The organism is Microbacterium sp. IO18, assembly GCF_049099505.1.
In the GTDB taxonomy this organism is placed as follows: Bacteria; Actinomycetota; Actinomycetes; order Actinomycetales; family Microbacteriaceae; genus Microbacterium; species Microbacterium aurugineum.
Genome location: NZ_JBMJAF010000002.1, coordinates 891228 through 946292, shown reverse-complemented (window position 1 = coordinate 946292; position 55065 = coordinate 891228). Strand labels below are relative to the sequence as shown.

Genomic DNA, 55065 nt, shown 5'->3' with positions numbered 1-55065 from the left:
TGCGGACGGACGCATCGAACGTGACGCAGGCGGTGCCCCGAGTGGAACCCTGCACGAGGGAGCGATGGGCCTGGTGAACCGGCTGCTCCCGGCCGAGCCGGTCGAGCGCCTGGTGGAGGCGCTCGTCCAGGGGCAGCGGTACCTGCACTCCTTCGGCGTCACCGCCTGGCAGGATGCGATCGTCGGCACCGAGTACGGCGACGCGGGTGACCCGTTGCCCGCGTACCGTGCCGCGGCAGCCACTGGAGAACTCACCGGTCGGGTCGTGGGCGCCCTGTGGTGGGACCGCTCGCGCGGCCTGGAGCAGATCGAGGACATCGTCGAACGGCGCGCTGCCGGCTCCGTCGGTCGCTTCCGTGCCCGCAGCGTGAAGATCATGCAGGACGGTGTGGCCGAGAACTTCACCGCCGCGATGCTCGAACCCTATTGCGACGGCCACGGGCATCCGCGTGAGGACTCCGGCATCTCGTTCGTCGAGCCGGAGCTGCTCAAGGAAGCGGCGACCCGGCTCGATGCCCTCGGGTTCACGCTGCACTTCCACGCCATCGGCGACCGTGCCGTGCGCGAGTGCCTCGACGCGGTCGAAGCCGCCCTCCTGCACAACGGTCCGCGCGGGAACCGGCACCACATCTCCCACATCCAGGTCGTGCACCCGGACGACGTCCCCCGGTTCCGTGCGCTCGACGTGACGGCGAACATGCAGATGCTGTGGGCCACACTGGAGCCGCAGATGGTCGACCTCACGATCCCCTTCCTCGGGGACACGCGCAGCGCCTGGCAGTACCCCTTCGGCGATCTGCTGCGCTCCGGAGCCGTGCTCGCCGCGGGCAGCGACTGGTCGGTGAGCACCCCGAATCCGCTCGCCGCGATGCACGTGGCCGTGAACCGTCGGTCGGCTCCGACCGAGTGGGAGGGGGACTATCCGCCGTTCCTGCCGGAGCAGGCGATCGACCTCGGCACCGCGCTCGCCGCGTACACCTCGGGATCCGCGTACGTGAACCACCTCGACGACACCGGCACGATCGCGGTGGGGATGCGGGCGGACCTCGCCCTGCTCGACCGCGACCCGTTCGAGCACCCCGTCGAGGAGATCGGGCTCACCGAGGTGCGCGGCACCTGGGTCGAAGGCGTGCGGGTGTACGACGCGGCCGACGGGGCCGCGGGGGACTCCCGCGGTCGGTCAGGCGGGGTCGAGACGCAGGACCTCGGGTGATTCGCCGCCCGTGAGGTCGTCGGCGATGCGGAGGCTGCGGGCCAGGTCGTCGAGCGCGCCGGTCAGCGTGCCGAACCGCTCCTTGTCGCTGCACACCGCCGTCAGCGTGACCAGATGCGTCCCGGTGTCCCAGGTGTAGGTGGCGAACGGGGGAGACGCGGGAGACGGCGGCATCGGCACGAGGAGCTTCTCGCCCACGCCGAGTCGGCTCGGAAAAGACTCGGTGTCGTCGTAGTCCATCGGCATCGAGGCGCGGGCGATGCGGACCTCCGGTGTCAGCACCTGCGCCGTCGCCATCGCCACGACCAGCTCCGGCTCCGCCTTCCACGTCCACACCAGCACGCGCCCGTCGGCCCGCTTCATCAGCATCGGTGCCGCCTGGCTCATCGCCCAGGCACCGAACCTCGAGCCGGGGCGCTCGGTCGCACCGACGGCGGCGTTGACCTGGCCGAGCAGCATCCGGATCGCCGCCTTCCGGTGCCGGCGTCCCTTCCATCCGAGCGAGTCCGTCACGGGAATCCACAGCTGGGGATCGGCCTCGGCAGTCAGTCGCATGCTCCCACGTTAACGGCTGAGGCTGAGGGGATGCCGGTATGCCTCGGCCGGGGGATCAGGGCGCTCGGGTAGAGTGGCCAGCGCCCGACCAGGGCTCCTCCTTGGCCGCCACATCGTAAGGCAGCATGTCTGTGACCTCCTCCGACGATCCGACCGATCCGTCGCGCGGCCCCGCCGCCGAATCCGCGCCCCGACCGTTGAAGATCGTGATCGGCTGCGACACGTTCGCGCCCGACATCAACGGCGCCGCCCGTTTCGCCGAGCGCCTCGCCGCCGGCCTCGTGCAGCGCGGCCATGACGTGCACGTCGTGGCGCCCAACCAGGCGTATCGCCGTGCCCAGCCGCACACCGAGGTCATCGAGGGCGAGCCGATGACCCTGCACCGGTTGCCGTCGGTGCGCTGGGCGCCGCACGACTGGCTGCGGTTCGTGTGGCCGTGGCGATCGAAGCACTATGCCCGCAAGGTCCTGGATCAGGTGCAGCCGGACGTCGTGCACATCCAGTCGCACATCGTGATCGGGCGCGGACTCGCGTACATCGCGAACGAGCGCGGCATCCCGGTCATCGCGACCAACCACGTCATGGCCGAGAACATCCTCGACCACACCACCATGCCGAAGTTCATCGACGACCTCGTGCTGAAGTTCGCGTGGGCGGACGCCAAGCGCACGTTCGACAAGACCCGTGCGATCACCACACCCACCCGCCGTGCCGCCGACTTCCTCGAGAAGACGGTCGAGGTGAAGGGCGTGATCCCGGTCAGCTGCGGTATCGATCGCACCCAGTACACGCCTGTCCTCGCCCCGCGCGACGAGAACCGGATCATCTTCGTCGGCAGGCTCACGGCCGAGAAGCAGGTCGAGGTCATCCTCAAGGCGATGACGAAGCTCGACCCCGCGCTCGACACGACCTTCGACATCGTCGGCGGCGGCGACCAGCGCAAGCAGCTGGAGCACCTGACCGCCCAGCTCGGACTCGCCGATCGAGTGACCTTCCACGGGCGCACGAGCGATGAGGAGCTCCGGGCCCTGCTGTCCCGTGCCAGCCTGTTCGTGATCGCCTCGATCGCGGAGCTCCAGTCCATCGCGACGATGGAGGCGATGGCCTCGGCCCTGCCGGTAGTCGCCGCGGACGCCGTGGCCCTCCCGCACCTCGTGCACGACGGCGAGAACGGCTACCTGTTCGAGCCCGGGAACGTCGACGAGCTCGCCGCGCGTCTGACCGACGTGCTCACGGCGGAGCCTGCGGAGTACGAGCGGATGCAGCGGGCCTCGCTCGACGGCGTCGCGATCCACGACATCAACCGCACCCTCGACACCTTCGAGGCGCTGTACCGCGACGAGCCGCTGCCGGAGTAGCGGCCATGCACATCGTCTTCTTCGGCGATCAGCACCTCGACTCCCTCGGCGGGGCCCAGGTGTCGATGCGGCTCCAACGCGAGTTCCTCGAACGAGCCGGGCACACCGTCACGGTCGTCGCGCCGAGGATGCAGGGCTCGCGGGCGTCATCCGGCTCTCACGGCGGCGCCTTCGTCGATCTGCCGTCGATGCCGATCACGGTCGACCGCGAGTACTCGATGAGCTGGCCGGGCCGGGCGACGGACCGCTTCCTCGATCGGGCGATGACCCGCCGTCCCCCCGTCGACCTGGTGCACGTGCAGGCCGACTTCTGGGGTGCGTTCATCGGGCATCGCTACGCGCAGCGGCACGGACTCCCCGTCGTGCACACCATGCACAACCGCGTGGACGTCGGGATCGCCGCGGTCACCCCGCTGCACCGGCCCGTGCTCGCGGTGCTGAACACGTGGCGAGGCATCGCGATGCGCGGCATCGGACGACCCGTGCGCGGGCGGGACGGGTGGGCGTTCCTGCGCGGACTCGCGGCCGGGGCATCGGCCGTGACCGCGCCGTCGACCCACTTCGCCCTGCGCCTGGAACAGCACGACGTCTTCCCGCAGGTCGACGTGATCTGGAACGGCATCGACGACGACCTGCGCGCGCAGACGCTCGCCGCGCGTCCTGCGACTCGGGAACCGGGACGGCCGCGATTCGTGTGGCTCGGACGGATGAGTCCGGAGAAGCGCCTGCTCCCGTTCCTGGAGGCCTTCGTCGCCTCGGGTGTCGATGCGGACCTGGAGATCATCGGCGGCGGCGCTCAGCGTGCGGCCGCCGAGAAGGTCGTCCGCGGGATCGACGGCGTGCGATTCGCCGGACGGCTGACCTACGCGCAGACGCTGGAGCGGATCGCCGCCGCCGACGCGCTCGTGCAGACGTCGATCGGCTTCGAGACCCAGGGGATGACCCCCTTCGAGGCGGCCACGCTCGGCACGCCCTCCGTGATCTGCGACCCCGACATCGGCGCGGAACTCGGCGGCGGCCTCTGGGCGGTACCGGATGCCGACCCTGCGGCGTCGAGCCGGGACATCGAGGTGCAGAGGGTCACCGCACTCGCGGAAACCCTGCGGCGGGCCGCCTCCGACATCGCGGGCGGCACCGCCCCCGTTCCGGTCCCCGAGGTCGCCGAGGCGTTCCGGCAGTCCTCGCGCACGGCCGCCATGATCGCCGTCTACGAGCGGGTGCTCGCGAGGCCCTGAGAGCTCGCGATCCCGAGCACGCGACGAGGTGACGGGGCGATGCTGTCCGCTCTCAGAGGAGACGCCATCCGCTCTCAGATGAACTGGAGCAGCGTGATGGCGATGCTGGTGAAGACGAACCCGATCGCGCCGACTCCCGCGATGCCGATCGCCATGCCGGTGAGCAGTCTCGACCCGGCGCGGCGCATCGCGATCAGACCCAGGATCAGCGCCACGACGTAGACGAAGAAGCTCAGGATGCCGATCCCGTTGTCGAACGCGAGCATGAACTCGTATCCGCCGACGCCGCCACCGCTGTAGACGAATGGCCGCACGATGGATCCGAACAGATTGATCGCGAAGGTGGCCACGGCGATGATGAAGGCCGCGCGAGCGAGCGGATTGCTCTCGCGGACGGGTGCCGGTGCGCCGGAAGGGGCCAGCGGATAGGCCTGGGGAGCCGGGTTCGCCGTCGGATACGCCTGTGGCGGGGCGGCTGCCTGCGGTGCTGTCGGATACGGAGGAGCACTCGGGTACCCCTGCGCCGCGGCGGGGTACTGAGGTGCGGCGGGCAGAGGCGTGGCGGCTGGCGGCGGTGCCGCCGGAGCGGCCGGGAGGTCGTGTCCGGAAGGCGGGACGGGAGGCTGCACGGGCTCGCTCATGACGTCGAGCGTAGCCGTGCGGTGCCGGATGTGCACCGCGCCTCGCCTTGCACCGAGGTCACCGGTAGAGGCGTCCGGACTCCGCTTCCTGGTGGAGGTCGCGGCCGGCGAGGCGTCTCCAGTCCGTCGGCACGCGACGGTAGCCGTCGCGGCGGAGCTCGACGAACGTGGCGATCGTCGCCCAGGCGGCGAGGGCGAGAAGTGCGATGACGAGTATCATGGCAGAAACGCTACGTTCATCGTTGAACCGCCACGAGTGGCAGAGACGACTCTGAGCGTATGAAAACTGCCATTCGGGAGCGTGTACATGAAGACGGTCGCCTGCGTCATCCAGGACGGGTTCGCACCTTTCGAGTTCGGCGTCGCGTGCGAGGCGTTCGGCCTCGATCGCGCTGACGACGGTGTGCCGAACTTCGACTTCCGCATCGTCGCCCCCCGCGCGGGCGTCGTGGCGTCGAAGATCGGTTTCTCGGTCAACGTCGAGCACGATCTGACGTTCGCCTACGAGGCGGATCTGGTGGTGTTCTGCCCCCTTCCCCGGGAGCACTGGGGAGACATCGATCCGCTGCTGCTCGACCTCGCCAGACACGCCGTCGCGCGCGGCGCCTGGGTGATGAGCGTCTGCAGCGGATCCTTCATCCTCGCGGCGGCCGGAGTGCTCGACGGGCGTCGAGCCACCACGCACTGGATGTACGCGCACACCATGGCGGATATGTACCCGCAGATCGACATCGACCCCGACGTGCTGTTCGTGCAGGACGGGAAGGTCATCACCAGCGCGGGCACGGCAGCGGGGATCGATGCCTGCCTGCACCTGCTCCGTCAGGAGGTCGGCGCCGAGCTCACCAACCGCATCGCACGGCGCATGGTCGTTCCGCCGCAGCGTGACGGCGGACAGGCGCAGTTCATCGACCGACCGATCCCGCAGGTCCCCACCGACTCGCTCGCCGCGGTGGCGGACTGGGCCGTCGAACACCTGCGAGACGATCTGGGTGTCGAGCAGCTCGCTACCAGGGCGCTGATGTCGCCGCGCACCTTCGCCCGGCGGTTCAAGGCCGAGTACGGTGCGACACCCGCGGCCTGGCTCGCCCGTCAGCGCATCATCCACGCGCAGCGGATGCTGGAGCGCACCGGTCTTCCGCTCGAGCACATCGCGGATGAATGCGGTTTCGGGTCGGCGGCGGTGCTGCGGCAGAACTTCGCCCGCGTCCTCGGCCTCACCCCCACGGCCTACCGCGCGCGATTCTCCTGCGTCGAGGAGCCGGCGCTTCCCGCCGCCTGACCCCCCCACTTCCCTCTCCCCCTTCGGTGCAAGATCAGGTCGACGCCCCCGCTGAGTGTCGACGCCCCCGCTGGGCGGCGCGACACAGGAGGGGTGTCGGCGACAGGCGGGGGTCTCGGCGGGAGTGCGGGAGTGCGGGAGTGCGGGAGTGCGGGCGGGGGGAGGCGGGAGGGGGGGAGTGTCACTCCGGAAAGTGCGCGGGGGAGGGGAGTGTCACGTCGCGGACCTCGACGCCCTCGGGGGTCACGGTGGCGATGCAGTACAGCAGCGACTGGGTGGGATAGCCGTGCGGGCGGTTGTCGCGGATGATGGCCCGGTCGTCTTCGGGCGGCAGTTCGGCGGAGGAGGCGAGGAGCGCGGTCCACTCAGCCGTCCAGTCGGCGCTGTCAGCGGTCGGGCCCAGGGCGCGGAACTCCGGCAGCCAGGCTTCGATCCGCGGGGTCGTGGCATCGTCGAGGTCATCGTGCGCGATCATGTGCGTGCCGGGATCGATGCGTGTCTCGCGCAGTTCGACGCCGTCCCACGACAGCACGCGGGCGCCTTCGGGGCCGACCTCGAGCAAGTTGAAGCCGTGCATGGAGAGGGGCGCGACGGGCGAGCGCCCCTGCACGGACTCCAGCGCCAGGGCGCCGCGGGAGACGGCCTGCGCGGCGGGGAGGTCGCTCACGTCCGCTCGGTTCAGCAGCACCGCGAGCCGGCGTTCGGCGGGGTTCGCGGCGAGCCAGGCGCCCCCGGCACGGCGATCACGGATCCCGATCACACCGGGATGGTCCTCCGGCCACCACGGTCCGAGGGAGTCCCATGCCCGCAGCGGATCCTCGTCGCGGACCGCGAGGAGTCGTGCCGAGCCGGCCTTCTCGACATCGATGACAACCGTGCACACGCATCCAAGTCTAGGTCGAGGAAGAGGTGTCGGCCCATGGCGGCGGATGCTGGGGCAGAATCGAGACGTGAACATCGTGGTCGGAGTCACAGGCGGCATCGCCGCGTACAAGACGGTGCACCTCGTGCGCCTGCTCACGAAGGGTGGGCACGACGTGACCGTGGTGCCCACGGAGGACGCCCTGCGTTTCGTGGGGCTCCCGACCTGGGAGGCGATCAGTCGTCATGCGGTCACCACGAGCGTGCACGACGACGTCGCGAAGGTGCGGCACGTCGCCCTGGGGCAGAACGCCGAGCTGGTGATCGTCGCGCCGGCGACGGCGAACTCGATCGCCAAGATGGCCGCCGGGCTCGCCGACGACCTCCTCGGCACAACCCTGCTCGCCACCGAGGCTCCGGTGCTGATCGCCCCGGCGATGCATGCGGAGATGTGGCGGAACCGCGCGACGCAGGCGAACATCACGACGCTGCGGGAGCGCGGTGTGCACGTCGTCGGCCCCGCGGACGGAGAGCTCGCCGGCGGTGACAGCGGCCCCGGCCGGATGTCGGAGCCCGAGGAGATCTTCGCCGCCGCCCAGGCGCTGCTGACTCCCGGTGATCTCGCCGGTGTGCGCGTGGTCGTCTCGGCGGGGGGCACCCGCGAGCCGATCGATCCGGTGCGCTTCCTCGGCAACCGCTCCAGCGGCAGGCAGGGGGCGGCCCTCGCTGCGGAGGCCGCCGCCCGAGGTGCTGAGGTGACCCTGGTGTCGGCCAACATCTCGGGCGAGGTGCTCGCCGAGGTGCGGCACCCGTCGATCCGTGTCGTGTCGGTCGGGACGGCGGCAGAGCTCTCCGAGGCGATGACGCACGAGTCCTCCCTCGTCGATGTGGTCGTGATGGCGGCGGCGGTGGCGGACTATCGACCGGCGGCGGTGTCGGAGCGCAAGCTCACCAAGGAGGGGGGTGGGATCCCCGCCATCGAGCTGGTCGAGAACGAGGACATCGTCGCGGCGCTCGCCTCGGTGCGGCGATCCGGTCAGCTCGTGGTCGGGTTCGCCGCGGAGACTCCGGAGGATGCATCGGAGCTCCTCGCCCGTGCCCGCCGCAAGCAGCAGCGCAAGGGCGTGGACCTGCTCATCGTGAACGAGGTCGGGTGGGAGCGGGGATTCGAGAGCCCCGAGAACGCCGTGCACATCCTCGGACCGCACGGTGCCGACGCGGGCAGTGCATCCGGGTCGAAGCGCGCGGTCGCGGCCGCGATCTGGGATGCGATCGCACGCGCACGCTGAAGGAATGCTAAACTTGAGTCAACACCACTCAACTTTGATCCCGCCTTCCGACCCGGCAGGCGGGAGACGACCAGAAGGAGCATCTCCAGGAGGAGCGCATGACCACCCCGCAGACCGGTAGCCAGAATCAAGAACAGCAGTCCGCCCTCGAGCAGTTCGGCATCAACCTCACCGACCGCGCCCGCCAGGGCAAGCTCGACCCCGTGATCGGACGCGACAGCGAGATCCGTCGAGTCAGCCAGGTCCTCACCCGCCGCACGAAGAACAACCCCGTGCTGATCGGTGAGCCCGGCGTCGGCAAGACCGCCGTCGTGGAAGGACTCGCCCAGCGCATCGTCGCGGGTGACGTCGCCGAATCCCTCAAGGACAAGGAGCTGGTCACCCTCGACATCTCCGCCCTCGTGGCCGGTGCCATGTACCGCGGGCAGTTCGAGGAGCGGCTGAAGCAGGTGCTCAAGGAGATCACCGAGTCCGACGGGCAGGTCATCACCTTCATCGACGAGCTGCACGTGCTCATGGGTGCCGGCGGGGGAGAAGGATCCGTCGCCGCCTCCAACATGCTCAAGCCGATGCTGGCCCGTGGTGAGCTGCGGCTGATCGGCGCCACCACGCTCAACGAGTACCGCGAGTTCATCGAGAAGGACGCCGCGCTGGAACGTCGCTTCCAGCAGGTCTACGTCGGCGAGCCCACGGTCGAGGACACGATCGCGATCCTCCGTGGCCTCAAGGGGCGGTACGAAGCGCACCACGGGGTCACGATCTCCGACAGCGCCCTCGTGGCGGCCGCTGCGCTCTCGAACCGGTACCTGCCGGCCCGACAGCTGCCCGACAAGGCGATCGACCTGATCGACGAGTCGATGTCCCGGCTCAAGATGGAGATCGACTCCTCGCCCGTCGAGATCGACCAGCTCAAGCGGCAGGTCGATCGGATGAAGCTCGAGGAGCTCGCGCTCAAGCGGGAGAAGGATGCCGCTTCCAAGGAGCGCCTCGGCGTGCTCCGCGAGCACCTGGTCGAGATGGAGAAGGAGCTCGCCGGCCTCGAGTCCCGATGGGCGCGCGAGCGGCAGGGCCTGAACCGGGTCGGTGAGTTGAAGAAGCAACTCGACGATGCGATCACCCAGCGCGATCTCGCGATGCGCAACGCGGACTACACGAAGGCCTCGAAGCTCGAGTACGAGACCATCAAGCGCCTGGAGCGCGACATCGCCGAGGCGGAGCAGGCCGAAGCCGCGACACCTGCCGAGCCGCGCATGGTCAACGAGCAGGTCACCGAAGAGGACATCGCCGCCGTGATCGCCGCGTGGACCGGAATCCCGGTCGGCCGACTGCTGCAGGGCGAGAGCGAGAAGCTGCTGCACCTGGAGAACGAGCTCGGCAAGCGGCTGATCGGACAGAAGGATGCCGTCAAGGCCGTGTCCGACGCCGTTCGTCGTTCGCGTGCCGGGATCAGCGACCCCGGTCGCCCGACCGGCTCGTTCCTGTTCCTCGGCCCGACCGGTGTCGGGAAGACCGAGCTGGCCAAGGCGCTCGCTGAGTTCCTGTTCGACGACGAGCACGCCATGGTGCGCATCGACATGTCGGAGTACGGCGAGAAGCACTCGGTGTCCCGTCTCGTCGGCGCCCCTCCGGGGTACGTCGGCTACGAGCAGGGTGGTCAGCTGACCGAAGCCGTGCGTCGTCGGCCATACAGCGTGATCCTCCTCGATGAGGTCGAGAAGGCCCACCCCGAGGTGTTCGACGTGCTGTTGCAGGTGCTCGACGACGGTCGCCTGACCGACGGCCAGGGTCGTACGGTCGACTTCTCGAATGTGATCCTGATCCTCACATCGAACCTGGGATCGCCGATCCTGATCGACCCGGTGCTCGGGCCGGACGAGAAGCGCGACCAGGTGATGGCGCTCGTGCGGCAGGCGTTCCGTCCGGAGTTCCTGAACCGACTGGATGACATCGTGATGTTCTCGGCGCTGAGCGAAGACGACCTCGCGCAGATCGTGGAGCTCTCCGTCGACCAGCTGCACGACCGGCTGCGCGACCGTCGCCTCACGCTCGCGGTCACCCCCGATGCGCGGGCCTGGCTTGCTGAGCGCGGCTATGACCCGATGTTCGGAGCCCGACCGCTGCGCCGCCTCATCCAGAGCGAGGTGCAGAACAAGCTGGCGACGGCGTTGCTCTCGGGCGGCGTGCATGACGGCGACACGGTGCGGGTCGACGTGGCCGCAGACGGCTCAGGCCTCGTGCTCACCGCGACGACACCGGACCCGGAGCCGGAGCAGGGGTCGGAGCCGGAAGACGACGAGGTGATCGAGGCCGAGCTGCTCGACGACTGAGCGGTATCAGGACTGAGTGGTATCAGGACTGAGTGGTATCGGGACTGAGTGGTATCAGGACTGAGTTGCGTGGGCCGTGGTGTTCGCCCGCCTCACTGTCTGAAGGAGAACTCACGCTACGAAGGAGGAGATGCGTCAAAGCCTCCTTCAAAGCGCGAGTTCTCCTTCGCGGCGTGTGCGCGCGCGTGGGGGTATGCGGGAAGTGTGTATGTGGGCGGCACCGACCGCGCCGCGCCGCTCAGCGGCCGAGCATCCAGAGTGCCCGGCGTCGCAGCGCGCCCGCACGACGACGCAGGCGCACGGGCAGGGGTTGATCGCGTGCGGCGGCGAACAGCTTCGCGTCGTACACGGCCCGCAGCTCCCGCGACCAGCGTCGGGTGACGGCGTCATCGGAGAACTCCGAGGCGCGGGTCACCGCGCGACGACGCATCGCCTCGACTGCCGCGGGTGGCATGGCCTGCAGGTCGACGATGCGTCGCGCGAGGGCCTGGACGTCGCCGTCCGGGACGAGGAAGCCGTCGACTCCGTCGCTGATCATGTCGGCAGGGCCGTAGCGGATGTCGTAGGCGAGCGGGATGCAGCCGGCGGCCATACTCTCCACGAGCACGAGCGGCAGCCCTTCGGAGGTCGACGTGAGCAGGCTGAATCCCGCGGAACGGAACGCGGAGCGTGCGTCGGGGTCGTATCCGCGCAGGTGCACATGACCGTCGGCGTGCAGGTGCTGGATGTGCTCTTCCAGGGCTGCTTCGCGTCGGCCCTCTCCGATGATGTCGGCACCGATCGTCGAATCGGCGGCGTGGGCGACAGCGACGGCCTCCACCGCGTGTTCGAGTCGCTTGCGGCGTGTGAGTGAGGCGACGACGACGCCGCGTGACGCGTCGCGGGTCACGGCAGCCCGCGGGGGCAGGGCGACAGCGTTCGGGATCGTGCGGATCCGGGCCGCGACGTCGATCGCGGCGAGATCCTCGATGAGATCGGTGCGCTGTCGCGACGTGAGGACGACGATCTCGTCGAACTCCCCGGCGCGACGCAGCACGGATTCGCGTGTCGCCCGGAGCGTCCCCGCCCGCCCGCCCACGCGATGCGACGCATGGACGATGTGCACCGTGACGACGTTGTCCCGCCGATAGCCTGCGACCGAGCGCGCGGCCGTCTTCGAGTCGACCAGCAGGAAGCTGGGCGCCTTGCCGGTCAGGCGGTCGAACCACCAGCGGTACAGGCCCCACGTCGTGCGCCAGCCCCGCAGCGGTGCGCCGTCCGTCGAGTAGACCACGACCTTCCGGTCGTCGCCGGGGCGCTCGGTGGCGAGCAGCGAGCCGTCGCGGCGGAACCGATCGACCAGCATCCGGCCGGCATCGTCGCGGCGTGCGCGGCTCAGGACGGTGCCGTCGTGGGACGCGACCACGTCGCCCGCCTGCGGCACCAGCAGTTCCGCAGCGGTCGGCGTGGTCCCGCGTGGCCGGGGCGACTCCCGACGCAGCTCGTCCCAGAGGTTGCGGATGCGCAGCCCGTCGATGAGTTCACCTGCGGCGTGGAGACGATCCGCGAACTCGGGATAGTCGGGGCGGTCGTCCAGCGTCAGGATGTCCACGTCGACTCCGCCGAGACGGCGGAACGCCCGCGAGCGCCGCAGCATCGCGCTCGTCATCCCCCCGTGCTGATCGGCGATCCCCCAGGTGAGCGCGAAGTGCCGAGCGGGAGGAAGCTGAGGGTGAGGGTGGAGCACCCGGGCAACCCTAGGTTCGACGCTTCTGCGCAGCCTGGGGGATGTCTGTGGCAGCACCCCCAGAACGGGTGCCCGACCGGGTGTCAGGCGCTGAGGATGACCGATTCGGCGATGGGGCGACGGACGCGCGGCGCGACCTCGCGCTCCTGCAGCACCTCGGGGAGCGCGCTCACGTCGCCGAACTCGCCGACCGCGAAGACCGTGACCGGGACGAAGCGCGGTTCGAGATCGGCGAACTCGCGGACGACCTCGGGGTCGAAGCCGCTCATCTGGTGCACGAGCAGGCCGTCGTGGTGTGCCTGCACCGAGAAGTGCGCGACTGCCTGGCCGAGGTCGTAGAGGGCGTGGGTGAGGGGCGTGCCGTCGGCGGTCGCGGTCTCGGCCACGGCGACGACCAGGACGGCGGCGTTGCCCGCCCAGGCCTGGTTGAAGCCCATCAGCGCGTCGACCACCTGCGCGTGCAGGGCGGTGCCGCGGCGGGCGACGATGAAGCGCCAGGGCTGCGTGTTGTTGGCGGACGGGCTCCAACGGGCCGCTTCGAGCGCGGTGGCGAGCTTGGCCTCGTCGATCGTGTTCTGCGCGTCGAAAGCGCGGGGGCTCCAGCGGCCGGCGAGGACGTCGAGGACGGGGTGCTCGGTCGGTGCGGTGCGGTCGATGACGGGAGTGCTCACAGAAGTGCCTTTCGGACGGAGTGGATCGGACTCCATCGTCCGGGTACACGGGACTGAACAGATGCATGTGCATGCATATTCCCGGGTGCGCGGTTCGGTTCCCGGTGCCTCAGTCCGGGAGGTTGTGCGTGGCCGCGTCAGCCAGCGCGCTGCGGACCGCCCGGATCGACGGGGCATCCGCCGACACGCGGCGCGCCGAGGAGAAGATCTCGCGCCGCGGGTCATGAGGGAGCGGGGTGAGGTCGACGGTCGGGGTGTCACCCGCCCACACCAGGTCGGGCAGCAGCCCGACGGCGAGCCCCGCATGGATCAGTCGCACATGTGCCGTGAGATCGGCGATCTCGTAGCGCACGTCCGGTTCGAAGCCGGCGGTGCGGCACAGCTGTTCCGCCCACGCTCGCGAAGCGGTACCGGCGGGCTCGAGCACCCAGGGCTCCCCGCGGGTCGACCACAGTGCGGCGAAGGCATCCGCAGGGGTCGGGGCTCCGGGGCGTCGGGCGAGCGCGATCGCATCATGCGCGAGTTCCACCCGGTCGAGATCCGCGTGGATCGGGCGGGTGCGTCCGGGGTACTGCTCGGCCAGGATCAGGTCGAAGTCCCGGCTGGACACCCCGACGAGGCCGGTCTCCGGGTCGCACTCGGTGACCTCGACGCGCAATGCGGGATGCCGATCCTTCAGGGCCCGGAGGGCGCGGGGGAGGAGGGAGTGCGCCGTCGACTGGAACACCGCGATGCCCACGGTCCCCGTCACCTCGGTGAGCGATTCGGCCACGGCGACCTCGGCGTGTTCGAGCTGATCGAGGATGCCGATGGCCTCGGCGACGAGCACGTTCCCCTGCGGGGTGAACTGCACTCCGCGCCCCACCCGGCGCAGCAGCGGCACGCCCACATCGCGCTCCAGTGCGCTCAGCTGCTGTGACACCGAGGCCTTGCTGTAGGAGAGTGCATCGGCGACGGCCGACAGCGTTCCGCGACGCGACAGCTCCACCAGCATCCGCAGCCGATTGACGTCCAGCACGCGCGTTCCATCCGTTCAGTCAGAGTGAACAGAACCCACTCGAATCGGTTGATAGACGGAGCCTACCGAGTGGCAGGACAATGATCCAGCCGCACACGAAACCCCGGTGTGCGCTCTTTTGGAAGGTCCCACCGATGCCTGTCGCCGCCGACACCACCACTCCCCGCACCGAAGAGGTCGCCGCCCTCGTGCAGCGCTGGCTCGCCGAGAGCGAGACCCACCCCGTCGAGCCCGCCGCCCAGCGCCTCTCCGAGGTCCTGAAAGACCCGAACGGGCTCGCGTTCACGGTCGGCTTCGTCGACGGCGTGATGCGTCCCGAAGATCTGCGCGTCGCCGGGCGCACGCTCGCCGAGCTGAGCGACATCACCCCGGGTCTGCTGCCCGGCTACCTGCGCGCCGCGATCAAGACGGGCGGCTTCTGGGCGCCCAAGCTGCCCGGTGTCGTCGTGCCGATCTCCCGCCGTGTGCTGCGCGCCATGGTCGGGCACCTGGTGCTCGATGCGACCCCCGCCAAGCTGGGCCCCGCGATCGCGAAGCTCCGCAAGAGCGGCAACCGCCTCAACCTGAACCTCCTCGGCGAAGCGGTGCTGGGCGAGCGTGAAGCAGGACACCGTCTGCGCGGCACCCGTGACTTCCTCGCCCGTGACGACGTCGACTACGTCTCGATCAAGGTCTCGAGCGTCGTCAGCCAGCTCTCGATGTGGTCGTTCGACGAGGCCGTCGCAGACGTCGTCGAGAAGCTCACCCCGCTCTACGAACTGGCGGCTGCGGCCGAGGCCGAGGGCAAGGCGAAGTTCATCAACCTCGACATGGAGGAGTACCGCGACCTCGACCTGACGATCGCGGCCTTCACGAGCATCCTCGACCAGCCGGGGCTCGAGAACCTCGAAGCCGGCATCGTGCTGCAGGCGTATCTGCCGGATGCGCTCGGTGCCATGCAGCACCTGCAGGAGTGGGCCGCCGCCCGCCGCGCCAAGGGCGGAGCGCCGATCAAGGTGCGCGTGGTCAAGGGCGCGAACCTCGCGATGGAAGAGGTCGACGCGGCGATCCACGGCTGGCCGCTCGCCACCTACGGCACCAAGCAGGACTCCGACACCAACTACAAGCGGGTGCTCGACTGGGCCATGACGCCGGAGCGCCTGGACGCCGTGCGCATCGGCATCGCGGGTCACAACCTGTTCGACATCGCCTACACGTGGCTGCTCGCCCAGGCACGGGGAGTGGCGGATCCGACGGGCGCGGACCCGCTGGTCGAGTACGAGATGCTGCTCGGCATGGCGACCGGGCAGGCCGAGGCCGTCCGCAAGGACGTCGGTCGCCTCCTGCTCTACACGCCGGTCGTGAACCCGGCCGAATTCGATGTGGCGATCGCCTACCTGGTGCGTCGTCTCGAGGAGAACGCCAGCTCCGAGAACTTCATGTCGGCGGTGTTCGAACTGGCCTCGAACCCGACCCTGCTGACACGGGAGCGGGAGCGCTTCGAGCGGTCGCTGGCCGCGCTCGCGACGGATGAGCCCGGGTTCATCCCCGGTCCGCACCGTGTGCAGGACCGCACCGCCGAGGCAGACGCTGCAACGACCGACGGCTTCCGGAACCAGGCCGACACCGATCCCGCGATCGCCGCCAACCGCGCGTGGGGACGGGCGATCCTCGGTCGCTCGGTCGGATCGACCCTGGGGCTGGACACGATCGCGATCGCCAAGGTCGAGACGGAAGCCGAATTGGACGGCATCTTCACCGCGGCGACGGCCGCGGCCGAGAAGTGGGCCGCCCTCCCCGCGGCTGAGCGTGCCGCCGTGCTGCACCGCGCCGGAGACGAACTCGCGGCTCGTCGCGGGCAGCTCCTGGAGATCATGGCCCACGAGGCGGGCAAGACCATCGCCGAAGGCGACCCGGAGGTGAGCGAGGCCATCGACTTCGCGCACTACTACGCCGAGCGCGCGAAGGACCTCGAGACCGTCTCGGGTGCGGAGTTCGTGCCGTCGAAGGTCACCGTGGTCACGCCGCCGTGGAACTTCCCGGTCGCGATCCCCGCCGGCGGTGTGCTCGCGGCGCTGGCCTCGGGCTCGGCCGCCATCATCAAGCCCGCGAAGCTGACGCAGCGCTGCGGTGCCGTGATGGTCGAGGCGCTGTGGGCCGCCGGTGTGCCGCGCGATCTGCTCGCGCTCGTCGACCTGGCCTCCCGCGACCTCGGCACCCGCCTGGTCGCCGGGCCCGCGGTGGATCGGGTGATCCTCACCGGGGCGTACGAGACGGCGCAGCTGTTCCGCTCCTTCCGCCCCGACCTGCCGCTCCTCGCCGAGACGAGCGGGAAGAACGCGATCATCGTCACACCGTCCGCCGACCTCGACCTGGCCGCCGCCGACGTCGCTCGCAGCGCGTTCGGACACGCGGGGCAGAAGTGCTCCGCGGCATCCCTCGCGATCCTCGTCGGATCGGTCGCCGACTCCAAGCGATTCGAGCGTCAGCTCGTCGATGCCGTCACGTCGATGCGCGTGGGGCTGCCCGATGACCCCGCCACCCAGATGGGTCCGATCATCGAGCCCGCCGACGGCAAGCTGCTCAGGGCGCTCACGACGTTGGAGAAGGGTGAGCGCTGGCTCGTCGAGCCGCGAAAGCTCGACGACGAGGGCGCGCAGTGGACGCCGGGTGTGAAGACCGGGGTGCGTGAGGGCTCGTACTTCCACCTGACCGAGTTCTTCGGCCCGGTGCTGGGCATCATGCACGCCAAGGACCTCGACGAGGCGCTGCGCCTGCAGAACGCGGTCGACTACGGCCTCACGGCCGGCATCCACTCGCTCGACTCCGGTGAGGTCACCACGTGGCTCGACCGCGTCGAGGCGGGCAACCTCTACGTGAACCGCGGCATCACCGGTGCGATCGTGCAGCGTCAGCCGTTCGGCGGGTGGAAGCGCTCGGCCGTGGGGGCGGGGGCGAAGGCCGGCGGACCCAACTATCTCCACGGCCTCGGCGGGTGGGTTCCGGCGGAGCTTCCCGCTGTCGCTCCCGGTGCCGCCGTCGCTCCAGCCGTCGCCGCCCTGCTCGACGCCGCGGGGGCGGATGTCGATGCGACCGCGTCGGACTGGTTGCGGCGCGCCGCCGCATCCGATGAGCGCGCCTGGATCGACGAGTTCGGCGCCGTGTCGGACAAGTCCGGCCTCGGGGTCGAGCGCAACCTCTTCCGCTACCGCCCGGTCGCGGTCGACGTGCGCATCTCCGAGGACGCGGTGCTCGCCGACGGGGTCCGTGTGCTCGCCGCCGCCCTCCGCAGTGGCAGCCCGTTCACGGTGTCGGCTCCGGCGTTGCCCTCCCGCATCGAGAAGGTGCTGCGTGCGCAGGGCGTGACCGTGAAGCGCGAGTCGGATGCCGCATGGACCACGCGCTACGCCAAGGCGGCGAACACGTGGCAGCGGGTCCGTCTGGTCGGTGGCGACGCCTCGGCGCTGTTCGAGGCGCTCGAGGGCAGCCCGGACGTGGCGGTGTGGTCGCATGCCGTGACCGGCGCCGGCCGCGTCGAGATGCTTCCGTTCCTGCACGAGCAGGCCGTGTCGATCACGAACCACCGCTTCGGCAACCCCACCACCCTCGGCGACGACGTGATCTGATCGCGCGAGACCCCCGCTGAGCGCCGAAACCCCCTGCTGCCGACGTCGGCAGCAGGGGGTTTCGGCACTCAGACGGGGTGTCGGCGGTGGGTGCGCGTCAGCCGCGCAGGGCCTCCGAGAGCTTGACCCGTGAGCCCATGCGCAGGAGCGAGTTCTCGTAGATCTTCGCGCCGATGACGATCGCCGCCACACAGCTGGCGAGCAGGATCACCAGGCTCAGCAGCGGCTCCCACCACTGCGCCTCGCCGACGAACAGGCGCATCGGCATACCGACCGGAGCGGAGAACGGCACGTACGACATGATCGTCAGCACCAGCGGGTTGTCGTTGAAGACGATGACCAGGATGTACGGGGCCATGATCAGCATCGTGATCGGTGTGGTCGTGGAGCCGATGTCCTCCTGTCGCGAGACCATCGACGCCGCAGCCGCGAACATCGCCGCCAGCAGGATGAACCCGAACAGGAAGAAGACCGCGAACCAGATGATCGGCGACCCGAGCGTGGTGAGCACCTCGCGCTGACCCGTGACGATCAGACCGATCGTCGCCACCGCCGCCAGGGCGAGGATCTGCCCCATCGCCAGCACCGTGTTGCCGATCACCTTCCCGGCGAGCAGCGTCCGCGCCGGGATCGCGGAGAGCAGCACCTCGACCACGCGCGTCTGCTTCTCCTCCACGACGCTCTGTGCGATCGTGCCGCCGAACGTCGCCGCGGCCATCATGAACACGAGTCCGAAGGCGATCGCGATGAAGTAGCGCAGGAGAGGGTTGGTCGTCGCCGGCTCCAGGATGACGACCTCGGGTGAGATCGACAACGCCGAGACGAGCGAGCCGGGAGTGTCCTGCAGCGCGATGATCGTGTAGCCGGAGGGGCCGTCCCCCGGGAGCACCGCGGCATCGACCTCGTCATCGCGGACGAGCTTCTCGGCGGCGGCCTGGTCGGACACCTCGGTGACTTCGACGTTCGGGAGGGCGGACACGGCGGCCGCGGTCTCGGCGGTCGCGGCGACCGGCATCGCGTCGGTGTTCTTGCTCGCGAAGCCACCGAGGATGATGCCGGCGAGGGCGAGCACCAGCAGGATGCCGGTGGAGATCAGGAAGGCCTTGCTGCGAAGCTTCGATCCGATCTCGCGTTCGGCGACGAGCCAGATGCCGTTGGGGCTGCGGACGGGGGTCGGAGCGCTCATCGGATGACCTCCTTGAAGATCTGGGCGAGGGACGGATGCTTGGGGGCGAAGCTCGCGACGTCTCCGCGCTGCACCGCGGACTGGAGCACCCGCTGAGCGGTCTCGGGACCGTCCGCGTCGAACAGCGCGTACCCGCCCTCGAAGTCGACGACCGTCACGCCGGGTTCGGTGCGCAACCAGCCGGCGTCACCTGCCGAGACCAACTCGTAGCGGTCACGGGCGTGCTCGGCGCGCAGTGCGTCGCGGGAACCGGCCGCGCGGATCGTGCCACCGGCGAGGATGACGAGGTCGTCGCACAGGCGTTCGACCACGTCGAGCTGGTGGGACGAGAAGAGGATGGACGCACCCTTCGCCGCGCTGGATTGCAGGACGCCCGCGACCACGTCGACCGCGAGGGGGTCGAGGCCGGAGAACGGCTCGTCGAGGATCAGCACCTCGGGGTCATGCACGAGTGAGGCGGCGATCTGCGCACGCTGCTGGTTGCCCAGCGACAGGGACTCGATCGTGTCGTTCAGCCGTTCGCCGAGGCCCAGCTCGGTGAGCAGAGTCGTCGCTCGCTCGGTGGCATCCTGCTTGCCGAAGCCGTGCAGCCGCGCGAGGTACACGATCTGCTCGAGCACCTTCATCTTGGGGTAGAGACCGCGTTCCTCGGGCATGTAGCCGAAGCGCCGGCGATCCTCCGCGGTGACCGGTGCCCCGTCCAGGGTGACGTCGCCACCGTCCGAAGAGAGCAGGCCGAGGACGATGCGCATGGTGGTGGTCTTGCCGGCGCCGTTGCCGCCGACGAAGCCCGTCAGTCGCCCGGGGGCGACCGTGAAGGACACGTCATCGAGCACGCGCCGAGAGCCGTAGCTCTTGGTGATGCCGGAGAGTTCGAGTATTCCTGTGGTCATGGCTTCACGCTACGGACCGTGGGCATTCCAGGGCATCCCCCCTGCGGCGGAGTCCGTGGGATCACCCGTCCGGGGGAGGAGGGGATCAGGAGCGCCCTGCGTGCAGCACCGTGCGCACCAGGAGCCCGGCGATGAGCGCCCAGAACGCGGCGCTGACGCCGAGCACCGCGATCCCGGAGGCGGCCACCAGGAAGGTCACCACGGCGGGGATGCGCTCGCCGGGATCGTCGATGGCCTGCTGCACCGATGATCCGAAGGCGGCGAAGAGCGCCAGACCGGCCACGGCGGGGATCACCGCCGTGGGCGCGAGCACCACGAGCGCGGCGAACGCGGCGGAGAACACCGCCAGCACGAGGTACGACGCCCCGGTCGAGACGCCGGCGACCCAGCGACGTTTCGGGTCGGGGTCGGCATCGGGTGAGGCGGCGAGGGCGGCGCTGATCGCGGCGAGGTTGATCGCGTGCCCACCGGCGGTGGCGCCGAGCGCGGTGCCGACACCCGTCACGAGCATCGCCGGACGCCACGGCACTTCGTATCCGAAGCTGCGCATGATCGCGATCCCCGGGACGTTCTGCGATGCCATCGTCACGATGAACAGGGGGAGAGCGAGACCGACCAGCGCGCCGACCGTGAACGTCGGGGCGGTGAACTCGAGGCGCGGCAGGAGCAGCGCGGCGTCGAAGGTCGTGCCCGCGCCGATCAGTGACACCGCGACCACCACGGTCGCCGCCACGAAGGCGAACGGTACCGCCCAGCGCGGCGCGAAGCGGGCGAACACCAGCCAGGTGAGCACGACCGGCACCACGCCCCAGGGGTTCGCGACGATGCCCGTGATCGGCGCCAGGCACAGCGGCAGCAGGACACCGGCGAGCATGGCCTGCGCGATCGACGGAGGGATGCGCGCGATCAGGGCGCCGAGCGCGGGCCAGAGAGCCGTGAGCAGGATCAGCGCGGCGGTGACCAGGAACGCGCCGACCGCCGCCGACCAGCCGCCCTCGACGGTGCCGGTCGCGACGAGGAGTGCCGCACCCGGTGTGGACCACGCGACCGTGATCGGCATCCGATACCGCCACGCGAGAACCACACACGCGAGTCCCATCGTGAGGCTGACCGCGAGGAGTCCGCTCGCCGCCTGCGCCGCGTCCGCACCGACGGCGTCGAGCCCGGTCAGCACGACGGCGAACGAGCTGGTGAATCCGACGAGTGCCGTCACGACCCCTGCCAGGATCGGACGGGACAGGGGTACGGCTTCGGGCATGGCTCCGAGGCTAGCGCGCGCGGCGGGCCGCGGCGCTCACGCCAGACCCATGCGATGCGCGAGGACGACCGCCTGCACCCGGTCGCGCGCGCCGAGCTTCTGCAGGATGCGGGAGACATGCGTCTTCACGGTGGCTTCACCGATGAACAGCGCCCTGGCGATCTCGGAGTTGCTGCGGGCGTCGGCGAGCAGCGTCAGCACCTCGGCCTCGCGCTCGGTGAGGGGCTCGGCGAGGGTGAGCCTCGGGATCGCGGCGCTCTCGATCGAGGGGGCCGCGATCGGCTGTGCGGGGGCGGCGGCGAACCGTGCCAGGACGCGGCGTGTGACCTCGGGGGCGAGCATCCCGTCGCCGGCGGCGAGCGCGCGGACGGCGGCGATCAGGTCTTCGGCACCGGCGTTCTTGAGCAGGAAGCCACTGGCTCCCGCATCCAGTGCCTGGTACAGGTAGTCGTCGCGATCGAACGTGGTGACGATCGCGATGGCCGCGGTGATCTCCGGGTCGGCGACGATTCGTCGGGTCGCCTCGATGCCGTCCATGTCGGGCATCTGCACGTCCATCGTGATGACGTCGGGGTGCAGCGCGGATGCCTGAGCGACGGCCTCCGCGCCCGACGATGCTTCGCCCACCACGGTCATGTCGGGCTGGGTGTCGAGGATGGTGCGGAAGCCCGCGCGCAGCAGCGCATGGTCATCGACCAGCAGCACACGGATCGGGCCGTTCATCGGCGCGCTCCCGCTCTGTCCGGGGTCGGGAGCGGCACCCTGGCCCGCACGCGCACCCCGCCGAGCGGCCGCGAGGTCACCTCGAGAGTGCCGCCGGATGCCGCGGCGCGTTCTCGCATTCCCAGCTGACCGAGCCCCGGACGCACGTGGGTGACCGCGCGCCCCGTGTTCACGATCTCGACCTCGACGCCGTCGTCGTCGTAGCGCACACGGACATCGGCGGTGGCACCGGAGCCCGCATGGCGACGGGCGTTCGTCAGCGACTCCTGTGCGATCCGGTACAGGTTCACGGCGACGAGGGAGGGAACCGGGACGGGGTCGCCGATCACGGCATAGTCGGTCGGCAGCCCCGCCTCGGTCGATGCTTCGGCAAGCGCGGCGATGTCGTCGAGGGTGAGCGTGGAGGCGGTGTCGGTGGCCTCGCCGCCGGGCGTGCGCAGAGTCTCCAGCAGTTGGCGCAGCTCGTGGATCGCGTCGCGCGCCGACCCCTCGATGCCGGAGAGGATGCGTGCGGCCTCGGTGGTGTCGCGATCGAGCACCAGACGCGCCGCCCCCGCCTGCACGCCCATCACCGAGACGTGGTGGGCGACGACGTCGTGCAGCTCGCGGGCGATCCGCACCCGGTCGAGGGCGACGGCCTGTGCCGCCGTGACCTCGCGCTCGCGTTCCAGCTCGACCGTGCGATCTTCGAGCACCGACCGCTGCTCCGCGGCCGCCCACGAGCGCTCGCCGAAGTAGTACGCACCGCCGAAGTAGAGCACGTTCAGCAGGAGCTGGATGAGCATGAACGCGACGTAGGGTGACATGGCCCCGGCGATGACATCGGCGTCGTCCGCCTCCGTGATCGCATCGCGGTACATCGTGATCAGCAGCCACACGAACATGCCGACGATGATCGCCACCCGCACGATCAGTGCACGCCGGCGGTCGTTCATCCAGGCGCCGACCGTGTACAGGGCGATGAACATCGCCATGTTCCCGACATAGATCTCGGGAACCCGCACGGTGACGGCGGCGAAGTAGGCGACGGAGACGACCACCGCGACGGTGCCGGGCCAACGACGACGGAAGGCGAGAGGGATGGCGACGACGACCGCGTACACGAGCGCGGTCCACAGCTCGGCCTGCTCGTCGCCGTACACCTGCGCGATCGAGGACAGGGCTGCGCTGAGGATCGCGCCGACGAAGAGTGCGAGCGCCAGGAAGAGGTCGTTGCGCCGTTCGCGTTCGGTCGGCGTGCGGGTGAACGGTTCGGCGGCCATCCCTCCACCGTAGGGCGGGGCGTCTGCCGTGGCATCCCCCTGGCGGCGGATCGGTGGGTAGGAACGATTGCTTGCCAGCGATTACTTGCTATTGACAAGCAAAGTTGTTTTTTGCAAGCTTGTCGACAGGGGCTCACGATCGATGGGTCCACACCGATATCCACACCGACAAGGGAGTCGACATGACCAAGGTCTTCGTGAATCTGCCCACCCGTGACCTCGAACGCGCCAAGGCCTTCTACGTGGCGCTGGGCTGTGAGATCAGCCCTCCGTTCACCGACGAGAACGCCGCGTGCGTCGTGTGGAGCGAGGATATCTACTTCATGATCCTCCGGCGTGAGTACTTCGAGACGTTCACCGACAAGCCCATCGCCGACCCGAACGACGTTCTGCAGGTGTCGGTCGCGTTCAGCCAGGATTCGCGCGAGGAGGTCGACGCGATCCTCGCCAAGGGCCTGGCCGCCGGTGGATCCGAGCCGAAGCCCGCGCAGGACTACGGCTTCATGTATTCGCGCGACCTCGACGACCCGGACGGCAACTCCCTCGGCTTCCTCTACATGACCCCCGAAGCCGTCGAGAACGGGCCGGACCACGTGGCCGACACCGCCGCGTCGGCCTGACATGGCGGCGCGCAGCTACGGTCAATACTGCGGTGTGACGACGGCGGTCGAGCTGATCGGGGAGCGGTGGGCATTGCTCATCGTCCGTGATCTGCTCGTCGGACCCCGTCGCTACACCGACCTCAAGCAGGGCCTGCCGCGCATTCCGACCAACATCCTGTCCACCCGGCTGAAGGACCTCCAGGAGGGTGGGGTCGTACGGCGGGTGCCGCTGCTCAATTGCGGGCTCGTGTACGAACTCACCCCGTACGGGCGCTCGTTCGAGCCGATCATGCTCGCCCTCGGACGATGGGGGTTCCAGGCGATGGGGGATCCCGCAGAGGGTGAGGTCGTCACGCCCGACTCGCTCACGATGGCCCTGCGCACGGCGTTCCAGACGGAATCCGCCATGGATGCCGAGTACGAGCTGCATGTCGGCGACGTCGCCCTCCGTGCGTCCGTGCACGACGGCGAGCTCCGGGTCGCGCAGATCGCACCTCCGGCGCCGCCGGTCGGCGGACGTCTTCCCGACGGCGCTCCGGACGCGGTGATCGTCGCCGGACCCGGCATCCGTCGCCTCATCGGCGGCGATGTCACCCCGGCAGAGGCCCTCGCGCAGGACATCGTCGCGGTCGTCCGGGGCGACGAATCGCTGCTGGACTCGTTCGCCGACACCTTCCGCATCGCACGACTGACCTAGGGAGCACGACATGCACAGCCCGTATCCCGATGAACAACAGGCATCCGGCCGCATCCTGATCGATCTCTTCACCTCCCTCGACGGCGTCGCTCAGGGGCCGGGCGGCACCGATGAGGACCCCTCCGGCGGTTTCCGGTTCAGCGGCTGGCAGGCCGGATACCCCTCGTCCGGTGTCGGGCCCGAGATCGAGAAGGGCATGCGCGGGCTCGACGCGCTGCTGCTCGGCCGGCGCACGTACGACATCTTCGCCGCATACTGGCCGCATCACACCTCGGGCGAGTCCGGCGACATCGGCAGGCTCTTCAACCGCGTGCCCAAGTACGTCGCGACCCGGGATGCGAATCTCACGCTCGACTGGGAGGGCAGCACGCGCGTCGGTGCCGACCTCGCCGCGGAGGTCGCGGCGATGAGGGCGGCCCACCGCGAAGTGCACGTGATCGGCAGCATCGACGTCGTCCACACGCTGCTCGCCGAGGGGCTCTTCGACGAGCTGAACCTCTGGGTGTATCCGCTGCTGCTCGGCGCGGGCAAGAAGGTGTTCGACGACGATGCGCTTCCCTCGGTGCTGCGGTTGTTGGAGCCGCCGATCGTCGACGAGGCCGGAGTGACGCTGCTCCGCTACGCGCGGACCGATCGGGTGCCGCAGGTCGGGACGTTCAAGTGAGTCTCAGCCGAGAAGCCGCTCGATCACCCGCGCCACACCGTCCTGATCGTTGGAGGAGGTCGTCTCGTCGGCGGCATCCTGCACGAGGGGTTCGGCGTCGGCCATCGCGACGCCGCGCCCTGCCCAGCGGAGCATCTCGACGTCGTTGAGCGCGTCACCGAAGGCCACCACGTGGGTGCGGTCGATACCGAGGTGCTCGCAGAGTCGGGCCAAGCCGGTGGCCTTGGTGACGCCCTCGGCCATGACCTCCACGAACGGAGCGCCCGAGAGCGTCGCCTCGAAGCCGGTCAGCCCGAGGGAACGTACCGTGTCGAACAGCGCGTCGGGCGCGAGTTCGGGGTGGCGGATCACGAACTTCAGGCTGGGGGCGGCGAGCACCTGCTCCAGCGGCACGCCGCCCATCGTGGCGGGGTCGCGCTTGTGGTCGGTGAGTGCAGCGATCGCGGCGTAACCGTCTTCGGCCACGAACGTCTCGCCGGCCTCGCGCACGCTCGCGAACAACAGGCCGGGGATGCTTGCGCGCAGAGCCTCGGCGAGGGCACGGATCGTCTCGGGCGGAAGCTCTTCCGCGAAGAGCATCCGTCCGTCGTCGAGGCGCACGGCGTAGGCGCCGTTGCTGCACAGGGCCCATCCGTCGAAACCCGCATCCGCGGCGATGGCTCGCAGCCCGATCGGCTGGCGGGCCGTCACGGGGACCACGTGGATGCCGCGCTCCCGTGCCGCGTCGAGCGCCGCGCGGGTGCGCGTGCTGACCGACGACGTCGAGTCCAGGAGGGTGCCGTCGAGGTCGGTGGCGATCAGCCGCACGCTCATCGGATCGGCATTCAGGAGAAGATCATCGGCAGGTCGTCGTCGTCCTCAGCGCCACCGGTGCCCAACCGGCGCCCATCGAGGTCGACCACCACCGGTACGTGGTCGCTGGGCTGTTCGCCCTTGCGCTCGTCACGGTGGATGGAGGCTCCGGTGACCGCTTCGGCCAGCGTGCGCGAGCCCAGGACGAAGTCGATCCGGACGCCCTCGTTGCGGGGGAACTTCAGCCGCTGGTAGTCCCAGTAGGTGAAGCCCTCGGGAATCAATGGGCGCACCACATCGGTGACCCCGGCATCCTGGAACGCGAAGAACGCGTCGCGCTCCTGCGGGGAGACGTGGGTGGAGCGGCCGATCACGATGTCGGGGTCGCCGTTGTCGTGATCGAACGGGATGATGTTGAAGTCGCCGACCAGGGCGAGCGGGAGGTCGGGGTTCGCCGAGAGCTCGGCCGCGGTCGACTTCTTGAGCTGCTCCAGCCAGTGCAGCTTGTACAGATAGTGGGGGTCTTCCAGGGACCGGCCGTTGGGCACGTAGAGGCTCCACACCCGGACTCCGTCGACCATGACGCCGAGAGCGCGCGCCTCGAGAGGAGCATCCGGACCCTCATGGCCCTTGGCGAAGCCCGGCATTCCGTCGAAGGCCGTACGTACGTCGGTGATCGGCAGGCGGCTCGCGATCGCGACCCCGTTCCACTGGTTCAGCCCATGCACCTCGACGTGGTACCCGGCCTCTTCGAACGGCGCGTAGGGAAACTGCTCCGGCTTGCACTTGATCTCCTGCATCGCCAGCACGTCGATGTCTTCGCGGACGGCGAATTCGACGGTGCGGGTGACGCGGGTGCGGATGGAGTTGACGTTCCAGGTGGCCAAGCGCATGCCTCAAGCCTAGGGTGTGCCTCCTACACTGGATGCCGTGACCGCACTCGACGCAGACCGCCAGACACTCCTCGACCTCATCAAGGATGAGGCGGTGTTCCACGGCGACTTCACCCTCTCCAGCGGCAAGCAGGCGACGTACTACGTCGACATGCGCAAGCTCACCCTGGACCACCGAGCCGCTCCCGCGATCGGCCGCATCATGCTCGACCTGATCGGCGACCTCGACGTCGTGGCGGTCGGCGGGCTGACACTCGGCGCCGACCCCATCGCGAACGCGGTGCTGCACGCGTCGGTCGCCACCGACACCCCGCTCGACGCCTTCGTCGTGCGCAAGGAGCCCAAGGACCACGGACGCGGTCGTCAGATCGAGGGCGCAGACGTCAAGGGCAAGCGCGTCGTGGTGCTCGAAGACACCTCGACCACGGGCCAGTCTGCGCTCAAAGCCGTCGAAGCCCTGCGCAAAGAAGGCGCCGAGATCGTCGCGGTCGCCGTGATCGTCGACCGGAAGACCGGCGCACAGGCCGCGATCGAAGCCGAGGGCCTGGAATGGCGCGCGGCCTTCGACCTCGACGACCTCGGGCTCGACCCCCAGTGACGCGCTACGCGCTCGCCGTCGATGTGGGCGGCACGAAGATGGAGGCCGCGCTCGTCGCGGAGGACGGCCGACTGCTCCCGGGGAGTCGCAGTCGCCAGCCGACCGGTCGGGACGCCACGTTCGAGTCTCTGGACGCGGCCGTCGTCGCGATCGTCGAGCACGCGCTCGCCGCCCTTCCGGCCGACGCGGAGCTCGTCGGCGCGGGTATCGGCAGTGCCGGTCCCGTCGACCGCTCCCTCGGCGCGATCATGCCGGTGAACATGCCGCTCGCGCGCGGCTTCGTCCTGGAAGAGGCGGTCCGCGCCGCGGCGTCCACCGTCCTCGGGGGCGACGTGCGCACCGTGCTCGGCCACGACGGCGGTGCTCTCGCGCTCGCGGAATCGTGGCTCGGCGCCACGCAGGGCGCCGGCGCCTCGCTGTCGATCGTGGTCTCGACCGGCGTCGGCGGCGGCTTCGTCGCGAACGGCGCCTACATTCCCGGAGCCACCGGCAATGCCGGTCACCTCGGTCAGGTGCGTCGTGAGGGCGGCCTGACGCTCGAGGAGATCGCCTCGGGTCCCGCGAGCGCCGCATGGGCCCAGCAACAGGGGTGGACCGGCGCCACCGGCGAAGACCTCGCGCGGGACTCGGCGGCCGGCGATCCCCTCGCGCGAGCGGCGATCGAGCGTTCGGCCCGCGAAGTGGGGGAGGCGCTGGCGGATGCCGCGACCCTCGTCGACCTCGACGTGGTCGCCATCGGCGGCGGATTCTCGCGAGTGTCGTCGGACTACATCGACCTCGTGCAGCAGGCACTCACCGCGAGCGCGGCCCACGAGTACTCGCGCCGTACCCGCGTCGTGCGCTCGGGGCTCGGCGACGAAGGGCCGCTCATCGGCGCCGCTGCTCTCGTGCTCCGGTAGGCACCGCACGCCCTGCTCACCGGCGCGCAGTGAGCAGGTGTCGGGGTGGTCCTTCGAGCCGGGCGACGGCGACTTTCAGGTCGGTGACATCGGCCGCGACCGCATCGATCCGGGCGGTCAGAGTTCCGGATACGGCATCGATGCGATCGGTCAGAGTTTCGGAGACGGCGTCGATGCGGGCGGTCAGAGTTTCGGAGACGGCGTCGATGCGGGTGCTGAGCTTTTCGTCGACGGCGTCGATGCGGGTGCTGAGCTTTTCGTCGACGGCATCGATGCGGGTGCTGAGTTTCTCATCGACGGCATCGATGCGGTCATCGATGCGGCGGACCATCCAGGCGCCAGCAGCGAAGAGGCTCGCGGTGATCGTCAGCACGACGCCGATCGCGCTGATGATGATCGCCAGGACCTCGGTGGACAACGCGTGCTCTCCTCGCTGCGGATGGGTGTGTCGTCGACGTTACGCCGGACTCGCGGGTGGGTGCTCCGGTATTCCGGCATCCGTGAAGGGCTCGACGATATCGGCGGGTGTGCAGGAGATGTCAGCGTACGGAAGCCCGACGAGGGGAACGCGCGGCGACCAGCATCAGCACCGGGATGAGCGCGCACAGCCCGGCAGACACGAGGAACGTCGTACTCGATGCCGGATCCCGTCCGATCAGGAGGATCACCGTCGGCACGAACGTCCCTCCGACGGCCCCGCAGGCGACGAGCGCGCCGGTCACCGCAGCGCTGCGCGCGGGGTCGAGACGATCGAGGGCGAGTCCCAGGATGAGGCCGTAGCTGGGTGCGAGGAGGACGACCACGGCGGCCAGCGCGCCGAGCGCCACTTCCGGCGCGGACTCCACCAGTATCCCCGCGGTCGCCATCAGGACCGCCGCGGCCCCCGTGGCGGACACGAGGATCACGATCGGTGAGACGGAGAGGCGGCGCAGTCCCGCCGCGCTGAACCGCCCGACGGCCATGAGTGTCCAGAACGCCGAGGTCCCCAGCGCGGCGAGGCCCGGATCGACCGCGAGGATCCGCTCCGGGATCACCGCCGACCACCCGGAGAGCACGGTCTCGACGCCGACGTACAGGGGGAGTGCGACGGCGAAGGGCAGGAGCGCGAGCAGCCCGCGAACGTCCCGATGTGCGGGAGTCTCGGCGGGGGAGGTCGGGGCCGCCGGTCCCGCGAGCATCGCCAGCGCCAGGAGCGGCACGATCGCCAGGATGCCGAGCAGCGGACGCGTTCCGGACCCCACGGCGACGAGCAGGGGCGTGACCGCGGCGCACACCGCGACCGTGCCGAGCAGAGCGCTGAGCAGTCCCGTCGCGCTGCCGGCGGCCACGGACTTCGCCGCCACGGATCCCGAGGCCTCCACCAGCCCGAATCCGAATCCGGCGACGGCGGCCGCGGCGATGAACACGGCGGGGGCGTCTGCCACGGCCGCGGCGATGATCGCCACGGCTTGGAGGGCACTGCCGAGCATCAGCGTGGTGCGCGGTGGACGGCGCATCAAGAGCGGGCCTGAGCTCAAGACTCCGATCAAGAGCCCGCCGAAGAGGGCGGGGACCGCGGCGCTGAGGTCGGTCGCCATCGCGCGTTCGGTGGAGGGCAGGACCGCGGGGACGAAGGCGGCCGTGACCCCGAGGCCCGCGAAGGCGGTGAACAGCCCCGCTCGCGCTCGCCGGGTGCGGGCGGTCACGCCCCCGTCTTCCGCACGCGGTGGACGGCGGCGAAGGTGTCGCGCAGAGCCTCCATCGAGCGGTCGTAGTTCGACTGTGCGACGCCGATGAAGATGCAGTCGACCACCATCAGCTGGGCGATCCGGCTGCCGAGGGCACCCGACCGGAAGCCGGTCTCGCGCGCGGCGGTCGTCAGGACGATGTCCGCCTGGTCGGCCAGTGGAGCGCCGGCATGGTTCGTGATCGCGATCGTCGTCGCCCCGGTCTGGCGGGCGAGCAGCAGGAACTCGATCGTGTCGGTCGTGGTGCCGGTGTGCGACACCGCGATCGCGACGTTGCCGGGGCCGAGCGTCGCCGCCGAGGTCCAGGCGGCATGCGGGTCCGACCAGTCCAGTGCCGTGCGCCCGATCCGGGTGAGCTTGCGTTGCAGGTCGAGTCCGACGATGGAGCTCGCACCCACACCGAAGATGTCGACCCTGGTCGAGGACGTGATGGCGTCGACGGAAGCGCGCAGTGACTCCGTGTCGAGCACCTTGGCGGTGTCCGCGAGCGAGAGGGTCTCGGCCAGCGACACCTTCGCGACGATGTCGGACAGCGTGTCGTTGCGGTCGATGTCGCCGGAGACGGCGGGGAGCGCGGCCGTGTCGAACGTCTCGCGTTCGACGTCGCGCAGCACGTGGTTGCGCAGCTCGCGCACGTGCTCGTAGCCGAGGCGCTTGCAGAACCTCACCACCGAGGTGGTCGAGGTGTCGCAGCGCTGGGCGAGTTCGGCGATGGAGAGTCCGGCGGTCCCCGCCGGATCGGCGAGGAAGAGGTCGGCGATGCGCTGCTCGCTCGGACGCAGCTCGGGACGGATCGCACGCATGCGGACGAGCACGGGGTGTGCGCCGGCATCATCGCGGGCGGCTTCGTGGGGCATAGGGTCTCCGATCGCTGTTCATAACAGTAGAGGAACTTCTGTTACATCAGTAGTGTCTGTCGTGTACTTTTAGTACCAACCCAGACCGACGATGTTCGCGGGCGGCAGGCGACAGAGCCTGACCCGACGCCACGGCGACGCGTCCCAGCCAGGAGGAATCAGCAATGAGCACAGCACGGCGGGCGTCATTCGGCGCTCTCACAGCCACGGGTGTCGCTTTGGCGCTCGTGATCACCGGTTGTTCCGCACCCGCGTCCGACACCCCGTCGACGGGTGAGGCCGGCGGTGACCTCGTCATCGGCGTCACGAGCGATCCCGACACGCTCTTCCCCTGGAAGGCGACGCAGTTCCAGGCCGTCAACGTCCTGCAGAACCTGTACGGCACGCTGACCGAGTTCGATGAGGACCTCAACGTGGTCCCCGGCCTCGCCGAGTCGTGGGACGTCTCGGAAGACGGCCTCACCGTGACCTTCCACCTGCGCGAGGGCGTCACCTACGCGGACGGCAGCACCTTCGGCTCCGAAGACGTCAAGTACTCTCTCGACGCCATCGCCGCCGAGGAGACGGCGGCCGTCGCAGCGAGCTCTCTCGCCTCCGTCACCGCGGTCGAGGCCACCGACGAGAACACCGTCACCCTCACCCTGAGCGCTCCCGACGCCGCGCTTCCCGCGAACCTCGCCGTGATCAACATGGCGATGCTCTCCTCGGACGACACCGAAGAGGGGCTGAACACCACGCCCAACGGCACCGGTCCCTTCATCCTCGACGACCGCAAGGCGAGCCAGTCGATCACGCTGGCGAAGAACGAGGACTACTGGGGCGACGCGGCGCTGCTCGACACCGTCGAGTTCCGGGTGATCCCCGACGAGTCGTCGATCGTGTCGGCGATGCAGTCCGGCAACGTGCAGCTGGCCGTCTTCGACGACCCGCTGGTCGCACAGACCGCCGAGGGCGCGAACGTCGAGGTCGCCACGACCCCGCAGCTGAGCTACCACGCGCTGCAGCTGAACGCCACGCGCGGTGACCTGACCGACGTCAACGTGCGACTCGCGATGCAGTGCGCGATCGACCGCCAGGAGGTGCTCGACACGGCAGCTCTCGGCGAGGGCGAAGTCACCGGTCCCATCACCTCTCCCGCGTACAAGTCCGACCCCGAGGCGCGGCCGTGCCCCGAGCGCGATCTCGACAAGGCCGCCGAGTACCTGAAGAAGGCGGGCAAGGAGGACGGCGTCACCATCAAGACGATCGTCTCCCAGGGTGAGTACGCGACGTCGGTGAACGAGGCCCAGAACCTCAAGGCGCAGCTGGCCGACGCGAACATCACGCTCGACCTCGAGGTGCTCGAGTCCGGCGCGTTCGTCGACCGCTGGATCGCGGCCGACTTCGACGCCGCCGTCGCCCTCAACGGCGGTCGTCCCGACCCCGACGGCATGTACGGCCGCTACTTCACCAGCACCGGAAACCTGAACAAGGTCGCCGGATACTCCTCGCCCGAGCTCGACGCGCTCTTCGCCGAGGGTCGCCAGACGGCCGACCCGGAGAAGCGCAAGGACATCTACGCGCAGGTCTCCGAGAACCTCGAGGACAACGCCGCGTGGATCTGGCTGTTCACGAGCTACACCTACACCGCGACCTCCTCGACCGTCGACGGCTTCGTCCCGATGGCGAACGGCTCGCTGCAGTACCTGCGGACCACCTCCATCAAGTAGCGGATCGGAGGGGGCGCGGCCACCCCGCGCCCCCTCCCTCCCCGACGACAGGCACCCCCACACGCGCATGTTCAGACAGCTCCTCCGCAACAGCGTGCTGCGACGCATCGTCGCCGCACTCGGCACGCTCCTCGGCGTCGCCATCTTCGTCTTCCTGATGCTGCGGGCCATCCCCGGCGATCAGATCAGCTCCGGCCTCGGCACGGAGGCGGCCGCCCTCACTCCGTCGCAACGCGCAGCCCTCGAGGCCTACTACGGGCTCGACCAGCCGCTCTTCGTGCAGTTCTTCTCCTGGCTGGGCAACATCTTCACCGGCAACCTCGGTTTCTCCTCTCGAGCACAGACGAGCGTCCTCGATCTCACTGCCGCCGCTCTTCCCGTCACCTTCGAGCTCGCGATCTTCTCGATCGTGATCGCCCTGGCCATCGGCATCCCCCTCGGAATGCTCTCCGCCTCGAAGCCCGACTCGTTCCGCGACGGCGTCGGACAGGTCGTCGGCCTCGCCGGTCTCTCGATCCCCGCGTTCCTGCTCGGGACGGCGCTCCTGGCGATCCTCGCCTCCTCGTTCGGCTTCAACCCGAACGGTCAGGCCTACGCCACGCTGTTCGAGGACCCGCTGCTGAACCTCCAGCAGATGCTGCTGCCCTCGATCGTGCTCGGCTTCGGCATCGCCGCGCCGATCATGCGCACGACCCGCACCGCGGTGCTCGAGATCCGCGCCAACGACTTCATCCGCACGGCCAGGGCGAAGGGCGTCCCGCCGCGGCGGCTGCAGGTGCGTCACGTGCTCGGCAACGCCCTGGTTCCCATCGTCACGATGACCGGCCTGCAGTTCGGCTACCTCCTCGGCGGCGCCGTGGTGGTGGAGCAGATCTTCTCGCTCCCCGGCATCGGGCGACAGGTGCTCCTCGGCATCCAGCAGAAGGAATACGCACTCGTGCAGAGCACCGTCCTCGTGATCGCGCTCGCCTTCGTCATCGTCAACCTGCTCACCGACCTGCTCTACCGGGTCATCGATCCTCGGGTGCGTGCCGCATGACCGACATCTCTCAGACTCCGACCCTCGCCCCCGGCGGCGGGCGCAGCATGGAGCGCGTGCGTCTCCTGCTGCGCAGTCGCAGTGGACTCACGGGCCTCATCATCGTCGTCCTGCTCGCGGTGCTGAGCCTCGTCTCGGCGTTCGGGCTGCTGCCGTTCGACCCGCTCGCGCAGGATCCGCCGTCCCGCCTGCAGCCGCCGTCCGCCGTGCACTGGTTCGGCACCGATCAGTTCGGTCGCGACGTGTTCTCCCGCGTGGCCGCCGGTGTCGCCAACTCGGCGCTGATCTCGGTGGTCGCGGTGGCCTTCGCCACCGTCGTCGGAACCGTGTGCGGACTCATCGCCGGCTTCTACCGCGGCATCTCCGACGGCGCGATCACGGCGGTGACCAACGTGCTGTTCGCGTTCCCGCCGCTGCTGCTGGCCCTGTCGCTCGCGTCGGTGTTCGACCGCAACTGGTTCACCATCGCCGTGGCCATCGCGATCGTGTACGTGCCGATCTTCATCCGCGTCACCCGAGGGCCCGTGCTGTCGCTGCGCGAGGTCGAGTACGTCAAGGCGGCCAAGAGCACGGGTCAGAGTCGCATGGCGACCATGTTCCGGCACGTGCTGCCGAACATCACGTCGATCATCATCGTGCAGGTCACGCTCTCCCTGTCGTGGGCCGTGCTCACCGAGGCCTCGCTGAGCTTCCTCGGTCTCGGCACACCGCCGCCGGCACCCTCGCTCGGCTCGATGATCTTCGAGGCGCGCACGCTCGTGACGATCGCGCCGTGGACGATGATCGCGCCCGGTGTGATCGTGGTGCTCCTCGTCGTCGGCCTGAACCTGCTCGGCGACGGGCTGCGCGACAGTCTCGACCCCCGGAACAGAGGAAAGCGATGACCCGGGAGGATCTCGGCGGGCTGGCCACGGAGGCCAGCGATCCGCGCTATGCGGAACTCGACCTGATGAGCGTGGCGGAACTCGCGCAGACCATGAACGAAGCGGACGCCACTGTGCCCGCCGCGGTGCAGCGCGCCCTGCCGCAGATCGTGCCCGCCATCGAGGAGACGGCCGCTCGCATGGCGCAGGGCGGCCGCCTGGTCTACGTCGGCGCGGGAACCCCCGGACGCATCGGTGTGCTCGACGCCTCGGAGTGCCCGCCCACGTTCAGCACGCCGCCGGAGCTCGTCTTCGCGATCATGGCCGGGGGCCCCGGCGCGATCGTGAACCCCGTCGAGGGTGCGGAGGATGACGCGGACGCGGGTGCTGCAGCGATCGACGCGGCCGGCATCGGTCCGCTCGACACCGTGATCGGCATCGCCTCCAGCGGACGCACGCCCTATGTGATCGCGGCCGTCCGCCGTGCACGCGAGCTCGGAGCGCTCAGCATCGGTCTCTCGTGCAACGTCGGCACCGCGCTCAGTGCCACGGCGGAGCACGGGATCGAGGTCGAGGTCGGCCCCGAGGTGCTCTCCGGATCGACGCGGCTCAAGTCGGGCACGGCCCAGAAGCTCGTGCTCAACATGTTCTCGACCATCTCGATGGTGCGAAACGGCAAGGCGTACGGCAACCTGATGGTGGATGTGAAGGCCACCAACCACAAGCTGCGTGAGCGGGCCATCCGGATGGTGCAGACCATCGCAGCGGTCGACCGGGACGCGGCGCTGGCCGCTCTGGAATCGGCCGCCTACGACGTGAAGCTCGCGTCGATCATGATCCGCCGCGGGGAGGATCTCGCGGCGGCGACCGCACGACTGCATGCCGCCGACGGCCGGCTGCGCACCGCACTGGAGGAGAACTGATGCGCGTCCTCGGACTGATCTCCGGCACCTCGCACGACGGGATCGATGCCGCCGTCGTCGACTTCACGACCAGTGGCGGCTTCACCGCGCACGGCGTGGACCTGCGCGGCACGGTGCTCGCGGCGACCAGTGTGCCGTATGCCCCCGAACTGCGGTCGCGGCTGATCGCGGCGCTGCCGCCGGCGCAGACGACGCTCGCCGAGGTCGCGGAGCTCGACACGCTCATCGGTCAGGCGTTCGCCGACGTCGCGGCCGACATCGCCGCAGAAGTGGGGGGCATCGACGCGGTCTGCTCGCACGGACAGACCGTGTACCACTGGGTCGACGGCGCGCACGCGCGGGGCACCCTGCAGATCGGGCAGCCCGCCTGGATCGCGGAGAAGGTGGGTGCCCCCGTGGTCTCCGACATCCGCATCCGCGACATCACGGTCGGTGGCCACGGTGCGCCGCTGGTGTCGTTCCTCGATGAGCTGCTGCTGCGCTCACGCGCCGGCGTGTCCGCCGCCCTGAACCTGGGCGGCATCTCGAACATGACGGTGGTGCGGCAGGACGGCCTGGTCGCCTACGACATCGGCCCCGCGAACGCACTCGTCGACGCGGTCATCGTGGAGCACGGCCTCAACCCGCTCGGCTACGACGACGACGCCGCGATCGCCCGCACCGGACAGGTCGACGAGGCGCTGCTGGTCGCTCTGCTCGAAGACCCCTACTACGCGCTCACCCCGCCCAAGAGCACGGGCAAGGAGCACTTCCACCTCGGCTACGTGCACGAGCACCTCGCCGCGCAGGGGCGCGAGATCGCGGTCGCGGATGTCGTGCGTACACTGACCGAACTCACCGTCCGCACGGTCGCACGCGACGTGGAGGCCGCGGGCATCGGGTTCCTCGCCGTGTCGGGCGGCGGCTGCCGCAACCCGCTGATCCTCGACGGACTGCGCGCCGCCCTGCCCGCGACCGAGGTCGTGCTGGCCGACGAGCTGGGGGCTGCGGCCGACAGCAAGGAGGCGATCCTCCTCGCCCTGATCGGCTGGTCCACGATGCACGGCGTCCCCGCGATCGTCCCGGGCGGCACCGGTGCTCGCGAGCCGCGCATCCTGGGCACGATCACCCCGGGCGTCGGTCCGCTGCAGATGCCGGAACCCGTCGCCGCCATCGACTCCCTCGTGCTCACGGAGGCCGCGACATCGTGACCCTCCAGGTGCGCCCCGCCACCCCGGACGACCTGTCCGGGGTGCTCGAGGTGTTCCTCGCCTGCTGGCGGGAGAGCTACCGCGGCGTCCTCCGCGATGCGGCGATCGACGCCATGACCGACGCGCGCGCGGAGGCGCTGTGGCGGCGGGTGCTCTCCGACCCGGTAGGCATCGTGCTCGTGGCCGAGCGGGACGGCGGGATCGTCGGGATCACCCGGTACGCGGCGACGTCGAACACCGACGGGCGGATCGACGGGGCCGTGCACTCCCTGTACGTGTCGCCGCGTGCCCACGGCGGCGGCATCGGTGGAGCGTTGCTGACCCGGGCGACAGCAGAGCTGCGGGAGGCCGGGGCCGAAGCCGCGACACTGTGGGTGTTCGCAGCGAATGCGCCGTCGATCGGTTTCTACGAGGCGAAGGGCTGGCATCCGGATGGGGCCACCCGCACGCAGCCGGAGTTCGGCGAGCCCGAGCAGCGCATGCGCAAGGAGTGGACATGAGCGCCGTGGTGCGTCTGCGCGTGCTCCGGGTGTCGTCCCCGCTGGTGCGCCCGTTCATCACGGCCGTGCGGCAGACGGACCGTCTCGACGTCGTGCTGGTCGAGGCGACCGATGCGGAGGGGCGCCGCGGATACGGGGAAGCCGCCACGAGCTGGCGCGTCACGGGGGAGAGTCCGCAGAGCGTCGCCGCCGCGGTCGCAGGTCCGCTCGCCGACGCCGTGCTCGGTCGCGATGCCGGCGACGCCGGGCTCCCGGGGGACATCGCGCGGTCGATCTGGGGCAATGCGGCCGCCCGCAGCGCTGTCGAGTGCGCGGTCGCCGATCTCGCCGCCCAGCAGCAGGAGGTCTCGCTCGTGGCCGACCTGTCTCGCGCGCACGCGGTGCACAACTCCTCACGAACGTCGCACGTCCGCACCGACATGACCCTGTCCGTGGGAGAGCCGGAGGCGGTGGCGACGCTTTCTGAGGAGTACGTCACCGCAGGCTTCGGCTGCCTCAAGCTCAAGGCCTCGGCCGCGCACGACATCGTGGCCGCACTGCGGGCCGTCCGCGCGGCTGTCGGGCCCGACATCACCCTGCGCATCGACGCGAACCAGGCCTGGGGCGCCGAGACCGCGATCCGCGTGATCCGTACCGCCGAGGACGCGGACCTCGGGCTCGAACTCGTCGAGCAGCCGGTCGCCGCCCATGACCTCGTCGCGCTCGCCGCGGTGACGGCGGCCGTCGACACCCCGATCATGGCCGACGAGTCGGTCCGGACGGCCGAGGACGTGCGCGTGATCGCCGATCGGGGAGCCGCCGCTCTTGTGAACATCAAGCTCGCCAAGACGGGCGGTCCGGCCGAGGCGATCGCTGCCGCGGAGGCCGCACGAGAGGCAGGGTTGGGGGTCGTGATCGGCTGCATGATGGAGTCCCACGTCGGAGTGAGTGCCGCAGCCCACCTCGCAGCGGCCGTCGCCCCCGATGTCGTGCACGACCTGGACGCGGCGTCCTGGCTGCGTCGCTCGCCCGTGGTGGGCGGGGTCGCCTCGTCCGGTGAGGTGCTGGCGCTCGGGGCGGGCACGGGACTGGGCATCCTCGGGCTCGCATCCGACGCGCAGACCGACATCCTCCTCGACCTCGACCGCGACCGCGACCTCGACCGCGACCGCGACCTCGATCGCGACCTCGGCCGCGGTGCGGAGGTGCGCGTATGACCGCCGCCGCCGCCGTCGCCGCCGTGCTCGGGATGGAGTCCGCCCCACGCGGAGTCGTCGCGGGCGCCGTGACCGAGGCGGGGCGTGAGATCGCGGCCGGCGGCCTGGCCGACCTCGCCGGAATCCCGATGACCACCGAGACCGCGTTCGACATCGCCTCGGTCTCGAAGGTCGCGGCGACGACGACAGCGATCCTCAGACTGGTCAGCCGGGGCGACCTGCGCTTCGACGATCCGGTCGACCGCTTCGTCTCGGGGACCGCGTGCGCTCAGGGAACGACCGTGCGCCACCTCCTGCAGCACCGTGCGGGCCTGTGGGAGTGGCAGCCTCTCTACCTCGACCGTGCGCACGCCGGCGACCCCGCCGCCGCGGCGGATGCGATCCCGCTGCGATACGCCCTCGACGACGCCCGCCACTACTCCGACCTCGGCTTCATGCTCCTGGGCCGCATCATCGCGGCGGTCACCGGGTTGCCTCTGGACGCCGCCGTCCGCGAGCTCGTCACCGCGCCCCTCGGCCTGGATCGCACGGCATACGGACCCGCCGGTCGGCCCGTCGCGTCGTCCGCGATCGGTGACGTCGCCGAACGCCGCATGGTCGCCACGGGGGAGCCCTACCCGATCCTCACCGCGGCGCGGGACTTCACCTGGCGCGAGGAGGAGATCACCGGCGTCGTGAACGACGGCAATTGCTTCCATGCTCTCGGTGGCGTCTCCGGCCACGCGGGGCTGTTCAGCACCGCGACCGACCTGCTGACCTTGGGGGCGGCGCTCGCCGCGCCCGAGCGCCATCCCGCGCTGTGGGGCCCGGACGACGTCGCCGAGCTCTTCCGCGACGGACCGGATGCCGGACAGGCGCTGGGGTGGCGCAGCGACACGGTCGCCGTCGCCGGACAGCCGACCCGCGTGCTCTGGCACCCCGGCTTCACGGGCTGTGCCCTCGGGATCGTCCCGAACACCGGCACCGCCGCGGTGCTGCTGAGCACCCGCCTCTTCGCCCCCGAACCCGCACCGATCGAGGCGCTCTGGCGCGCGGTGCTCCCCGCCCTCCTGGACGACAACGAAGGAACGAGAACATCATGAGCATCACCGAGCCCGTGCTGAGCATCAGCGGTCTCGCCGTCGCCTTCCGGACCGGTTCCGAGCTGGTCACCGCGATCAGCGACGTCAACATCGACATCGCCGCCGGTGAGACCGTCGCGGTCGTCGGGGAGTCGGGATCGGGCAAGTCGACCACCGCCGCGGCGGTCAACCGCCTGCTGCCGGAGAACGGCGCGATCACAGCCGGGAGCATCCGCTTCGACGGGCGCGAGCTGACCGATCTGCCCGAGAACGCGATGATCTCGCTGCGCGGCGCGGGGATCGGTCTCGTGCCGCAGGATCCGATGTCGAACCTCAACCCGCTCATGCGCGTGGGCGAGCAGATCGGCGAGGCCCTCGAGGTGCACGGCCACACGCACGGAGACGCCACGAAGGCCCGGGTCGTCGAGCTTCTGGAGATGGTGGGGATCGCGGACGCCGCGCAGCGCGCTCACCAGTACCCGCACGAGTTCTCCGGGGGTATGCGGCAGCGCGTGCTGATCGCGATGGGCCTCGCCTGCAAGCCGCGCCTGCTCATCGCCGACGAGCCCACCTCCGCTCTCGACGTGACGGTCCAGCGACGCATCCTCGACCAGCTCGACACGCTCACGGATGAGCTCGGCACCGCGGTCTTCCTGATCACCCACGACCTGGCCCTCGCCGCCGAGCGCGCCGACCGCATCGTCGTCATGTTCCGTGGCCGGGTGGTGGAGGAGGGGACGTCCGCCCAGGTTCTCGGCGCCCCGCAGCACGAGTACACCAAGCAGCTGCTCGCCGCGGCGCCCAGCCTCGCGTCCCGCCGGGATGCCCTGCCACAGCGCGAGGCCGCCACGGGCACTCCGTTCGTGGAGATCCGTGGCCTCCGCAAGGAGTTCGCGCTCCGCGCACCCAAAGCGGGGGAACCGCAGACGTTCACCGCGGTCGACGGGGTGAGCTTCGAGATCCGGCGGGGCACCACGGTGTCGATCGTGGGGGAGTCGGGGTCCGGCAAGTCGACCACCGCGAACATGGTGCTCGGGCTCGAAGACGCCACGTCGGGATCGATCCTGTTCGACGGGCTCGACCTGACCACTCTCCGCCGCAAGGAGCTGTTCGCCCTGCGCCGTCGGGTGCAGCCCGTCTTCCAGAACCCCTACGCCTCACTCGACCCCCGCTACACCGTCGAGCAGTCGATCGCCGAGCCGCTGCGTGTCCACCGCATCGGCACGACGGCGTCCCGCAAGGCACGGGTGCTCGAGCTGCTGGAACAGGTCGCCCTCCCCGCGGCGATGGCCGAGCGTCTGCCCCACGAGCTGTCGGGCGGACAGCGTCAGCGCGTCGCGATCGCCCGCGCCCTGGCGCTCGAGCCCGAACTCGTGGTGCTCGACGAAGCGGTGTCGGCGCTCGACGTGCTGGTGCAGGCGCAGATCCTCGATCTGCTCGCCGACCTGCAGAAGCGCCTGGGCCTGAGCTACCTGTTCATCAGCCACGATCTCGCCGTCGTGCGGATGATCTCCGACGAGGTGCACGTCATGCAGCGCGGTGTCGTGGTGGAGAGCGGCACGCCGGAGCGCATCTTCGACGACCCGCAGCATCCGTACACGCGGGAACTGCTCGCCGCGATCCCCGGGGCGTCGCTGGCGTCCTGAGCGGAAGCAGATGTCACGCCTGTCGTCGGTTCACATGTCGGGAGGATGGGCGGATGTCGGGCGAATGCCCTTCATCCGCCCGACATCCGTGAAATCTCCCGACATCTGCTCCGGACGGCACACGGGCGGGGCGGCAGACGGGCGGGCGCGGGGACGCGGCTCAGCGCTTGCGGTCGTCGTCGTCCCAGGGGCCTTCCCACCAGCCCGCGCGGCCGTCGTCCGAGCCGCCGCGACCACGGCGGGAGCGTACGAACTGCACGATGAACACGGTCAGCGAGCTGAGCAGGATCAGGAAGACCACGAGGAACAGCAGGTCGCTCTGGTTCATGGTCGTTTCCCCTCCGCGGCATCCGCCACGATCTTGGCGATGCGGGCCGACCGGGTCTCCGGGCGCTTGGCCATCGCGATCTGCGTGAGACCGAACTTCTTCACCGACTTCGGGAACGCGTCCCAGTTCTCGCGCGCAGCGGGGGCGGCATCGAGGGCGGCGGCGAACTCGTCCGGCTCGATCCCGGCCTCGGGGCCGTCGAGCACGGTCCAGGAGCCGTTCGCCTTCGCCGTCTCCAGCACACGGATCCCGGCCGGGGCGAGCAGTCCCTCCGCCTCGAGTTCCGCGATCCGAGCCTTGTTCGTCGCCGCCCATCCGCTGCCGGGGCGGCGAGGCGAGAACCACTGGCCGACGGCGCGCTCGTCCGTTCCCTCGCCGAACACGCGCACCGGGCCGTCGATCCATCCGAAGCAGAGCGCATGCCGCACGGCGTCCTCGTACTCGACACCGTCGGCGGCACCCCGCACGCTCAACAGCCAGACGCCCGTGGTCCGCTCGTGGTTCTCCTGGAGCCAGGTGCGCCAGGCGACCGCATCGGCCGCCCGAATCCGCTCGCCGTCTTCCAGTGCGCCCATGGGCTACTTCTTCGTCTTCACCGTCGGGATCGTCTCGGTGATCCGCGGCAGCAGGTCGGCCACGGACTGCACGATCTCATCGGGGCGGAACGGGTACTTCTCGACCTCGGCCTGGTCGCTGATCCCGGTGAGGACCAGGACGGTGTGCAGGCCCGCCTCGATGCCGGCCACGACGTCGGTGTCCATCCGGTCGCCGATCATGCCGGTGCGCTTCGAGTGCGCGCCGATCTTGTTCAGCGCCGACCGGAACATCATCGGGTTCGGCTTGCCGACCACGTAGGGCTCCTTGCCGGTGGCCTTGGTGATGAGGGCCGCGATCGCACCGGTGGCCGGGAGCGGTCCGTCGGTGCTCGGACCCGTGGCATCCGGGTTCGTGACGATGAACCGCGCGCCGCCGATGATGAGGCGGATCGCCTTCGTGATCGCCTCGAACGAGTAGTTGCGCGTCTCGCCGACGACCACGAAGTCGGGGTTCGTCTCGGTCATGATGAAGCCGGCGTCGTGCAGGGCGGTGAGGATGCCGGCCTCGCCGATCACGAACGCCGAGCCACCGGGCAGCTGCTGCTTCAGGAAGTCGGCGGTGGCGAGGGCCGAGGTCCAGATGCGCTCCTCGGGCACGTGCAGTCCGCTGATGCGGAGGCGTGCCGACAGGTCGCGCGCGGTGAAGATCGAGTTGTTGGTGAGCACCAGGTACGGGATGCCTGCGCTCTCCCACCCGGCGAGCAGTTCGGACGCCCCGGGAATGGCGTCGTTCTCATGGACGAGCACACCGTCCATGTCGGTGAGCCAGCATTCGATGTCGTCACGTTGTGCCATGTGCACAGCCTAGAGGGCGAGTGTTGCCGGCACATGTCCGTGTGGCAGAGGGGTGCCGCTACAGATCGGTTCAGGCGGTGAGCCAGATCACGTCCGCGGCGTGCGCGACCTCGGCGTCGGTACCGTCGACGGACACACCGGCGGTGGTCACGGTGACCTCGACGCCGACCGCGATGCCCGCGGCCTCCACGGCGCGGAGCACTTCCGGATCCTGGTCGCTCACCCGCAGCACGCGTCCTGTGTGTCCGACCGCGGCATCGGCCAGCAGCACGAACGGCACCCGTTCCACGTGCCCGTCGGCATCGGGGATCGCATCGCCGTGCGGGTCGAAGCGGGGGCGCCCCAGGCGGGCGTCGATGCCTTCCAGCAGTCGGTCGCTGATGGTGTGTTCGAGCACCTCGGCCTCGTCGTGCACCTCGTCCCAACCGTAGTCGAACTCCTGCACCAGCCAGGTCTCGACCAGCCGGTGTCGGCGCACCATCGCGAGGGCGCGGGCCGTGCCGGCCTCCGTCAGCCGCACCGCGCCGTAGGGCACGTGCGAGACGAGCCCCGCGGCAGCGAGCTTCTTGACCATCTCGGTGACCGACGAGGGGGCGATGCCGAGCTTCGCGGCGAGCACCGACGGGGTGATCGGCGCATCCTGCCACTCGGTGTGCGCGTAGACGGTCTTCAGATAGTCGTCAGCTGCGGGGGAGGCCACCCGACCAGCCTACGCGGTGCTCTCCCGCGCCCAGGCAGCGACGGGGGTCAGCCCAGGGTGCTCAGGAAGATGAACGCCGCCTGACCCGCGAAGAACAGGACGAGGAATCCGAGGAGGGCGGCGGCCAGCGAGAGCCGGCCGTCGAACCCCTCGACCTCGTCGATGCCGACCTTGCGGGCACGGAACGCCAGCACGAGGGTGGCCACGCCGAGGGCCAGCTGCATCCAGGGGCTGGCGGGCCCGATGACCTTCGGGAAGGCGATCAGCAGCCCACCGATGATGCCGGTCGCGAAGCCGGTCCAGGTGAGGATGCGGACGGTGCGGCGAGCGCTCTCGGCAGACATGCCTCCGAGCCTATCCGGGCTCAGGCTCCCGTCAGCACCAGCCAGAGCAGGGCGCCGTTCAGTGCGATCAGCAGCACCGAGGCCACGATGCCGGCTGCTGTCGTCCACCGTCGATTGACCCAGGCGCCGAGGGTCCGTCGCTGTGCCGTGAGCACGACCAGCGGAATCAGGGCGAACGGGATCCCGAAGGACAGCACCACCTGACTGAGCACGAGGGCGAGCGTCGGATCGAAGCCGATCCCGAGGATCACGAGAGCGGGGATCAGCGTCACCAGCCGCCGTGCGAGCAGGGGGACGCGCACGTGCAGCAGGCCGTGCATGATCTCGGCTCCCGCGTAGGCGCCGACCGACGTCGAGGCGAGACCGGAAGCGAGCAGGCCGACCGCGAAGAACGTGGCCACGACCGGTCCGAGGCCGGCGGCGAGGGCGGCGTGCGCCCCCTCGAGCGAGTCGGTGCCTTCGACCCCGGCCAGGTTCGCGGCGGCGAGCAGGAGGATGCAGAGGTTGACCGAACCTGCGATCACCATCGCGACCGAGACGTCCCAGCGGGTGGCGGTGAGGAGCCGACGGATGCGCGAGCTCTCGGTGCGCACGGCTTCGTCGCCGGCGTGCGCGGTCGTCGCCCCGAAACGGTCGCGGGCGAGGGAGGAGTGCGCGTAGATCGCATGCGGCATGATCGTCGCCCCGAGGATCGAGGCTGCCAGCAGCACGGATCCGGTGTCCTCGAAGCGCGGCACCATGCCGCCCAGGATCCCTGCCGGATCCGGCGGAGCCACGAACACACCGGCGACGAAGCCGATCGTGATGATGGCCATCAGTCCGATGATCACGAACTCGAACGGACGTGCGCCGCGACGGTTCTGCACAGTCAGGAGGATCATCGAGACGGCGCCCGTGATCAGGCCGCCGAGCAGCAGGGGTACGTCGAAGAGCAGGTTCAGGGCGACCGCCCCGCCGATGATCTCCGCGAGATCGGTGGCCATCGCGACGAGTTCGGCCTGCACCCAGTACGCCCGGCGTGCCCAGGGGCGGCGCATGCGGGTGCCCAGCACCTCGGGAAGGCTCTGCCCCGTGACGACACCCAGTTTCGCGGAGAGGTACTGGATGAGCCAGGCCATGACGTTGCCGGCGACGACGACCCAGACCAGCAGGTAGCCGTACTGGGCGCCCGCCGTCATGTTGCTCGCGACGTTTCCCGGGTCGAGGTAGGCGACCCCGGCGACGAGGGCGGGTCCGAGCAGCCACAGCCCGCGGGGCGCGGTCGCCGGGGTCAGATCCTTCGTGGTTCCCGGAAGCACAGAATTTTTAGGCACACCGAAACCGTAGCGTATTTTTCGGTACGCCTAAAAGTCCTCGGTGCCGGCTCCGCAGAGGCGGCGATAGCCTGGCGGGATGGATGATGCCTCGGCGGACCGCACGACACCGGACCTTTCGGCGGCCGCGGCGACGGGCTCCATCGGCCAACCCGGCTACGGCGTCGGGCCCTGGCCGGGCGGTGCGGAGGCCTGGCCCGAGGGGGAGCAGTACGACCCTGTCCTCTTGGCCGAGGGCGACACCCGCAACGTGATCGACCGCTACCGCTACTGGCGGATGGAGGCGATCGTGGCCGACCTCGACACCCAGCGGCATCCGTTCCACGTCGCCATCGAGAACTGGCAGCACGACATGAACATCGGGTCGATCGTGCGCAGCGCCAACGCCTTCCTCGCCGACACCGTGCACATCATCGGTCGCCGACGGTGGAACAAGCGCGGGGCGATGGTGACCGATCGTTACCAGCACGTCGTGCACCACGAAGACGTCGAGACCTTCGCGACGTGGGCTGCGGCCGAAGGGCTTCCGATCATCGCGGTCGACAACGTCGACGGTGCCGTCCCCGTCGACAAGGCAGATCTCCCGCTCCGCTGCGTCCTGCTCTTCGGTCAGGAGGGGCCAGGATTGTCCAGCGAAGCGCTCGCCGCGGCCTCCGCGCACATCGAGATCACCCAGTACGGCTCGACGCGCTCGATCAACGCCAGCGCTGCGGCGGCCGTGATCATGTACGAGTGGTGCCGCCGTTACGCCGGCTGAGCCGTCGCGATGACGACCGTCGAGCAGTCGTCAGCCGCGGTCGATGCCGAAGATGTGGCGATAGATCGCGCTGACGTCCCGGTCGAGGTGATCGATGCGCTCGTGGATGGCCCGGATCTCGGTGCGCACGCCGCTGAACTCGCTGCCCGACTCGGTCCGGACGCTGGCGAACTCGTTCCTGAATTCGGTGCGCACGCTGGCGAACTCGTTCCTGAACTCGGTCCGTACGCTGGCGAACTCGTTCCTGAACTCGGTCCGGACGCTGGCGAACTCGTTCTTCAGCTCGGTGCGCACGCCGTCGAAGCCGTTCTGCATCGTTCGCAGGAACATCGTCGACATGAGCGTGAGCGTTCCGAACATGGCTGCGGCGAAGACACCGATCAGTGTCCAGACCTGTGGTTCCGTCATCCCCAGCATCCCCTCATTGTTCCTCGATGATCGTCGAGGCGCCAGGGAACGGAGGCCTAGTATTCCGGGGAACTCAGCGATTGTGGAGAAGTCGTTCTCGCGGAAGTCTGTGCAGTCAGCTCGGACGCGGAGCCCGCACCCGGGATCACGCCGACGCGGTGAGCCAGCGCCCTGAGCGCACGCGCCAGCCGAGGGTGCCGAGCCGGGCGAGCAGATAGACGCCGAAGAAAGCCACGGCCAGCCAGACGAGGCCCGCGGATCCGTCGACGCCGACCGCGGAGATGATCCACAGTGCCGGCAGGAACGGCACGAGGTTCACGCCACCGGCGATCGCGAGGTACCGCGCATCGTTCGCGCCCATGAGCACCCCGTCGAGCACGAAGACGACTCCGGCGATGGGCTGGGCGACGGCGAGCACGAGCAGCGCCGGCTGCACGAGAGCGGCGACCTCGGCGTCGCCGGTGAACACGATGCCGAGCACCCCGGAGAGGGCGGCGATCAGCCCGCCGACGATCACGCCGAACCACGCACCCCACGCCACCGTCCGTGCCAGCACCCGGTGCACCTGTCGCTCGTCGCCGGCACCGAGTTCCTTGCCGATCAACGCCTGCGCGGCGATCGCGAGTGCGTCGAGAGCGAAGGCCGCAGCCGAGAAGATCGTGAACACGATCTGCCACCCGGCCAGTTCATCGGTCCCGATCCCGGTCGCGATCCCCACCGTCGCGAGCAGCGCGACACGCAGGCTCACAGTGCGCAGGAACAACCAGCCGCCCGACGTGGCCGTGCTGCGGATGCCGGCGCGCTGCGCGCGGAGCGAGGCGCTGTGGCGCGTGGCCAGGTGGCGGACCACCAGGGCATAGGCGGCCACCATCCCCCACTGCGCGGTCACGGTTCCGGCGGCCGAGCCCGCGATGCCCCAGCCGAGTCCGTAGATGAACAGCCAGTTCAGCAAGGCGTTCGCGCCGAAGCCGAGCCCTGCGATCCAGAGCGGCGTCATGGTGTCCTGCATGCCCCGGAGCAACCCGGTCGCCGCGAACACGATCAGCATCGCGGGGAGACCCCACATCGAGATCACGAGGTATTCGTTGGCCTGTGCGGCGACGGCCTCGCTCGCGCCGAAGAGCGACACGAGCCAGGGCGAGGAGACGGCGCCGATCACCGCGAGCACGGCCCCCAGTCCGAGGGCGAGCCACATCCCGTTGATGCCGACCGACACGGCCTCACCCGGCTGGCCTGCGCCGAAGCGACGCGCCACCGCCGGCGTGGTCGAGTAGGCCAGGAAGACCATGAGTCCGACGATGGTCTGCAGCACGGCCGCGGCGATGCCGAGCCCGGCGAGCGGAGTCGTGCCGAGGTGCCCGACCAGCGCGGCATCGACGATCAGGAAGGCCGGCTCCGCGACCAGCGCGCCGAGAGCAGGAACGGCCAGGCGCAGGATCTCTCGGTTGAGGGAGGTGCGCGCGGTCATCCTCCGAGCCTATGACCTGGCACGGACCTCGTCCGCCCGACTCAGGCGCCCACGGGCAAGCGGATGTCGAACCGCGACCCGCCGTCGGCGTTGTGCGCGCTGATCACCCCATTGTGCGCCTCGACGATGCCGCGCGCGATCGCGAGCCCGAGACCGGCACCGCTCGTGCCGTGGACGCTCGTGCCGGGCGTCCGCGCGTCGGTGCCGCGCCACCCCGGTTCGAAGACGCTCGTCAGGTTCTCGTGGGTGATGCCCGAGCCGGTGTCCTGGACCGAGAGCACCATCGCGTCGTCTTCGCGGCTGGTCCTGATGCGGATCGTCCCTCCGGCCGGTGTGTGCTCGATCGCGTTGGCGAGCAGATTGGTCATCACGCGGGCGAGCTCGCGCGCGTCACCGACGACGGTGTGATCCGGGCTGGTCAGCTCGACGAGTGCCACGTCCTTCGCCCGGGCGACCGGCGCCAGCTCGGCGACCGCGTCACTGACCAGATCGTGCAGGGACATCGGTTCGAGACGGAGCGTCAGGGTGCCGGACGAGATCTTCGAGACCTCGAACAGGTTGTCGACGAGGTCGCTCATGTGGTCGACCTGGCGGCGCATCTGACGATGGAAGCGGGCAGGGTCCTCGGCGAGGCCGTCATCCAGTGCTTCCGTCATCGCCCGCAGCCCGGCGAGAGGACTGCGCAGGTCGTGCGAGATCCACGCGATCAACTCGCGCCGCGAACGATCGAGGAGCTGCACCTCCTCGCGTGCCGCCGCGAGTCGTTCACTGGTCGAGACGAGTTCGGCGGCCACGCGGGCGAACTCCGTGTTCACGGGGAGGGCACCCGTGTCCTCGAGCAGTTCTCCCTCACCGACCGAATGCGTCAGCCTCTGCAACGAGCGGGCGTCGCGGACGAGCCGGGCCGCGAGCAGCACGGCGACGGCGACCGCGACGACGGCGGAGATGGCGGTCACCACGACCACGACGAGAAGGTCGTGGGGAGAGATGTACATCGCCTCGGCGACCGCGAGCACCCCGGCGGCGAAGGACAGCACCACGGCGAGGATCACGATGCACAGTTGCAGCATCAGTGAGCGCCGGCGCAGCAGCCACAGCGCGAGCAGGCCGGCCCCTCCGACGAGGAGAGCCCATCCGAGAGCGATGGCTGCGATCGTGACGACATCGGCGAACGGCATCAGCGGTCCTCCCATTCGAGGCGGTACCCCACGCCCCACACCGTCACGAGAACCGTGGGGGATCCGGGGTCGTCTTCGATCTTCTCCCGAAGTCGCCGGGTGGTGACCGTGACCGTCGAGAGGTCTCCGATCTCCCATCCCCAGACCCGACGCAGCAGCGTGGGTCGATCGAACGTCTGCCGCGGGTGCTTGAGGAAGAACGCGAACAGTTCGAACTCGCGCACCGACAGCTCGAGTGGCACGCCGTCCCGGGTGACGATCCTGGCCGAGGGATCGAGGTGGAAGGGGCCGAGGTCGAACGGAGCCTCCCGCGCGAATTCGGGAAGGCTCCGGCGCAGCACCGAGTTCACGCGGAGGACCAGTTCCCGGGGAGAGAAGGGCTTGACCACGTAGTCATCGGCACCGGCTTCCAGGCCGTCGATGCGGTCCTCCTCCGAACCGAGGGCCGTGAGCATGATGATCGGGACGTCCGAGGCGGCCCGGATCCGCCGGCACACCTCGGCGCCGTCGATTCCGGGGAGCATCCGGTCGAGAACGATCAGGTCGGGAGCGCTCGCCGCGGCCGATGCCAGACCGGTGAAGCTGTCGGTGGCGTGATCGACGAGGTACCCCGCGGCGCGCAGATACGCCTGCACGACCTCGCTCACCGTCGCATCGTCCTCGATCACGAGCACCCGGCGGTCGGCGAGTTCCGCGAGGTGCGGAGGCGGAACGGACGGCGCGGACATGCTCTCATCGTAGGTTCGGAGGTCCTCCCCGTCACCCGCTCGGAGGGCAACCTTCCTCGGTTCGTAAGAGTTGACGGATGTCGCCGGGGGGACATCTTCTCTAGCGTCGCGATATGGCCTTTCCCACCGACGTCGTCTTCCCCTGTCTGAATGAGGCGGAGGCGCTGCCCGGGGTGCTGGCTGCCCTTCCCTCCGGTGCGCGGGCGATCGTCGTCGACAACGGCTCCACCGACGGGTCGGCGGAGATCGCGCGTCGTCTCGGAGCGCTGGTGATCCAGGAGCCACGGCGCGGGTACGGCTCCGCTGTGCATGCCGGACTGCGTGCGGCCACGGCACCCGTCGTCGCCTTCTGCGACGCCGACGGATCGTTCGACCTGACCGAGCTCGATCGGCTCGCGGACCCCGTGCATCGAGGTGAGAGCGACCTCATGTTCGGGCGTCGCCGGGTCGGTGGGCGAGGGGCGTGGCCGATCCATGCGCGATTCGCGAACACGGTGCTGCTGTCGATGGTGCGTCGGCGCACCGGGCTCTCGATGCACGATCTCGGTCCGTTCCGGGCCGGGCGTCGCGAGATGCTCCTCGACCTCGGGATGGAGGATCGGCGCAGCGGCTATCCCCTCGAACTCCTGCTGCGTGCCTGGCGGAAGGGGCTGCGCATCGGCGAGACCGATGTCTCCTACCGCCCGCGGACCGGCCGGTCGAAGGTCACCGGAACCGTCCGGGGCACCCTGATCGCGGTGTCGGATATGCACCGGACGTTGAGGAGGCTCGCATGAACGCCGAGGCGACGATCATCGTGATGGCGAAGGAGTGTCTGCCGGGAAAGGTCAAGACCCGGCTGCATCCGCCCTTCACGCTGGAGGAGGCGGCGGACATCGCACAGGCGAGCCTCGCCGATACCCTCGACGCAGTGGGGGCGACCGGGCTCCCGGTCGTCGTCTGCGCGCAGGGAGACGTATCCGTTCCCGCGGGCTTCCGGGTCATCCCCCAGGTCTCGGGCGGGCTGGACGAGCGGATCGGCGCAGCGCTGGACTCCGTTCCCGGGAGGGTGCTCCTGGTCGGCATGGACACCCCTCAGCTGGATCCGATGCTGCTGCGCGCACTCGCCGATGACTGGCCAGAAGACGTCGACGCCTGGATCGGACCGGCGACCGACGGAGGCTTCTGGCTCCTCGGGATCGACGATCTTCGCCCCGGACGGTTGGGTTCGTGCTCGCGAGGGGACCTCGTCCGCGGTGTGCCGATGTCGGTGTCGGACACCGGGGCGCATCAGCGCCGACGCCTGGTACGGATGTGGCTCCGCGTGCGCGACGCCCCTCCTCTCACGGACATCGACGATCTTGCCTCGCTGCGGGAGGTCGCGGCCGTTCTGTCTCCGCAGGGGCACCTCGCAGGCCTGCTTCCCCGCTTCTCGGGTGTCTTCGAGGCCACGGCTGCCGTCGGCCGCGCGGGCGAAGGGGACGGGCGAGGATGAGCAACGCGACCGCCGCGCACTTCGGCGCCGGAGGCGATGCGCCCTACGACTTCGCCCTGCGCAACGGGGGAGGGATGCTGCGCCTGATCGAACTCGGGGAGGGAACCGAGCATCGGGTCGAGGTCGGTCGTTTCCTCGCCGCCGCGGACGCTGCCGACGACTCGGTGATCGCCCGGATCCGAGGGCCCGTGCTCGATGTCGGATGCGGGCCGGGGCGGATACTCCACGCCGCGATCGTGGCCGGACACCTCGGGCTGGGGGTCGACGTCGCGATGTCCGCCGTCGAGCACGCCAGGCAGCAGGGCCTGCCCGCGCTGCAGCGTTCCGTGTTCGATCCGCTGCCGCAGGAGGGCTCCTGGGGCACGCTGCTGCTCCTGGACGGGAACATCGGCATCGGGGGCGAGCCGGACGCACTGCTCGCCCGGTGCGGGCAGATCGTCGGTCCGGGGGGACGTGTGATCGTCGAAGTCGATCCGCACCCGACGCGGGACCGGGGGTATCAGGCGACCGTCGTCGACATCGACGGCCGGTCGAGCTCGCCCTTCCCGTGGTACGAGATCGGAGCGACGGCACTCCGCGATCGGGTGCACGGGACGGGGTTGCAGATCATCGAGACGTGGACGCTGTCGGGGCGGGCCTTCGTGAGCCTCACCCGTCTGCCGGATCCGTGTCGCGAGTGACGGCCGGTCCGCGGGGGGCCGTTGCCGCGGTCCGAGGCCGCAGCCGATGGCGCACTGCGCTGACGACGGTCAGAAGGCCGTCATGCACGACGACGACGGCGAGCAGCCAGACGGCGACGCTGAACAGCTGAGCGAAGTCCTGTGCGGAGAGCATCAGCCAGGCTCCCCACAGCAGCAGGGCGACCCCGACGGCTGCGAGCGCGATTCTGCCGGCCCTCATCAGACCACCTCGATCGAGGACAGCCACTTGGTCTGCAGCACGCCGGGCCGCCCGGGGGCGATGACGCGCGCCGGATAGCCGTGGTCGAGGTCGAGGCGCTCCCCGTTGAGCTGGAGGGCGACCAGCGTGAGAGGGTCGCCGACATACTGAGGCGGCATCGTGGTGGCTCGGAAGGCGCCGCGCTGCCGCAGGCTGCGGAAGCGGATCGTGGCGTCATCGGGCGCGTCGACGGTGGCGAGGAGATCCCGCAGGCGGACACCCGTCCAGGACGCGTCGACCGTCCACCCCTCGACGCAGGCGATCGGGAGCCGGACCGTGCGTTGCGGCAGGGCTTCGAGTCCGGCCGCTGTGAAGGCGCGGGTCATCCCGTTCCCGGCGACCGTCAGCATCCACTCCGGGTCGAGGGCGAGCGCCGTCACATCGGCCTGCCGCGCGGAACGGTTGACGGGCAGATCCTGGGGGCTCTCGGCGCGGGCGCGGGGCTCCCGCAGGCTGAACGGGCCGATGGGGGCGACCGCGTGGGCGAGCGCCGCGGCGCCGAACAGCGCGGAGGCGCCGCCGACCCCGGCCAGGAAGCGCCGTCGGGAGAGGGGCGCGGTCATCGCGTCGCCGTCCCTTCGGAATCGGAGGGGGCATCGGAATCGGAGGGGGCATCGTCATCGTCCGGGTCTGCGCGCCAGGCGGTGACGATCGCGGGGAGGTGCACCGCGATGTGCACGGCCATCGCCCCGAGGAGGACCCAGGCCAGCGCGAAGTGCGTGCGGCGGAAGGAGAAGTCCCACGGATACCACTGCAGGGTGTTGAGCACCCCGGTGATCGGTTCCATCAGCGCGGCGGCCACCAGCACCGCCAGGCTCAGGCGCTCCAGCAGATGCGGGAAGCTGCGTACCGGAGGCCAGGCGAAGAGCTTCGGGAACACGATCCACAGCTTCGCCAGGAGCAGCGGGATGAGCATCGACCCCGCGACGACGTGGATCCCCTGATTCCAGGCATAGAGGTGGATCGGGCGCGTCGGCAGCGTCAGCCAGGGCAGCGGGTCCTGCTGCAGGTGGCTGTACAGGCCGGTGACGAAGCACACGAGGAAGGCGAGACCGAGCAGTCTGCCGATGACGACGGCCATCCGCGTCGTGCGCAGGGGGGAGCCCAGGGCTCGCTGCGCACGTTCCGACCGATCCTGGAGCGCGACGGAGAGCCGTTCGGTCACCGAACCGGTCGAGTGGTCGTCGCGCATGTCCTCAGTATGCGGACCGGGCGTGCCCGGCCGCGGGCGGATCGGGAACCTGTCATCGGGGTGTAAGGAAATGGGGTGCCGGTATGCCGACTCCGCGGGCACGCTGGGAGCATGACTGACGCGCAGCCGGGCCGGATCGAGTTCGCCGTGATCGGAGGATCGGGTTTCGAAGCGCTCGACCTCGGGGACAGACGAGTCCTTCCCGCGTCGGACTCACCGTGGGGAGTCGTTCCCGAGATCGTCGTCGGGCGACTGCACGGACGCGCGGTGGCGTTCGCGCCGCGGCACGGGGAGGGGCATCGGGTGCCGCCGCACCGGGTCAACGCCAGGGCACTGCTGTGGGGGCTTCGGCGGCTCGGGGCACGGGTGCTGCTGTCGACCAACGCGGTGGGTGGGCTGGCGTCATCGCTCGCGCCCGGTGACTTCGTGCTGACCGATCAGCTCATCGACCGCACGCACGGCAGGGCCGACACCTACTTCGACGGGGACATCGAGATCGCCGGTGTGCAGCATCTGCCGTTCGCGGAGCCCTACGACCGGCATCTGCGCGAGATCGCGTTCCGGGTGCTCCGTGACCAGGGGGAGCGCGTGCACCCCGCGGGGACCAGCGTCGTGGTGCAGGGACCGCGGTTCGCGACGGCCGCCGAGGCCGACTGGCACCGCGCGATGGGAGCCGCCCTGGTCAACATGACCCAGCTGCCCGAGGCGGCGCTCGCCGCGGAGCTCGGGTTCGCGCACGTGAACCTCGCGATCGTGACCGACACCGACACCGAGCACGGCGAGACGGAGGATGACACCTCGGCCACCGCGGAACGTGTGTTCGCCGTGATGGCACAGGCGCAGCCGCGGTTGAGCGCGGCTGTCGCAGCGATCATCGCCGCCATCCCTCCGGGGTACGAGCCGCCCGAGCGCCTGGCGCCCCAGGTGGTCGCGGCACTGATCGGGGCACGAGCATGAGCCGACTTCTGCTCGTGACGGGCGGAGCCGGCTTCATCGGCTCCGCGATCGTCGACGAGGCGATCGCCGCGGGCTGGCGGGTTCGGATCCTCGATTCCCTGCGCCCCGACGTGCACGGCAGCTTCGCCCCCGAGCCGGATGGGGGAAGCCAGGTCGAGTTCGTCGCTGCCGATGTGCGCGACCGTGACGCCGTGCGCCAGGCGTTGAGCGGGGTCGACGCGGTCTGTCATCAGGCGGCGAAGGTCGGACTCGGCGTCAGCATCCACGATGCCCCCGACTACGTGGGCTCGAACTCGCTCGGCACGGCGGTGGTGCTCTCGGCGATGGCGGAGGCCGGGATCGAACGCCTCGTCCTCGCGTCGTCGATGGTCGTCTACGGCGAGGGGCTGTACCGGGAGGGGGATCGTCTCGTGCAGCCCGCACCGCGGAGCCGGGCCGATCTGGAGTCGGGTCGCTTCGAGCCGCGGTCGCCGCACACCGGGGAGCCCCTCCGACCGATGTCGATCCCCGAGGAGCAGCCCTGCGATCCGCGCAACGCCTACGCGGCGACCAAGCTCGAGCAGGAACTGCTGGCCCGCACGTGGGCCTATGACGGAGGGCGGGCGGCGCTGCTGCGCTATCACAACGTCTACGGACCGGGGATGCCCCGGGACACGCCGTACGCAGGAGTGGCATCGATCTTCCGTTCCGCCCTCGAGCGGGGCGAGGCCCCCCGCGTGTTCGAGGACGGGCAGCAGCGACGCGACTTCATCCATGTCCGGGATGTGGCACGCGCCAACCTCGCCGCCCTCGAGTGGACGGATCGTGTGGAGCGCGGGACCACGCGGGCGTTCAACGTGGCCACGGGCGTCCCGCACACGATCGGGGAGTTCGCCGACGCGCTCGCCGCGGCGTTCGGAGGGCCGCAGCCAGTGCGGACGGGGGAGTTC

The 55065-nt window shown here is 70.0% G+C and carries 57 protein-coding genes (2 of these 57 running past the window's edge); 27 read left to right on the top strand and 30 right to left on the bottom strand.

The genetic code is table 11. From position 1 onward, the window contains the following. A protein-coding gene (locus tag ACLF6J_RS16315; protein WP_134352412.1) for an amidohydrolase crosses the window boundary here: on the top strand, positions 1–1213 show its 3' portion. It extends 506 nt beyond the left edge of the window; 1213 of the gene's 1719 nt are visible here — the last part of the coding sequence; its start codon lies off the left edge, out of view; the stop codon is at positions 1211–1213. Here ACLF6J_RS16315 and ACLF6J_RS16310 read toward each other — a convergent pair. Continuing rightward, a complete protein-coding gene (locus ACLF6J_RS16310; protein ID WP_131494463.1) occupies positions 1181–1768 on the bottom strand; it encodes a hypothetical protein in 588 nt (195 codons plus the stop codon). The genes ACLF6J_RS16315 and ACLF6J_RS16310 overlap by 33 nt on opposite strands. A 125-nt stretch (positions 1769–1893) precedes the next feature. Between ACLF6J_RS16310 and ACLF6J_RS16305 the strand changes: the two genes are divergently transcribed. Beyond that, entirely contained in the window at positions 1894–3126 is a 1233-nt protein-coding gene (locus ACLF6J_RS16305) for a glycosyltransferase (protein WP_131494462.1), read from the top strand. Between the two features lie 5 nt (positions 3127–3131). Further along, positions 3132–4361, top strand: coding sequence for a glycosyltransferase (locus ACLF6J_RS16300; protein WP_134352411.1), 1230 nt, complete (start codon positions 3132–3134; stop codon positions 4359–4361). A 74-nt stretch (positions 4362–4435) separates the two neighbouring features. On the opposite strand, the gene ACLF6J_RS16295 is transcribed toward ACLF6J_RS16300, so the two are convergent. Further along, positions 4436–5002 (bottom strand): hypothetical protein, encoded by a 567-nt coding sequence (locus ACLF6J_RS16295; RefSeq protein ID WP_134352410.1) that lies wholly within the window; start codon positions 5000–5002, stop codon positions 4436–4438. Between the two features lie 58 nt (positions 5003–5060). Further along, positions 5061–5222, bottom strand: a complete 162-nt coding sequence (locus ACLF6J_RS16290) for a hypothetical protein (RefSeq protein WP_165875520.1) — start codon at positions 5220–5222, stop codon at positions 5061–5063. 87 nt (positions 5223–5309) lie between these two features. On the opposite strand from ACLF6J_RS16290, the gene ACLF6J_RS16285 reads away from it, so the two are divergent. Next, a complete protein-coding gene (locus ACLF6J_RS16285) occupies positions 5310–6284 on the top strand; it encodes a GlxA family transcriptional regulator (protein WP_134352409.1) in 975 nt (324 codons plus the stop codon). 181 nt (positions 6285–6465) lie between these two features. Here the strand turns inward: ACLF6J_RS16285 and ACLF6J_RS16280 are convergent, their stop codons facing one another. After that, positions 6466–7167, bottom strand: a complete 702-nt coding sequence (locus ACLF6J_RS16280) for an NRDE family protein (protein WP_134352408.1) — start codon at positions 7165–7167, stop codon at positions 6466–6468. A gap of 67 nt (positions 7168–7234) precedes the next feature. Here ACLF6J_RS16280 and coaBC point away from each other — a divergent pair, with 67 nt between their 5' ends. After that, the gene (coaBC, locus tag ACLF6J_RS16275; RefSeq protein WP_134352407.1) at positions 7235–8434 is read left to right on the top strand and encodes a bifunctional phosphopantothenoylcysteine decarboxylase/phosphopantothenate--cysteine ligase CoaBC; all 1200 of its coding nucleotides are present in this window, start codon (positions 7235–7237) and stop codon (positions 8432–8434) included. A 98-nt stretch (positions 8435–8532) separates the two neighbouring features. Next, positions 8533–10761: an ATP-dependent Clp protease ATP-binding subunit gene (locus ACLF6J_RS16270; RefSeq protein WP_134352406.1), complete on the top strand. Its 2229-nt coding sequence runs from the start codon at positions 8533–8535 to the stop codon at positions 10759–10761. 238 nt (positions 10762–10999) lie between these two features. Here the strand turns inward: ACLF6J_RS16270 and ACLF6J_RS16265 are convergent, their stop codons facing one another. The 3 genes from ACLF6J_RS16265 to ACLF6J_RS16255 form a co-directional block, all read right to left on the bottom strand. Then, positions 11000–12487: a glycosyltransferase gene (locus ACLF6J_RS16265; RefSeq protein ID WP_134352405.1), complete on the bottom strand. Its 1488-nt coding sequence runs from the start codon at positions 12485–12487 to the stop codon at positions 11000–11002. A gap of 83 nt (positions 12488–12570) precedes the next feature. Next, entirely contained in the window at positions 12571–13158 is a 588-nt protein-coding gene (locus ACLF6J_RS16260) for a nitroreductase family protein (protein WP_047521123.1), read from the bottom strand. A 109-nt stretch (positions 13159–13267) separates the two neighbouring features. Continuing rightward, complete coding sequence (locus ACLF6J_RS16255; RefSeq protein WP_047521121.1) at positions 13268–14176, bottom strand: LysR family transcriptional regulator; 909 nt, start codon at positions 14174–14176, stop codon at positions 13268–13270. Positions 14177–14310: 134 nt separating this feature from the next. On the opposite strand from ACLF6J_RS16255, the gene ACLF6J_RS16250 reads away from it, so the two are divergent. Further along, complete coding sequence (locus ACLF6J_RS16250; RefSeq protein WP_134352404.1) at positions 14311–17781, top strand: proline dehydrogenase family protein; 3471 nt, start codon at positions 14311–14313, stop codon at positions 17779–17781. 97 nt (positions 17782–17878) lie between these two features. Here ACLF6J_RS16250 and ACLF6J_RS16245 read toward each other — a convergent pair whose 3' ends face one another. The 5 genes from ACLF6J_RS16245 to ACLF6J_RS16225 all read right to left on the bottom strand — a co-directional run bounded on the left by ACLF6J_RS16245 (position 17879) and on the right by ACLF6J_RS16225 (position 23103). Next, on the bottom strand, positions 17879–18967 hold the full coding sequence (locus tag ACLF6J_RS16245; RefSeq protein WP_134352403.1) for an ABC transporter permease: 1089 nt from the start codon (positions 18965–18967) through the stop codon (positions 17879–17881). Beyond that, on the bottom strand, positions 18964–19848 hold the full coding sequence (locus tag ACLF6J_RS16240) for an ABC transporter ATP-binding protein (RefSeq protein WP_047521115.1): 885 nt from the start codon (positions 19846–19848) through the stop codon (positions 18964–18966). The genes ACLF6J_RS16245 and ACLF6J_RS16240 overlap by 4 nt, the downstream gene beginning before the upstream one ends. A gap of 97 nt (positions 19849–19945) precedes the next feature. Next, entirely contained in the window at positions 19946–21118 is a 1173-nt protein-coding gene (locus tag ACLF6J_RS16235; RefSeq protein WP_134352402.1) for a benzoate/H(+) symporter BenE family transporter, read from the bottom strand. A 36-nt stretch (positions 21119–21154) separates the two neighbouring features. After that, entirely contained in the window at positions 21155–21841 is a 687-nt protein-coding gene (locus ACLF6J_RS16230) for a response regulator (RefSeq protein ID WP_134352401.1), read from the bottom strand. Then, complete coding sequence (locus tag ACLF6J_RS16225) at positions 21838–23103, bottom strand: sensor histidine kinase (protein ID WP_134352400.1); 1266 nt, start codon at positions 23101–23103, stop codon at positions 21838–21840. Before ACLF6J_RS16225 ends, ACLF6J_RS16230 begins: the two co-directional genes overlap by 4 nt. 182 nt (positions 23104–23285) lie before the next feature. On the opposite strand from ACLF6J_RS16225, the gene ACLF6J_RS16220 reads away from it, so the two are divergent. The 3 genes from ACLF6J_RS16220 to ACLF6J_RS16210 are packed head-to-tail and all read left to right on the top strand — an operon-like array spanning position 23286 to position 25066. Beyond that, positions 23286–23723, top strand: coding sequence for a VOC family protein (locus tag ACLF6J_RS16220; protein ID WP_047521098.1), 438 nt, complete (start codon positions 23286–23288; stop codon positions 23721–23723). Position 23724: 1 nt separating this feature from the next. Next, the gene (locus ACLF6J_RS16215; RefSeq protein ID WP_134352399.1) at positions 23725–24402 is read left to right on the top strand and encodes a winged helix-turn-helix transcriptional regulator; all 678 of its coding nucleotides are present in this window, start codon (positions 23725–23727) and stop codon (positions 24400–24402) included. Between the two features lie 10 nt (positions 24403–24412). Next, positions 24413–25066, top strand: coding sequence for a dihydrofolate reductase family protein (locus tag ACLF6J_RS16210; RefSeq protein ID WP_134352398.1), 654 nt, complete (start codon positions 24413–24415; stop codon positions 25064–25066). A 3-nt stretch (positions 25067–25069) separates the two neighbouring features. On the opposite strand, the gene ACLF6J_RS16205 is transcribed toward ACLF6J_RS16210, so the two are convergent. Further along, positions 25070–25879 carry an HAD family hydrolase gene (locus tag ACLF6J_RS16205; protein WP_047521095.1) on the bottom strand — a complete coding sequence of 270 codons (810 nt, stop codon included), beginning with the start codon at positions 25877–25879 and terminating at the stop codon, positions 25070–25072. 11 nt (positions 25880–25890) lie between these two features. Beyond that, positions 25891–26751, bottom strand: a complete 861-nt coding sequence (locus ACLF6J_RS16200) for an exodeoxyribonuclease III (RefSeq protein ID WP_047521093.1) — start codon at positions 26749–26751, stop codon at positions 25891–25893. Between the two features lie 37 nt (positions 26752–26788). Between ACLF6J_RS16200 and pyrE the strand changes: the two genes are divergently transcribed. After that, a complete protein-coding gene (gene pyrE, locus ACLF6J_RS16195) occupies positions 26789–27349 on the top strand; it encodes an orotate phosphoribosyltransferase (protein ID WP_131494342.1) in 561 nt (186 codons plus the stop codon). Continuing rightward, the gene (locus tag ACLF6J_RS16190) at positions 27346–28248 is read left to right on the top strand and encodes an ROK family protein (RefSeq protein WP_134352397.1); all 903 of its coding nucleotides are present in this window, start codon (positions 27346–27348) and stop codon (positions 28246–28248) included. The genes pyrE and ACLF6J_RS16190 overlap by 4 nt, the downstream gene beginning before the upstream one ends. A 16-nt stretch (positions 28249–28264) precedes the next feature. On the opposite strand, the gene ACLF6J_RS16185 is transcribed toward ACLF6J_RS16190, so the two are convergent. The 3 genes from ACLF6J_RS16185 to ACLF6J_RS16175 all read right to left on the bottom strand — a co-directional run bounded on the left by ACLF6J_RS16185 (position 28265) and on the right by ACLF6J_RS16175 (position 30832). Next, positions 28265–28666: a hypothetical protein gene (locus ACLF6J_RS16185; RefSeq protein WP_134352396.1), complete on the bottom strand. Its 402-nt coding sequence runs from the start codon at positions 28664–28666 to the stop codon at positions 28265–28267. Between the two features lie 121 nt (positions 28667–28787). Further along, positions 28788–29933: an MFS transporter gene (locus tag ACLF6J_RS16180; RefSeq protein WP_134352395.1), complete on the bottom strand. Its 1146-nt coding sequence runs from the start codon at positions 29931–29933 to the stop codon at positions 28788–28790. After that, positions 29930–30832, bottom strand: coding sequence for a MurR/RpiR family transcriptional regulator (locus ACLF6J_RS16175; protein ID WP_131494346.1), 903 nt, complete (start codon positions 30830–30832; stop codon positions 29930–29932). Before ACLF6J_RS16175 ends, ACLF6J_RS16180 begins: the two co-directional genes overlap by 4 nt. A 164-nt stretch (positions 30833–30996) precedes the next feature. Here ACLF6J_RS16175 and ACLF6J_RS16170 point away from each other — a divergent pair, with 164 nt between their 5' ends. The 9 genes from ACLF6J_RS16170 to ACLF6J_RS16130 all read left to right on the top strand — a co-directional run bounded on the left by ACLF6J_RS16170 (position 30997) and on the right by ACLF6J_RS16130 (position 40959). Beyond that, positions 30997–32541 (top strand): ABC transporter substrate-binding protein, encoded by a 1545-nt coding sequence (locus tag ACLF6J_RS16170; RefSeq protein WP_134352394.1) that lies wholly within the window; start codon positions 30997–30999, stop codon positions 32539–32541. A gap of 67 nt (positions 32542–32608) precedes the next feature. Further along, on the top strand, positions 32609–33580 hold the full coding sequence (locus ACLF6J_RS16165; protein WP_047521078.1) for an ABC transporter permease: 972 nt from the start codon (positions 32609–32611) through the stop codon (positions 33578–33580). Further along, positions 33577–34464, top strand: a complete 888-nt coding sequence (locus tag ACLF6J_RS16160) for an ABC transporter permease (RefSeq protein WP_052193357.1) — start codon at positions 33577–33579, stop codon at positions 34462–34464. The genes ACLF6J_RS16165 and ACLF6J_RS16160 overlap by 4 nt, the downstream gene beginning before the upstream one ends. Beyond that, positions 34461–35366, top strand: a complete 906-nt coding sequence (murQ, locus tag ACLF6J_RS16155) for an N-acetylmuramic acid 6-phosphate etherase (protein ID WP_134352393.1) — start codon at positions 34461–34463, stop codon at positions 35364–35366. Before ACLF6J_RS16160 ends, murQ begins: the two co-directional genes overlap by 4 nt. Further along, positions 35366–36556 (top strand): anhydro-N-acetylmuramic acid kinase, encoded by a 1191-nt coding sequence (locus ACLF6J_RS16150; protein WP_134352392.1) that lies wholly within the window; start codon positions 35366–35368, stop codon positions 36554–36556. Before murQ ends, ACLF6J_RS16150 begins: the two co-directional genes overlap by 1 nt. Next, positions 36553–37056: a GNAT family N-acetyltransferase gene (locus tag ACLF6J_RS16145; RefSeq protein WP_166804665.1), complete on the top strand. Its 504-nt coding sequence runs from the start codon at positions 36553–36555 to the stop codon at positions 37054–37056. The genes ACLF6J_RS16150 and ACLF6J_RS16145 overlap by 4 nt, the downstream gene beginning before the upstream one ends. Further along, the gene (locus tag ACLF6J_RS16140) at positions 37053–38252 is read left to right on the top strand and encodes an enolase C-terminal domain-like protein (RefSeq protein WP_134352390.1); all 1200 of its coding nucleotides are present in this window, start codon (positions 37053–37055) and stop codon (positions 38250–38252) included. The genes ACLF6J_RS16145 and ACLF6J_RS16140 overlap by 4 nt, the downstream gene beginning before the upstream one ends. Further along, complete coding sequence (locus tag ACLF6J_RS16135) at positions 38249–39334, top strand: serine hydrolase domain-containing protein (RefSeq protein ID WP_134352389.1); 1086 nt, start codon at positions 38249–38251, stop codon at positions 39332–39334. Before ACLF6J_RS16140 ends, ACLF6J_RS16135 begins: the two co-directional genes overlap by 4 nt. Continuing rightward, a complete protein-coding gene (locus ACLF6J_RS16130) occupies positions 39331–40959 on the top strand; it encodes an ABC transporter ATP-binding protein (RefSeq protein WP_134352388.1) in 1629 nt (542 codons plus the stop codon). The genes ACLF6J_RS16135 and ACLF6J_RS16130 overlap by 4 nt, the downstream gene beginning before the upstream one ends. A 160-nt stretch (positions 40960–41119) precedes the next feature. Here ACLF6J_RS16130 and ACLF6J_RS16125 read toward each other — a convergent pair whose 3' ends face one another. The 6 genes from ACLF6J_RS16125 to ACLF6J_RS16100 all read right to left on the bottom strand — a co-directional run bounded on the left by ACLF6J_RS16125 (position 41120) and on the right by ACLF6J_RS16100 (position 45035). After that, complete coding sequence (locus ACLF6J_RS16125; protein WP_166804664.1) at positions 41120–41287, bottom strand: hypothetical protein; 168 nt, start codon at positions 41285–41287, stop codon at positions 41120–41122. Then, positions 41284–41862: a YdeI/OmpD-associated family protein gene (locus ACLF6J_RS16120; protein WP_134352387.1), complete on the bottom strand. Its 579-nt coding sequence runs from the start codon at positions 41860–41862 to the stop codon at positions 41284–41286. The genes ACLF6J_RS16125 and ACLF6J_RS16120 overlap by 4 nt, the downstream gene beginning before the upstream one ends. Before the next feature lie 3 nt (positions 41863–41865). Continuing rightward, a complete protein-coding gene (locus ACLF6J_RS16115) occupies positions 41866–42678 on the bottom strand; it encodes an HAD-IIA family hydrolase (protein WP_047521068.1) in 813 nt (270 codons plus the stop codon). A 70-nt stretch (positions 42679–42748) separates the two neighbouring features. Then, positions 42749–43378 (bottom strand): metal-dependent transcriptional regulator, encoded by a 630-nt coding sequence (locus ACLF6J_RS16110; RefSeq protein ID WP_047521059.1) that lies wholly within the window; start codon positions 43376–43378, stop codon positions 42749–42751. Between the two features lie 47 nt (positions 43379–43425). Next, positions 43426–43722: a hypothetical protein gene (locus ACLF6J_RS16105; protein WP_134352386.1), complete on the bottom strand. Its 297-nt coding sequence runs from the start codon at positions 43720–43722 to the stop codon at positions 43426–43428. A gap of 20 nt (positions 43723–43742) precedes the next feature. Beyond that, the gene (locus ACLF6J_RS16100) at positions 43743–45035 is read right to left on the bottom strand and encodes an Nramp family divalent metal transporter (protein ID WP_421076920.1); all 1293 of its coding nucleotides are present in this window, start codon (positions 45033–45035) and stop codon (positions 43743–43745) included. A gap of 79 nt (positions 45036–45114) precedes the next feature. Between ACLF6J_RS16100 and ACLF6J_RS16095 the strand changes: the two genes are divergently transcribed. Then, entirely contained in the window at positions 45115–45792 is a 678-nt protein-coding gene (locus ACLF6J_RS16095; RefSeq protein ID WP_244093527.1) for a TrmH family RNA methyltransferase, read from the top strand. Between the two features lie 30 nt (positions 45793–45822). On the opposite strand, the gene ACLF6J_RS16090 is transcribed toward ACLF6J_RS16095, so the two are convergent. The 4 genes from ACLF6J_RS16090 to ACLF6J_RS16075 form a co-directional block, all read right to left on the bottom strand. Beyond that, positions 45823–46200 (bottom strand): hypothetical protein, encoded by a 378-nt coding sequence (locus ACLF6J_RS16090; protein WP_047521154.1) that lies wholly within the window; start codon positions 46198–46200, stop codon positions 45823–45825. Positions 46201–46345: 145 nt separating this feature from the next. Beyond that, entirely contained in the window at positions 46346–47668 is a 1323-nt protein-coding gene (locus tag ACLF6J_RS16085) for an MATE family efflux transporter (protein ID WP_134352385.1), read from the bottom strand. 41 nt (positions 47669–47709) lie between these two features. Continuing rightward, on the bottom strand, positions 47710–48846 hold the full coding sequence (locus ACLF6J_RS16080; protein ID WP_421076919.1) for a sensor histidine kinase: 1137 nt from the start codon (positions 48844–48846) through the stop codon (positions 47710–47712). Then, positions 48846–49574: a response regulator transcription factor gene (locus ACLF6J_RS16075; RefSeq protein WP_047521046.1), complete on the bottom strand. Its 729-nt coding sequence runs from the start codon at positions 49572–49574 to the stop codon at positions 48846–48848. Before ACLF6J_RS16075 ends, ACLF6J_RS16080 begins: the two co-directional genes overlap by 1 nt. 113 nt (positions 49575–49687) lie before the next feature. Here ACLF6J_RS16075 and ACLF6J_RS16070 point away from each other — a divergent pair, with 113 nt between their 5' ends. From ACLF6J_RS16070 to ACLF6J_RS16060, 3 genes are read left to right on the top strand one after another with little or no spacing between them, the layout of a single operon-like run. After that, positions 49688–50350 (top strand): glycosyltransferase family 2 protein, encoded by a 663-nt coding sequence (locus ACLF6J_RS16070; RefSeq protein ID WP_134352384.1) that lies wholly within the window; start codon positions 49688–49690, stop codon positions 50348–50350. After that, positions 50347–51048, top strand: a complete 702-nt coding sequence (locus tag ACLF6J_RS16065; RefSeq protein WP_134352383.1) for a TIGR04282 family arsenosugar biosynthesis glycosyltransferase — start codon at positions 50347–50349, stop codon at positions 51046–51048. The genes ACLF6J_RS16070 and ACLF6J_RS16065 overlap by 4 nt, the downstream gene beginning before the upstream one ends. After that, the gene (locus tag ACLF6J_RS16060; protein ID WP_047521043.1) at positions 51045–51728 is read left to right on the top strand and encodes a class I SAM-dependent methyltransferase; all 684 of its coding nucleotides are present in this window, start codon (positions 51045–51047) and stop codon (positions 51726–51728) included. The genes ACLF6J_RS16065 and ACLF6J_RS16060 overlap by 4 nt, the downstream gene beginning before the upstream one ends. On the opposite strand, the gene ACLF6J_RS16055 is transcribed toward ACLF6J_RS16060, so the two are convergent. Genes ACLF6J_RS16055 through ACLF6J_RS16045 form a run of 3 tightly spaced genes read right to left on the bottom strand, consistent with a single transcriptional unit; the run spans position 51697 to position 53179 of the window. Beyond that, positions 51697–51948: a hypothetical protein gene (locus tag ACLF6J_RS16055; RefSeq protein ID WP_134352382.1), complete on the bottom strand. Its 252-nt coding sequence runs from the start codon at positions 51946–51948 to the stop codon at positions 51697–51699. The two genes, ACLF6J_RS16060 and ACLF6J_RS16055, sit on opposite strands and share 32 nt — an antisense overlap. Further along, positions 51948–52550, bottom strand: a complete 603-nt coding sequence (locus ACLF6J_RS16050) for a molybdopterin-dependent oxidoreductase (protein WP_244093524.1) — start codon at positions 52548–52550, stop codon at positions 51948–51950. The genes ACLF6J_RS16055 and ACLF6J_RS16050 overlap by 1 nt, the downstream gene beginning before the upstream one ends. Further along, positions 52547–53179, bottom strand: a complete 633-nt coding sequence (locus ACLF6J_RS16045; RefSeq protein WP_244093523.1) for a hypothetical protein — start codon at positions 53177–53179, stop codon at positions 52547–52549. Before ACLF6J_RS16045 ends, ACLF6J_RS16050 begins: the two co-directional genes overlap by 4 nt. Before the next feature lie 111 nt (positions 53180–53290). Between ACLF6J_RS16045 and ACLF6J_RS16040 the strand changes: the two genes are divergently transcribed. Continuing rightward, positions 53291–54136, top strand: coding sequence for an MTAP family purine nucleoside phosphorylase (locus ACLF6J_RS16040; RefSeq protein WP_131494169.1), 846 nt, complete (start codon positions 53291–53293; stop codon positions 54134–54136). Then, a protein-coding gene (locus ACLF6J_RS16035) for an NAD-dependent epimerase/dehydratase family protein (protein WP_134352381.1) crosses the window boundary here: on the top strand, positions 54133–55065 show its 5' portion. The gene runs 138 nt beyond the window's last position; the window shows 933 of its 1071 coding nt (coding positions 1–933); it begins with the start codon at positions 54133–54135; the stop codon falls past the right edge of the window. Before ACLF6J_RS16040 ends, ACLF6J_RS16035 begins: the two co-directional genes overlap by 4 nt.

Bases quoted from the DNA above. Each gene is read 5' to 3' on its own strand.
- ACLF6J_RS16310 (WP_131494463.1), bottom strand. From the start codon at position 1,768: ATGCGACTGACTGCCGAGGCCGATCCCCAGCTGTGGATTCCCGTGACG.
- ACLF6J_RS16305 (WP_131494462.1), top strand. From the start codon at position 1,894: ATGTCTGTGACCTCCTCCGACGATCCGACCGATCCGTCGCGCGGCCCC.
- ACLF6J_RS16300 (WP_134352411.1), top strand. From the start codon at position 3,132: ATGCACATCGTCTTCTTCGGCGATCAGCACCTCGACTCCCTCGGCGGG.
- ACLF6J_RS16295 (WP_134352410.1), bottom strand. From the start codon at position 5,002: ATGAGCGAGCCCGTGCAGCCTCCCGTCCCGCCTTCCGGACACGACCTC.
- ACLF6J_RS16290 (WP_165875520.1), bottom strand. From the start codon at position 5,222: ATGATACTCGTCATCGCACTTCTCGCCCTCGCCGCCTGGGCGACGATC.
- ACLF6J_RS16285 (WP_134352409.1), top strand. From the start codon at position 5,310: ATGAAGACGGTCGCCTGCGTCATCCAGGACGGGTTCGCACCTTTCGAG.
- ACLF6J_RS16270 (WP_134352406.1), top strand. From the start codon at position 8,533: ATGACCACCCCGCAGACCGGTAGCCAGAATCAAGAACAGCAGTCCGCC.
- ACLF6J_RS16250 (WP_134352404.1), top strand. From the start codon at position 14,311: ATGCCTGTCGCCGCCGACACCACCACTCCCCGCACCGAAGAGGTCGCC.
- ACLF6J_RS16245 (WP_134352403.1), bottom strand. From the start codon at position 18,967: ATGAGCGCTCCGACCCCCGTCCGCAGCCCCAACGGCATCTGGCTCGTC.
- ACLF6J_RS16235 (WP_134352402.1), bottom strand. From the start codon at position 21,118: ATGCCCGAAGCCGTACCCCTGTCCCGTCCGATCCTGGCAGGGGTCGTG.
- ACLF6J_RS16230 (WP_134352401.1), bottom strand. From the start codon at position 21,841: ATGAACGGCCCGATCCGTGTGCTGCTGGTCGATGACCATGCGCTGCTG.
- ACLF6J_RS16225 (WP_134352400.1), bottom strand. From the start codon at position 23,103: ATGGCCGCCGAACCGTTCACCCGCACGCCGACCGAACGCGAACGGCGC.
- ACLF6J_RS16220 (WP_047521098.1), top strand. From the start codon at position 23,286: ATGACCAAGGTCTTCGTGAATCTGCCCACCCGTGACCTCGAACGCGCC.
- ACLF6J_RS16215 (WP_134352399.1), top strand. From the start codon at position 23,725: ATGGCGGCGCGCAGCTACGGTCAATACTGCGGTGTGACGACGGCGGTC.
- ACLF6J_RS16210 (WP_134352398.1), top strand. From the start codon at position 24,413: ATGCACAGCCCGTATCCCGATGAACAACAGGCATCCGGCCGCATCCTG.
- ACLF6J_RS16205 (WP_047521095.1), bottom strand. From the start codon at position 25,879: ATGAGCGTGCGGCTGATCGCCACCGACCTCGACGGCACCCTCCTGGAC.
- ACLF6J_RS16200 (WP_047521093.1), bottom strand. From the start codon at position 26,751: ATGCGCTTGGCCACCTGGAACGTCAACTCCATCCGCACCCGCGTCACC.
- ACLF6J_RS16175 (WP_131494346.1), bottom strand. From the start codon at position 30,832: ATGCCCCACGAAGCCGCCCGCGATGATGCCGGCGCACACCCCGTGCTC.
- ACLF6J_RS16170 (WP_134352394.1), top strand. From the start codon at position 30,997: ATGAGCACAGCACGGCGGGCGTCATTCGGCGCTCTCACAGCCACGGGT.
- ACLF6J_RS16165 (WP_047521078.1), top strand. From the start codon at position 32,609: ATGTTCAGACAGCTCCTCCGCAACAGCGTGCTGCGACGCATCGTCGCC.
- ACLF6J_RS16160 (WP_052193357.1), top strand. From the start codon at position 33,577: ATGACCGACATCTCTCAGACTCCGACCCTCGCCCCCGGCGGCGGGCGC.
- murQ (WP_134352393.1), top strand. From the start codon at position 34,461: ATGACCCGGGAGGATCTCGGCGGGCTGGCCACGGAGGCCAGCGATCCG.
- ACLF6J_RS16150 (WP_134352392.1), top strand. From the start codon at position 35,366: ATGCGCGTCCTCGGACTGATCTCCGGCACCTCGCACGACGGGATCGAT.
- ACLF6J_RS16140 (WP_134352390.1), top strand. From the start codon at position 37,053: ATGAGCGCCGTGGTGCGTCTGCGCGTGCTCCGGGTGTCGTCCCCGCTG.
- ACLF6J_RS16135 (WP_134352389.1), top strand. From the start codon at position 38,249: ATGACCGCCGCCGCCGCCGTCGCCGCCGTGCTCGGGATGGAGTCCGCC.
- ACLF6J_RS16130 (WP_134352388.1), top strand. From the start codon at position 39,331: ATGAGCATCACCGAGCCCGTGCTGAGCATCAGCGGTCTCGCCGTCGCC.
- ACLF6J_RS16125 (WP_166804664.1), bottom strand. From the start codon at position 41,287: ATGAACCAGAGCGACCTGCTGTTCCTCGTGGTCTTCCTGATCCTGCTC.
- ACLF6J_RS16120 (WP_134352387.1), bottom strand. From the start codon at position 41,862: ATGGGCGCACTGGAAGACGGCGAGCGGATTCGGGCGGCCGATGCGGTC.
- ACLF6J_RS16115 (WP_047521068.1), bottom strand. From the start codon at position 42,678: ATGGCACAACGTGACGACATCGAATGCTGGCTCACCGACATGGACGGT.
- ACLF6J_RS16105 (WP_134352386.1), bottom strand. From the start codon at position 43,722: ATGTCTGCCGAGAGCGCTCGCCGCACCGTCCGCATCCTCACCTGGACC.
- ACLF6J_RS16095 (WP_244093527.1), top strand. From the start codon at position 45,115: ATGGATGATGCCTCGGCGGACCGCACGACACCGGACCTTTCGGCGGCC.
- ACLF6J_RS16090 (WP_047521154.1), bottom strand. From the start codon at position 46,200: ATGACGGAACCACAGGTCTGGACACTGATCGGTGTCTTCGCCGCAGCC.
- ACLF6J_RS16085 (WP_134352385.1), bottom strand. From the start codon at position 47,668: ATGACCGCGCGCACCTCCCTCAACCGAGAGATCCTGCGCCTGGCCGTT.
- ACLF6J_RS16080 (WP_421076919.1), bottom strand. From the start codon at position 48,846: ATGCCGTTCGCCGATGTCGTCACGATCGCAGCCATCGCTCTCGGATGG.
- ACLF6J_RS16075 (WP_047521046.1), bottom strand. From the start codon at position 49,574: ATGTCCGCGCCGTCCGTTCCGCCTCCGCACCTCGCGGAACTCGCCGAC.
- ACLF6J_RS16070 (WP_134352384.1), top strand. From the start codon at position 49,688: ATGGCCTTTCCCACCGACGTCGTCTTCCCCTGTCTGAATGAGGCGGAG.
- ACLF6J_RS16065 (WP_134352383.1), top strand. From the start codon at position 50,347: ATGAACGCCGAGGCGACGATCATCGTGATGGCGAAGGAGTGTCTGCCG.
- ACLF6J_RS16060 (WP_047521043.1), top strand. From the start codon at position 51,045: ATGAGCAACGCGACCGCCGCGCACTTCGGCGCCGGAGGCGATGCGCCC.
- ACLF6J_RS16055 (WP_134352382.1), bottom strand. From the start codon at position 51,948: ATGAGGGCCGGCAGAATCGCGCTCGCAGCCGTCGGGGTCGCCCTGCTG.
- ACLF6J_RS16050 (WP_244093524.1), bottom strand. From the start codon at position 52,550: ATGACCGCGCCCCTCTCCCGACGGCGCTTCCTGGCCGGGGTCGGCGGC.
- ACLF6J_RS16045 (WP_244093523.1), bottom strand. From the start codon at position 53,179: ATGCGCGACGACCACTCGACCGGTTCGGTGACCGAACGGCTCTCCGTC.
- ACLF6J_RS16040 (WP_131494169.1), top strand. From the start codon at position 53,291: ATGACTGACGCGCAGCCGGGCCGGATCGAGTTCGCCGTGATCGGAGGA.